Consider the following 57,671-nt stretch of genomic DNA (forward strand, 5'->3'; position numbering starts at 1 on the left):
CTCAAACCCGAAGGTTCAAATCCCTCTCTCCCGATATGCGTGCGTCACTCAGGATCAGCCCCAAGCGCCCGCATACCTCCTCAATTCTTCAATCTGTCAATGAGCGTCCGGCGTGTCCGCCGCTTCGTCCTTGGCCGACTTTCTAGCCCCTCATTTCCATCAGGTCAAGACCTAATTTCAAATTTCAGAGACTGCGAAGCCGTCCGCCGAAGCGTCAGCGCCGTCGGTGAGCGGTTTATAGGCCGGGAAATTGTGGGGGGCAAGAAGTATTTTCAGGAAAACGACGTCTTTTTTTCAAAATCATGAAAAAAGGCGGCCCATTGGGCCGCCTGAAAGGGTGATCTCGTCATAAAATCATCACCTTAGGGCAAAAGCGCGATTTCCACCCGCCGATTGGCCGCTTCGCGCACTTCATCCGCCGTGGCCACCGCCTGCCCCGCCTTGCCCGCCGGAAGCACCTCGAAGACCACGTTCGAACCCAACCGCTTCTCTAAACCGAGTCGCACGGCCTGAGCCCGGCGCATCGCCAGCAGCTGATTATAGCGGATCGAGCCCGCGCTGTCGGTGAAGCCCGCAAGGCTGATTCTCTTCGTCCCTAAACGACGGGCCTCGGCGGCGACGTCGTCGAGGATGTCCTCGGCCTCGGGAGTCAGGTCGTTCGAACCGAACTCGAAGAAGACCGGAAGACCGCGCGGGCGCGCCTGAGCCTCGGCCGCCATGGCCCGGCCCGCATCGGGGCCGCTCGCCTGAGGCGAAACCACCTGAGCTTGAGGCGGCGGCTCCGGCGCGGGGGCCGAAGGCCGCGCAGGCGCGGGGCTCGCGGCGACCGGCTGCGGCGCCCTCTGCCGGGGCGGGGCGGGGAAAGAAGGCCCGGAGGAAGGAGCGGCCAGAGATCCGCCCATCGGCGCGGGGAAGAGAATCGCCAGATCCTCGCCGCGCGGCGCAGGAGCGGGCGCCTCGCCGCGGCCGCCGTCGTGAAGGACGACTCCGACCGGAGCGGGCGGCAAGGCCGCATATTGAACGCTCGGCGGAGCGGCCTGCGCGAAGCCCGCCGCCTGAGCCCCCGCCCAAGACGGAGGCGCCAGCACCGGACCCGGCGTCGGGATGGAGGCGGAGGCCGAGACCCCCCCGGCGCGGGCGGGCGCGGGCAAAGGACCGTTCAAGCCCTGCGCGGGCATGGCCAGAACGCCGACCGGAGGCGGGGCGGCGGTCGGGAGATCCAGATTCACCGCGTAGCTCGCCGCGTCATAGGGGGCCGAAGGCGAGCCGCGCTGCGATTCGACCGGAGCCGTCACCTGATAACGCGCATAAGGAAGCTGGGCCTGAGCCGCAGGCGCATAGCTCGTCGCCATGGCGGAGGGCGCGTAGCCCGCAGGCGCGGAGAGAGGCGCGGAGCCCGGAAGATGGACCTGAGTCCGCACGGTCGCCGTCGGGGCGGGAGCCGTGAAGACGATCTCCTGAGAAACGGCGGGGCCCACGACCTGAGCGGAGCCCATGGGAAAGGCGCCAGCCGGGAAAGACGTCTGGAGCGAGGGGGGGCCGGAGAGAATCTGCGGCGGAAGCTCGCCCGCCAGACGCGGCGCGCCGCGACTCGCGGCCTCAAGACGAGCAAGGGCCGTCAGGGCCGCGCCCTGACAGGTCACGACCTGACCGGGATCCGCGCCCGCGCCGGCCTCGCGCAGCCAGCAATCGAATAAAGCCTGAGCGCGGGCCGCGTCCTCGGCGGCGTGGATCCGCACGCCCTCGTCGAAGACTCCCATCAGGCGGCGACGCGCCAACGTCGCCTCTTCGGCCAAAGGACCGCTCAAACCCGCCTCGCGGGGAGTCAGAAGCTCGGTCGCCTTGCCCTCGATGGCCATGATCGAGCGCAGAGCGTAGAAATCCGCGCCCCGCCGGTCGCCGCGGTCATAGGCCCGGGTCGAAAGCTCAAGATAACGCTGCTGAAGCGCGAAGGTGAAAGCCTGAGCGTCGGCCATGGACACGTAAGTCGGCTCCGCGATCATCGCGTGGCGGGAGCCGCCGCCGCAGCCCGCCAAAGCCGCCGCCGCGACGCTCAGAAGAACCCAGACCCGAAGCGGCCGACGCCCCGTCGCATCCGATTGGTGATGTAAGGACATGATCCTGTCTCCGGCTGACCGCCCGTAGGGAAAACTCCGAGAAACGCCCCAATCTGAGACGAAACCGATGAAGCTGCGGAAAAAGGAGCAAAGGAGGCGCCAAAGAAGCGGTCTGCGCGTTAAGACGGCGGAGTCGGAAATGAGACGGAAGATTCTGAGGAGCTTAGAGGAAGACTCGCGCGGCGAGCCCGGAGCCTCCGGGAAAGGCGGGAGGCCCTCCTCAGAGAGGCGGAGCCCCGTCGAAAGGGCGATCTGATCCGAAATGAAACAGAAGCGCCAAAATCCGGAGATGAAAAAACCCCGCCGCCCGGGGGATGGGGCGACGGGGTTCGAAAATTCAGGCCCTGCGGCCCCGGGATCTCAGACGCAGACCACCTTCAAAGGCGCGAAGCCGTTGAAGCCCACCGCCGAATAGGTCGAGGTGTAGGCGCCCGTCGCGAGGATCCGCACCTTGTCTCCGGACTGAAGGGCCAGAGGAAGCTGGATCGTCGCCTTCTCATACATCACGTCGGCCGAATCGCAGGTCGGGCCGGCGAGGATGCAAGGGCCGGTCTCGCCGCCGTCATGGGGCGTCTCCAGCACATAGCGGATCGCCTCGTCCTGAGTCTCGGGGAGGCCGGTGAACTTGCCCACGTCCAGATAGACCCAGCGGACCGGATCCTCGGGGCGCTTGCGGGAGGTCAGGACCACCTCGGTCTCGATCACGCCCGCCTCGGCCACCAAACCGCGGCCCGGCTCCGCCATCAGCTGAGCGGGAAGCTCGCCGCCGAAGGCCGAACGCGCGAACTCCATCACCCGGCGGGCGTAGACCTCGGCGTTCAGGACGGATTTCTCATAGGTCGCCGGGAAGCCGCCGCCCATGTTCATCAGGGTCGGGTTCAGACCCGCCTCGCGGGACATGGCGAAGGTGCGGGCCGCCTCGTCGAGGGCCCCGCGCCACATCTCGGGCTCGCGGGCCTGGCTGCCGACGTGGAAGGAATAGCCCACCGGCTCAAGGCCGAGATCGCGGGCCATGAGGCTCAGGCGGACGGCCTCCTCGGGAGGGCAGCCGAATTTGCGCGACAAAGGCCAGTCGGCTTCGCTGGTCTCCATGAGCAGGCGGCAGAAGACCCGCGCTCCCGGAGCGGAGCGGGCGAGCTTCGCAAGCTCCTCCTCCGAATCGAAGACGAAAAGATCGAGGCCGAGGCCGCGCGCGTAAGCCACGTCGCGCTCTTTCTTCAGCGTGTTGCCGAAGGAGAGGCGGTCGGGAGTCGCGCCCGCCGCGAGGCACATGTCGATCTCGCCGCGGCTGGCCACGTCGAAGCGCGAGCCCTTGGCCGCCAGCATCGCCAGAACCGGAGCTTCCGGATTGGCCTTCACGGCGTAATAGATCCGCGCCGGATCCACGCCCCGCGCGAGGCGGTCGTATTGCTCGGAGATCCCTTGGACGTCCACGATCAGAGTCGCGGCGTCGTAGCTCGTCCGGGCCAGATGCTCGGCGATGCGGCGCGGCGTCCTCGGACGCGGGGCCTGCACGAGACGAAGCTCGGGGGCGTGGTGGCCCTCTCGGCGATCTTCAGAGATTTGGGAGTCGTCGTGCCGCTCAGGGCGCGCTTGCGCCCCTCCGGCCATGAGAGCTGCGTTCATAGTCCATCCCCCTCGGACGCGAACGGCCTGCGCCGCCCGTCGAGACCAAAGAAGACGCGGACCGTCGCTGCATAGCTTTGGAGGCCAGAGGCGCGTGCGTTTGCGTCGTGAGGCCGGAGATAGGGCCTTTCCATGACAGGCGCAAGACGCTTTGGGGCGCAGGGGGAAAAAATCCTCCGGAGGGGGGCGGACGCGACCTTTCGGACACGCCCGTCAGCACAGGGTTAATCTTGACGAATGAAAGCCTTAGACTAGGCGCGGACCCCCTCGGAAGACCCCAGATTCGGAGACCTCGAATGCGCCCCCTTCTTCTCGCCCTCGCAGCGGCCCTCGGGCTGACGGGCGCCCTCCCCGGCCCCGCCGCGGCTCAGGTCGCCCCGCGCGACCAGACAGGCCCCGCCAAGGCGCTCTTCGGCGGAGTCAGGACGCCCGCCGCCCTGCCGCCCGCCGCCATAGGCTCCTACGCCAAAGGCTGCTTCGCGGGGGGCGTCGAGCTGCCCATCGACGGGCCGCATTGGTCGGTCATGCGGCTCTCGCGCGAACGGAACTGGGGGCATCCGCGGCTCATCGACTTCATCGCCCGGTTCAGCGCCCAAGCTCCGCGATTCGGACTCCCGGGGATTCTCGTCGGCGACATGAACCAGCGGCGCGGAGGGCCCATGCTCACCGGACACGCCTCGCATCAGATCGGGCTGGACGTGGACGTCTGGCTCAGGCCCCTGCTGCCCGTCCGGCCGACGCTGCGCGAGCGCGAAGACGTCTCCAGCTTCGACGTGGTCGAGGGACGTCATAATCTCGACGAAGCGCTCTGGCCGCAGACCTCGCGCGCCATGATCCGGGTCGCCGCCGAAGACCCCGAAGTGGAGCGGATCTTCGTCAATCCCGCCATCAAGCGGAAGCTCTGTCAGGAGACCCATCCGCAGGATCGCGCATGGCTGGCCAAAGTGCGCCCTTGGTGGGCTCATGACGCCCATTTCCACGTCCGACTCGCCTGTCCCGCCGATTCGCCGCTCTGCGTCAGGCAGGCCGCCGTTCCCGCCGGAGACGGATGCGGGGAGGATCTGGATTATTGGTACACCGAAGCGCCTTATAAGCCCGCCGATCCCAAAGCGCCTAAAGCGCCGGATCTGACCATGGAGGATCTGCCTCAGGCTTGCCGCGCCGTGCTGGCCGCGCCCTGAGCCCCGGCCAAAGAAAAACCCCGGCGCTCGGCGCCGGGGTCATATCTTGGTGCGGTCGAGAAGATTCGAACTTCCACGCCTCGCGGCGCTAGCACCTCAAGCTAGTGCGTCTACCATTCCGCCACGACCGCATTGCGCGGCCATATAGCAAAGCCTCCCGCACTTGCGCAAGCCCCGTCATGACGATTAGCCATAGGAAAAGAGCAAGCGCGGCGAAGGAGGCGGACATGGCGGTGGAATGGCGAATCTCGCAGGGCTATACGCCCTATCCCGAGGCTCTGGCCGAAATGGAGGCCCGCGCCGCCGCGATTCGCGACCAAGGGGCCGAAGAGCTCGTCTGGATGCTGGAGCATCCGCCCCTCTACACCGCAGGCACCAGCGCCAAACGCGCCGATCTGCTCGAAGCCGAGCGATTCCCCGTCTATGACGCAGGGCGCGGCGGAGAATTCACCTATCACGGGCCGGGGCAAAGGGTCGTCTATCTCATGCTCGACCTGAAGAAGCGTCGGCCCGACGTGAGGGCCTATGTGCAGGCGCTGGAGGCATGGATCATCCGGGCGCTCTCGGAGTTCAACGTGCAGGGGGAGTTGCGCGAGGGTCGGGTGGGGGTCTGGGTGCGCAGGACCGACAAAGGCGCGCCGGAGCGCGAGGATAAGATCGCGGCCCTCGGGGTGCGGATCCGGCGCTGGACCACGCTTCATGGAATCGCGGTGAACATGGAGCCGGATCTCGGCCATTTCGGCGGAATCGTGCCTTGCGGCATCCGGGGGCATGGAGTCACGAGTCTGGCGGATCTGGGAATCCCCGCCGCCATGACCGATCTCGATTCCGCGCTCATCAAGCATTTCGACCCGATCTTCGGGCGCGGCGGAGTCTTCGGCCCGAAAGAGGGCGGCGGCGATTCGGGAAGCGTCTCGGGGACCGTCCGCGCGGAGTGAGGCGGCGGACGGCCCCAAAAACCGCTTCAGCGCGTCAGGACGATCCCGCTCTGAGGAGCCGGATAAACGATGGAGCCCAGCGGCGGGGCCTGATCCTGAGCCGCGGCGTAGCCGAGAGGCTGAGCCTGAATCGGAGCCGAGGAGACGGGCGCGACGACCGCCGCGAGCGGCGGAGCCGCAGGAGCCTGAATCGCGACAGAGGACGGGAGGGCGGCCGGGACCGCGCCGGGCCGCTCCAGCTTCACCACCAGAGGATTGGGCGTCAGATCGAGCATCGCGCCGGTGCCGACGTCCACGCCCGCGCCGATGAGCCCGCCGAAGACCACGTTGCCCGCCATGCCCAGGCCGCCGCCGCCGGAGACCTTATTCGTCACCTGGCCGGTCCAGGTCTCATAGCCCTCTTTCGTGATGGTCGCCGCGAATTCCGAGCGGCGCGGCATCTTGATCGTGCAGGGCGTCGATTCGCAGGAATGGCCGTTGCTGGTCGAAACCTGAGCCCCCGCAGGATCGGTCTCCACGACGAAGGCGTCCTTCGTGCCGCGCGTGATCGTGGCGCAGCCGGAGACGCCCAAAAGCGCGAGCGCCATGACGCTCGTCCAAATTCTTACGTGCAATCGCTTCTCCTGAATTGAGGATTCTCAAATCCACCCTCACAGGAAGAGGCGTATAGAGATCATGCAATTTAAAGCAACATGTCTAAAGGGCGCCAAGACGCCGCGAAACACCCTGAGCAGCGCGATCCGGACAGGCTCTCCGGATCGGCGCTCTTCGCGAAAGGATTACGGCTTCTCCGTCCCCACCGCCTCGGCGATGGTCTTGAAGCCGTCGCGCTTCATCAGCTCGGGCAGGCCGCGCGCGATCTGCGTCGCGAGGCCGGGGCCTGCGTAGATCATCGCGCTGTAGATCTGAACCAGCGAAGCGCCCGCCCGAATCTTCGCCCAAGCCTGCTCCGGCGTCGAGACGCCGCCCACGCCGATCAAAGGAATCTCGCCCCGGGTCAGGCGGCGGAGATCGCGCAGGATTCGAGTCGAGAGTTCGAAGAGGGGCGCGCCGGAAAGTCCGCCCTTCTCGTCGCGCTGAGAATCCTTCAGCTTGTCGCGCAGGGACAGCGTGGTGTTGGTCGCCACGACGCCGTCGATTCGGCGCGCGAGGCAGATCTCCGCCACGTCGGCCAATTCGGAGGCGCTCAGATCCGGCGCGATCTTCAGCAGAATCGGCGCCGCGCCCTTGCCCTCCGCCTTGAGGGAATCGCGCAGATCGAGGCAGCGGCCGAGGAGAGCGTCCAGAGCCGCCGCGCCCTGAAGGTCGCGCAGGCGTTCGGTGTTGGGCGAGGAGACGTTGATCGTCAGGAAATCGGCCAGAGGCGCGAAGGCCCGGATCCCCGCTTCATAATCGGCGGCGCGGTCCTCGGAGTCCTTATTGGCGCCGAGATTCACCCCCACCGGGCCGGGATGCTCCGGCAAGCCGTCTAATTGCGCCCGCGCGGCCTCAAGCCCCGCATTGTTGAAGCCCATGCGGTTGACGATCGCCCGATCCGGAGTCAGCCGAAACAGCCGCGGCTGAGGATTCCCCGCCTGAGGACGCGGCGTCACGGCGCCGACCTCCACGAAGCTGAAGCCCAGAGCGAAGAGCCCCGGAACCGCCACGGCGTTCTTATCGAAGCCCGCCGCAAGCCCGACGGGATGGGAGAAGCTCCGGCCCCAGAGCGCGACGCCGAGGCTCGGGTCGTCGGGCGGCGCGAAGCGGGGGCCGAAGCCCCGCGCCAAACCCCAAAGCGCGAGGCGATGGGCGGTCTCGGGCGGCAGAAGGCGCAAAGCGGCGTCGAACATCAGATCATCCCCGGCGGAAAGACATGGGCGCCGTCCGGCCCGAGCGGCAAAGGCTCGGACCAAAGCGCCTCCTCAGGATTCAGGGCGCGATGCAGATGCGGAAACAAAGCCCCGCCCCGCGAAGGCTCCCAGCGCAATTCAAGCCCCAAGGCTTCGGCCTCGAAGGCGATCAGCAGAAGCCCCGAACGGCCCGCGAAATGCTTCGCCGCCGTCTCGCGCGCCTGCGCCGCCGTCGAGAAATGGATGAAGCCGTCGCGCAGATCATCCGCCGAGCCGGAGAAGACGCCGAAGGACTCCGCCGCCCGCCAAAAAGATTCGTCGCAGATTTTATAGATTTTCGTCATCAGGCCTCTCCCCAGGATCCGATCCGGATCCGGCCCTCCAAAGGGCTGAAACGGGGTTCGAATGACGCCTCCGCGCGGCTTTGTCCAGCGCAGACCCCGCTGAAACGGCTTTCCCGGCAAGTTTCGCTTAAGCCTTTCGCAGCTTCTCCTTCAGATCCCTCAACGCATCCTTAAGCGCGCTTGCGCTTTGCGCGTCCCAATTCTTCGCGGAGCGGCTTTCCCTCAACGCTCTAGCAAGGGCGCTTCGCCATGCTGCCCTCAAAGATCAGGCCGCCGCCAGAGGAGGCCCGCGTCCGAATCCGTAAGGAGCAGGACGAGACGAGGGATGCGATATGTTCAAAATCCAAAGCTGGATCAAAAGCTTGACGATAGGCCTGGCGTTCGGCGCCTTGGCTTCTCCGGCCCTCGGCGCGGTCCTGCTCACAGGCGTGGTCTATGATTCGCGCACGAGAGAGCCCGTTCAAAACGCGCAGGTCGGGCTTTGGAACGTCGATCTGGGCGAGACGCTGGACTCCTCCTGCTATCTCTACTGGAACGAGGCCCCCGAATATGATCCGGGAACCGGCCAGCCGATCACCAGCATCCTCTCCACGGGCGCGAACGGCGTCTACAGCGTCGTGCTCGAACATGGCCAGCACGCCAGCTGTCCGGATACGGTGGCGCCCGTCCGGATGGAGATGCGCGTCTCCCATCCTGATTACGTCGCCTCCTCGCTGAGCCCCGCCGCCGGCGGCGGAGCGCCCGACTCCTTCGCGGCCTACGGAATCACGGCCCGGGGCGGCGCCTATTTCGTCTCCGACGATCTGGCCGCGCCGGAAGGATGGCCGCCCGCGCCCTATTGGAGCGAATGGCGCGCCACCAAAATCACCACGCCCATCCTCAACCACCATATCCCGCTCGACGCCCGCGCGCCGCGCGCCGCCGAGCTCTTCGGCGTGGTGACGGATTCCGCCACCGGCGCGCCCATCGACGGCGCCCGGGTCGTCGTGATCGGGACGAACGGCCAGCCCCTGCCCGACGCCTGCTTGGCCACGCCGCCCGCGCAAAGGACCGTCGGCGCCGACGGCGCTTATCTCTATCACATTCTCCTCGGTTCGCGCGCGGAATGCCCCATCGGCGGAACTTATTGGGTGGAGGCCCAGCCGCCCGCCGGGAACACGCCCTATAGCGGAAGCGATCGGGACAGCTCCTCGCTCGCGCTGGACGAATCGCAGCGGATCGATCTGGAGCTGGGGCGCCTCGCGCCTGCGGGCTTCGGCGGCGTGGTCACCGATTCCTCCACCGGCTCGCCCATTCCCGGCGCGACGGTGACCATCACCGGGCCTTTGGGACCGCTGGATTCCGCCTGCTTCGCCTCCGGGACCTCGCCTCAGACCACCGGAGCGAACGGCGCCTATAGCGCGGTCATCAGCCTCGGCGCCCACGCCTCTTGTCCGGCGACGGGCGGAAGCTTCACCGNCTCCGTCGCGCCGCCTGCGGGCTATCAAGGCTCCGATTCGGGCTCCGCAACGCTGACCCCCGGCTCCAATGGTCAGGCCGATCTGGAGCTGACCCCCGTTCCCGTCGTCATTCCGCCCGCGGGCTTCGGCGGCGTGGTGACCGATTCCACCACCGGCGCGCCCATCCCGGGCGCCGTGGTGACCATCACCGGGCCTTCGGGGCCGCTGGATTCCTCCTGCTTCGCCTCCGGGACCTCGCCTCAGACCACCGGAGCGAACGGCGCCTATAGCGCGGTCATCAGCCTCGGCGCCCACGCCTCTTGTCCGGCGACGGGCGGAAGCTTCACCGCCTCGGTTACGCCGCCTGCGGGCTATCAAGGCTCCGATTCGGGCTCCGCTGCGCTGACCCCCGGCTCCAATGGTCAGGCCGATCTGGAGCTGACCCCCATCCCCGTCGTCATTCCGCCTGCGGGCTTCGGCGGCGTGGTCACCGATTCCGCCACCGGCGCGCCTATCCCGGGCGCCGTGGTGACCATCACCGGGCCTTCGGGACCGCTGGACTCCTCCTGCTTCGCCTCCGGGACCTCGCCTCAGACCACCGGAGCGGACGGCGCCTATAGCGCGGTCATCAGCCTCGGCGCCCACGCCTCCTGTCCGGCGACGGGCGGAAGCTTCACCGGCTCCGTCGCGCCGCCTGCGGGCTATCAAGGCTCCGATTCGGGCTCCGCTGCGCTGACCCCCGGCTCCAGTGGTCAGGCCGATCTGGAGCTGACCCCCATCCCCGTCGTCATTCCCCCTGCGGGCTTCGGCGGCGTGGTCACCGATTCCGCCACCGGCGCGCCCATCCCGGGCGCCGTGGTGACCATCACCGGGCCTTCGGGGCCGCTGGACTCCTCCTGCTTCGCCTCCGGGACCTCGCCTCAGACCACCGGAGCGAACGGCGCCTATGGCGCGGTCATCAGCCTCGGCGCCCACGCCTCCTGTCCGGCGACGGGCGGAAGCTTCACCGCCTCGGTTACGCCGCCTGCGGGCTATCAGGGCTCCGATTCGGGCTCCGCTGCGCTGACCCCCGGCTCCAATGGTCAGGCCGATCTGGAGTTGACCCCCGTTCCGACCGCCCCCCCGACCATCTGGTTCGGCGGCGTGGTGCGCGACGCCACCACCGGCGAGATCATCCCCGGCGCTCTGGTCAGCCTCACCGGACCGCTCGGCGGCCAGCTGGCGTCCGTCTGCTTCGCGGAAGGCTCGCTGCCTCAGACCACCGGAGCCGACGGCGCTTATGGCGTGCGGCTGCGGCTCGGGGCGGATCCGACCTGCCCCTCGGGCGGGCGCTACACCGCCCATGTCGAGCCGCCCGCCGATTCGGGATATTTCGGCGTCGATCTCTCCACCCGCACCGAAGTCGTCGCGGACGGCGATCTGAGCGACGTCGATCTGGCGCTGGACTTCGCCGTCGTCGATCTGCGCGTCTCGAAGGAGACGCCGGACAAGGCCGCCGCGCCGGGCGAAACCGTGGTCTTCCGCATCTCCGTCAGCAACACCGGATCGGCGAATGAAGTCGTCTATATCGAGGACCGTCCCTCGCCCTGGCTGAACTACGTCGCCGAATCCTTCTCGGTCGAGCAGGCGAACGGCGTTCTTGAGGAGGTCGTCCCCTTCTCGCTGCAAGGCCGCAATCCGATCTTCGGGCCGATCACGCTGCAGCCCGGCGGAAGCCTCAGGGTCGGCTACGCCATGCGGATCTCCCACGCCGCGCCTCCGGGCTACGCCGAGAACCTCGCCGTTCTGCATCGCCGCGACGGATTCGGGCGCTTCCTGCCCATCCAGACCGGCCGCAGCGGAATCATCATCCTCGAAGGCTCGACGGTCTTCGACGACTCCGTCGTCTTCGGCAAGGTCTGGTACGACTGCAACATGAACGGCTGGCAGGATCAGCCCATGGCCTCGCGGATCACGCTTTCGGGCGGCTTCGCCCCCGGCGCGCTCCTGCCCGGCGGTCTGACCGTGGATCGCGGATTCGGCCCCGAGCCCCTCACCGGAGACTTCGCCTCCGGGCTGACGCTCGGCGATCTCGCGCCGCTCCATGTCGGGGCGGGCGGCGAGGCGGGCAAGATCGTCCTCCGCGCCAAGCTGGCCCGGCCTGAGATCCCCGCCCTGCGGCTCGTCACCGCCGAGGGATTCGACGCCGCGCTCGCGCCGGACGGCTCATGGACTCAGGCGCCGCTTCCGGGCGGCTTCGCCGGATGCGGGGATCTGCGCATGATGCGCGCCGTGACCCCCGCGCCGGGCGGCGGACATCTGCTCACCATCGTGATCACGAGCGGATGCCGCGCCGAAAGCGGCGTCGCCGGGGCGCGGCTCGCCACGGTTGAGGGCCTCGTCATCGAGACCGACTCCCATGGCCGCTATCACATCGCGGACGGGCGCTTCACCGATCGTCTGCGCGGCAGCAACATGCTGATCAAGCTGGACGAGGCCTCTCTGCCCATGGGCTCGCGCGTGGTCTCGGTCAATCCGCAGCGCCTGCGCCTGACCGGAGGCCCCATGCAGGCCGCCAATTTCGCCGTCAGCTGCCCCGCCCCGCAAGGCTTCTTCACTGAGCAGGTCGCGGAGATCGGCGCCGTCTGCTTCCTGCCCGGAACCGCCTCCATCGATCCGGCTCAGGCGGGCGCGCTGACCGCCGCGGCCGAGCATCTGCTCACGCAGGGCGGCGGCGAGGTCGTGGTCGAATGCCGCCCCTGCGAAGGGAAGACCGACGCCGCGCTCAACGCGGGGCGGGTGGCCGCCGTGCGTCAGGCCCTCGCCGGGATGCTCCCCGCCGAGATCATGAGCCGCGTCACGGTCCGCTCCGAAACGCAGGGAATGGGCGCCCCCGCCCATGGGACGGGCGGATTCTCGCCGGTCCCGGCGGGCGGCCCGACCCTGCCGCCGCTTCCGCTGCCGCATCCCGCGCCCCAGCCCGAACCTTCGAAGGGTCTCTTTCAGATGATCTTCGGATCGAACGCGACCGGCGCCGGACCCATGCGCGCCTTCGCCCTCGCGGGCGCGCTGCTCGGCGCCCAAGAGGCCAAAGCCGACGCCCCCGGCGCCGGAAAGGCCGTCCAGCTTCCGCTGAGCCGCGGCGTGATCGAAACGCCGAAGCCGCAATTCGCCCCTCCTCCGTTCGTGGGCCCTATGGCGCCCGCGCCCTTCTGCCCGACCCTCGGGCGGGCGCTGAGGCCCGGCGAAGCCTGCCCGACGCCCGCTCCCGCCCCTCAGCCGGTGGTGACGGGACGCTATTGCCTCGACACGGGAATCACCGTGCCGGTCGGGGCCGCCTGCCCCGTCCCGCAGACGACGGTCGTCGCGCCGCCGCCCCCGCCCCCCCCGCCGCCGGTCGCGGCCGAGCCGCCCAAGCCCGCCTTCGCGACCCGTCCGCGCGAGATCTGCCCTGAGGCCAAATGCGCCGACGTCAGCGTCCGCAGCCTCGTCGAGCTGCCCTTCGGCGCCAGCCTGACCGCCGTCGCCGACGCCCAGAGCGCCGATCCCCGGCTTGACGCCGTCGCGCCCAGCGCCGTCCTGCTGGCTGGCGATGGTCTGGCCGGGCCCGCGGTCTTCCACAGCTTTTCGAACTACCCGACCTTCATCGACCGCTGGGAGGTCGTCCTCTTCCGCGAAGCCGACCGCAATCGCGCCCGGCCCCTCGCCACGCTGACCGGCGCCCGGCTCGGGGATCCCGTGGTCTGGGACGGCGCCGTCTCGGACGGACGCCCGCTGAGCCCCGGCGAGAATCTGAAATACGTCGTGCGCGCCTATGATTCCGAAGGCCGCCGCGACGAGACCAAGCCCCGCGATCTGCTGCTCACCGCCGATCCGGAGCATCCCACGCTCAAGCGTCCGGCGCGCTCGGCCTATGGCCGCGATTCGCTGGCCCGCCAGTCCATCCCGATCATGGGCGGACGAGTCGCGGTGCGCGGCGCGGGCGTGCCTCCGGGCTGGCTGGTCGCGGTCTCCGGCGAGGAGATCCCGGTGAACGAGAAGGGCGAATTCGTCTGGGAGAGCCTGCGCCGCCCCGGCGTCTATGAGATCCCCGTCGAGCTGGCCGCCCCCGACGGCGTGGTCTGGAGCCGCATGGTCGCCGCGCAGGTGCCCGAGAACAGCTTCTTCATGGTCGGCCTCGCCGATCTGACCATCGGTCAGGATTTCGTCTCCGATTCGCTGGAGGCCGCCGTGGGGACCGACGGCTTTCAGGAGGACGTCTTCGCCAACGGGCGCCTCGCCTTCTATCTGAAGGGCAAGATTCAGGGCCGCTATCTCATCACGGCTCAGGCCGACACCCACGAGAACGAGATCGAGCATATCTTCGACGATTTCGTCGATTACCGCGATCCCCGGAAGATGTTCCGCCGCCTCGATCCCGACCGCTATTACCCCGTCTACGGCGACGGCTCGGTCGCGCGCTCCGACGTGGACACCCAAGGCAAGTTCTACGTCCGCGTCGAGGACGGCGACTCAAGCCTGATGTGGGGCAACTTCAACACCGGCTTCACCGGAACCGAACTCGCCCGCTATGAGCGCTCGCTCTACGGCGCGCGGGCGGAATACGTCAGCCGCGCCGCCACCAGCTATGGCGAAGCCCGCTTCCAAGCCAAGGGCTTCGCCTCGCAGCCCAACACCGCCGCCGCGCATAATGAATTCATCGGCACCGGCGGCAGCCTCTATTACCTGCGTCAGCGCGACATCGTGACCGGTTCGGAGAAGCTCCGCGTCGAGATCCGCGACCGCGACAGCGGCCGCGTGCTGGAGAGCGTCGCGCTGGTTCCCGGCAAGGATTACGAGATCAACGACATTCAGGGCCGCGTGCTGCTGACCAATCCGCTGCGCAGCTTCGCGGGGCGCTCGGGAACGAATGTGATCTCCACCAGCGCCCTCGGCGACGACATGGTCTTTCTGGTCGCCGATTACGAATATGTCCCCGATTTCGGCGAGGCCGAGGAATGGACCTATGGCGGCCGCGCGCTGGCCTGGCTCGGCGATCATCTGAAGATCGGGGGAACCTATGTCGAGGAGAACGCCGAAAACGCCCGCGCCTATGAGCTGATGGGCGCCGACGTGGCGCTGCGCTGGAGGCCCGGCACCTATATCCGCGGCGAATGGGCCCGCAGCAATTCCTTCGAGCGCGCCGACATCCGCGCCTCGGACGACGGCGGCCTGACCTTCCATGAGCTTTCCGGCTCGCTCGGACGCCCGGTCGAAGGCGACGCCTTCTCAATCGAGGCCCGCGCCGATTTCGCCGAGATCTTCGACGGCTCGCTCGCCGGCGAGGCCGAAGCCTGGTGGCGCGAGCGCGACGAAGGATATTCCAACGTCCAAAGCGCGCTCGACGGCTTCCGCCGCAGCTTCGGCGGCTCGGTGGAGCTGCGCCCGAGCGAGGATCTGCGCCTCGCCCTGCGCGCCCATGAAGGCGAATATCTCGACGGCGACAAGGAGCGGACGGCCGCCGCTCAGATCGACAAGGATTTCGGCCGCTTCGGCCTCTCCTTCGAATCCCGCTATGAGGAGGAGATCGCCCGCGGCGAGCCGGAGATCTCCGCTCTGATCCTCGGCGGGCGTCTGTCCTATGAGGTGATGGACGGCGCCAAGGTCTATGTCCGGGGTCAGACCTCGGTCATGGAGGAAGGCGACTACGTGGACGCCACGGGCGGCGCGGTGGGCTTCTCGGCCCGCCTCTCCGACGCCCTGACCGCCCACGCCGAATACGCCCATTTCAAAGAGCGCGGAAACGGCGCCACCGTGGGCGTGGATTATCAGCGCAGCGCCGATCACGTGGTCTATGGCAGCTACACCCACTCCACCGACCGCGAGGACGAGCGCCGCCACGCCTTCACCCTCGGCCAGCGCGCCAATGTGGCCAACGGCCTCGACGTCTATCAGGAGAACCTCTTCGGCGTCCGGCGCGACGGCGGATTCGAATCCAGCCAGCTTTACGGCGCGGAGATCCGGCCTCTGGACGATCTGAGCCTCGGCCTGAGCTATCAGCGCTCGGATCTGGATCTGGACGGCGGCGACGTCGAGCGGGATGCGGTTTCGGCCTCGGCGCGCTGGAAGACCTCGCGGCTGGAGCTGGCGGGCAAGGCGGAATATCGCCGCGACCGGGGCGAGGGCGAGGATACGGACCAGTGGCTCGCCACGGCCCGCGCCAAATACGAGGCCACGCCCTCCACCACGCTGCTGGCCAAGGCTTCGGTCTCGCACACCGATAATCGCGCGGATTCCGCCCGCGACGCCCGCTTCTGGGAGGCCTCGGTGGGGCTGGCCTATCGCCCGGTCGAGAACGACCGTCTGAACCTGCTGGCCCGCTACAGCTATCTCTACGACCTGCCCGCTCCGGAGCAGGTTTCGGGAGACGTGGATCAGCGCGCCCATCTGGTCTCGGCGGAAGCCTCCTACCGCGTGACGCCGCGCCTGACCTTCGGCGCCAAAGGCGCCTATAAGCACGGCGAGATCCGCGAGGACCGCAACGCCGGAGGCTGGACCGCCACGCGGCTCACCTATGGCGCGGCCCACGCCAAGGTCCGGATCTTCGAGAACTGGGACGCCATGGCCGAATGGCGCGTGCTGCACGACCTCGAAGCCGACATGACCCGTCATGGCGCTCTGGTGGCGGTCTACCGGCGCTTCGGCGATAATTTCGAACTCGGCGCGGGCTATAACTTCGCCGCCTTCGGAGACGATCTTTTCGACCTGAATCAAAACGCCCATGGCTGGTTCATCAACGCGGTGGGCAAGTTCTGACGGCTCGGACAGGCTGAACTTCGGCCGATTGAATTTTGGAGGCGCGGAGGAGACTCCGCGCCTCTTGCTTTTTGGGCGCCTCGCGCCGAGCTTGAGGCCATGGCCGCCTCATCCCTTGAAGCTCTGCTCTCCGAGATCCGCGCCTGCCGGATCTGTCCGGATCTGCCGCTCGGCCCGCGTCCGATCCTTCAGGCGGGCGCCGGAGCGCGGATCCTCATCGTCGGCCATGCGCCCGGCCATATCGCCCATGAGCGCGGAAGGCCCTTCGACGACGCCAGCGGAAGGCGGCTGCGGGCGTGGCTCGGGCTGACGCGCGAGGAGTTTTACGACCCCGGCCTCGTGGCTCTGGCCCCCATGGGCTTTTGCTATCCCGGAGCCGGAAAAGGCGGCGATCTGCCCCCGCGCCCCGTCTGCGCCCCCACATGGCGTCCGAGGCTCATGGCGGCCCTGCCGGAGATCCGGCTGACCCTCGCGTTAGGACTCTTCGCGCAGAAATGGGTCTTGGGCGCGCATTGGCGGGGCGGCGTGGCCGCCAGCGTCGAAGCCTGGCGGGAGGTCTGGCCCGAGATTCTGCCGCTGCCCCATCCCAGCGGACGCAACAACGGATGGCTCGCGCAAAGGCCCTGGGTCGAAGGCGAGATGATCCCCGCCCTTCAAGAGCGGGTGCGGGGCCTGATCCGCATTCAGAAAGGAAGTCCATGAAGATCGAAATCCGCGAAGAGCGCCCCGAAGAGGCGCCCGCCGTTCGGCTGCTGACCGAGGCGGCCTTCAAGCTCAACGCCCATAGCCGGGGGACGGAGGGCGCGGTCGTCGACGCTTTGCGCGCGGCCGGAGCCCTGACGCTCTCCCTTGTGGCGATTCAGGATGGAGAGCTGGTCGGGCATGTCGCCTTTTCGCCGGTGAGGATCGAAGGCGCGGATCCCGGCTGGTTCGGGCTGGGTCCGGTCTCGGCGCGGCCCGATCTGCACGGAAGGGGAATCGGCGGCGCCCTCGTCCGCGAGGGCCTCGCGCGGCTGAAGGCGCAGGGCGCGAAAGGCTGCCTTCTGGTCGGCGATCAGGAATATTACCGCCGCTTCGGCTTCCGCCATGATCCCGCGCTGAAGCTGGAGGGCGTCCCGCCGGAATATCTCCTCGCCCTGACGCTGGAAGGCCCGCGCCCCGCCGGAAACGTGGTGTTTCATGAAGGGTTTTCAGCCTCCTGAAAGCCCCGCCTGAAGCGCTTTTCTTAACCGAACGTCGAAGCTTCGCCCTTAAGCCGGAGACAGGCCAACTCCAGCGGGAGCGATTCGATGTCGGCGATGCTGAAGCTCTTTCTGATCGCTTTGACCTTCTCCGCCGCCGTCCTCGCCAAGAGCTTCAGGGGCGAAAGCGGACGGGACACCCTCTTCTCGACCAAGATCGAAAGGATTTCTCAGGCCGTTCTGGAGGAGCGCCACGCCGCCGCCCTGAGATTCCGCCCCTCGCTCGGACTGAGAGGCGAGGATCTCGGAATCGAGTTCCGCCTCTCGGAGAAGGGCTTCTCCTCGCGCATGGAGGATTTCGGCTTCTCCTGCCTCGGGGCGGGGGCGGGCCGGATCAATTGCCGAAAGACGGTGGAGGACGGCGGCGGCCTGACGCTGAGTCTGACCTTCTCCGGCGGCGAGGCCGTCGTCTTCCGGCATGGGCAGGCGCTCAAGAGATCCTGAGCCGCAGAGGTCATAAGCCCATGGCTTCGGCGATCAGACGCAGGCTCTTCAGCCGAGTCTGGTGGTCGTAGACGTCCGAGACGATGATCAGCTCGTCGGCTTTGGTCTCCTCGACCAGCGCCTCCAGACCCGCCCGCACCGTCTGCGGAGAGCCGTAGACCGAGCGCGCCAGCATCCGCGAGACCTGCGCTTTCTCCTGAGGCGTCCAATAGCTTTCAATGTCGTCGACGGGCGGCTGGCTCAGGCCCCGGGCGCCGCGGAACATGTTCACGAAGGACATTTGCTGAGTCGTCGCGAGGCGGCGGGCTTCGGCGTCGGTTTCGGCGGCGATCACGTTCACGCCCACCATCGCGTAAGGCTTCCGCAATTGCTCCGAGGGCTGGAAGCGCGAACGATACATGTCCAGAGCGGTCAGCAGGACGTCCGGCGCGAAATGCGAGGCGAAGCTGTAGGGCAGGCCCAGCATCGCCGCCAGAGAAGCCCCGAAATGGCTGGAGCCGAGAATCCACAAAGGCACCTCCGTGCCCGCCGCAGGCACCGCCCGGATGCGCTGGCCCTCGCCCGCAGGCGCGAGGAAGGCCTGAAGCTCCAGAACGTCGTCGGGGAAGCGGTCGGCGGATTCGGGCTCGCGGCGGAGCGCCCGCAGAGTCAGCTGATCCGTGCCCGGCGCCCGGCCTAACCCGAGATCCACCCGCCCCGGAAACAGCCGCTCCAGAGTGCCGAACTGCTCGGCGATCACATAGGGCGCGTGATTGGGCAGCATGATCCCGCCCGCGCCGATCCGGATCTTCGTCGTGCCCGCGCCGATATGCCCGAGCACCACCGAAACCGCCGCGCTCGCGATGCCGGACATATTGTGATGCTCGGCCACCCAGATGCGGTTGAAGCCCCAATCCTCGGCGTGGGCCGCCAGATCCCGCGCGTTGAGCAGCGCCTGACGGGCGTCCGTCTCCTCCGTCACGCGGACGAGTTCGAGAATCGACAAGGGAAGGAGGGGAGACGCCATGGGGGGAGGTCCTCGACAGGAATAAGGCCTCTCATATGGGCGCCCCGACGCCGGAGGTTCAAGCGGGAGGTTGGAGGTCGGCGGGAGGTTCCAGCCCTCTCTGCGCTTTCGCGCCCTCGCGCCGCCGCGCGGATTGGACTAGCCTGCGCCGCCGCTCCCGAATTCCGGAGCTTCTCGGCGGAGTCCGCATCCGAAATGTCCCTTCTGCATATCCTCGTGCTGGCGCTGGTTCAGGGCGTCTTCGAGTTCCTGCCCATCAGCTCCTCGGCGCATCTGGTGCTGGTGAGCAAGCTCGGCGGCTTCCCCGATCAGGGGCCCTTGGTGGATCTGGCGCTGCATCTGGCGACGCTCTGCTCGATCTTCGTCTGCCTCTGGCCGGAGGTGCGGCGGGTCTTTCGGGGGCTCTGGCTCGTTCTGCGCGGCCGGTTTCAGGAGCAGGACGCGAAGCTCGCGCTTCTGCTCGTCCTCGCCTCGGTTCCGGGTCTGGCGGCGGGGCTCGGGCTTTACCTCATGGGCGGAGAGGGCGCGCATATGCGCTCGCTCAAGGTCATCGCCGCCGGCATGGCGGTCTTCGCGGTGGCGCTCTACGTGGCGGATAAGTTCTTCCCCGAAAATAAAGAGATCAAGGATCTCGGCTGGGGCGGCGCGCTGATCATCGGGCTTTCGCAGGCCTGCGCCTTCATTCCGGGCGCCAGCCGCTCCGGCGTGACCACCACGGCGGGACGATTCCTCGGGCTGACGCGCACCGAATCCATCCGGTTCTCGCTGCTGCTTTCCGTGCCGCTGATCCTCGCGGCGGGCCTCGCCGGAACCGGAGAGCTGGCCATGGAGGCCGATTCCGCCTTCCTGCGCGACGCGCTGCTCGCCTCTTTTCTGACCTTCCTCGTCGGCTGCGCCACGATCAAGCTGCTGCTGCGCTATCTGCAAAAGGCCGACATGACCGTTTTCGTGATCTATCGCCTTTTGCTGGCGGGGCTGCTCTTCGCCCTCGCCTGAAGCCTGCGAAACCAGAGGCGTAAGGCCCCGCGCGCGGCCCGCCGCGCGCAGGCGCCGAACCGTGAAGACGCGTCCGGGAGGAATCCGCCGCCGCCTTCAGCCCGCGTTCACCAAAATTTAGCCCTCGTCTTTCCATTGTAGGGGCGCGCCCTCAGCAGGCGCTTTCTCAGATGATGGATCAAGCCGGACATGTTGGGGCGACTCTCGCAAACTCTCGCCGTGGCGGCGATCGGCGTCCTGTTCGCCGCGGCGGCGCTGTTGTTCTTGGGTTCGTCCAAGACTCTGGACCGCCATGCGGACACCCCGCGCCAGCTCGCGGAGGCTCAGGCCGCCGCGGCCGACCGGCTGGAGACCATCCGCAGCGCTCTGGAGCGCATGGAGGCCGCTCTGGCCGCCGCGCAGGAGCCGCAGGACTCGCCGGAGTTCGCCCGCATCTTCCGCGAGGCCGCCGCGCAGACCGCTCAGGCCTCGCCCGCGGTGCGCGCCGTCGGCTATTTTCAGGCCGTGGAGGATCAGGCCGCCGCCGAGCTGATGGCCATGCACAACGCCGAAGGCATGACCCGCCTCACGCGCGGCGGCGAAAGCCTGTTCCTGCCTCTGCGCTTCCTCGCCTCCGGCCATAACGCCCAGCGCGGCGCCTTCCCCTTCACCGCAGGCAACCGCCTGCCCGCCGCCTATGTGGCCATGCAGGCCGCTCAGGACGCGCTCCGCCAGTCCATCGGCGAAGAGCGCGCCATGGTCTCGGCGCTGATCGCGCCCAACGGCGACCCCATCCACGCCCTGAATCTGGAGACGGGGCCTCAGGCCGTGGTCTGGATGCTCGATCCTCTGATCGCCGCGCCTGAAGCGCCCGCGCCGGAGATGCGGCTCATCGATCCTGAAAATCCCGAAGCCGGATATGAGGAAGTCCCGGCCCCGCCGCAGAAGCCCAGAGAATTCGGGCGGCTGAAGGGCGTGGTCGGCGCGCTGGTCGACGCCCGCCTGCTCGCCGGGACCGCCAACGCCCGGGTGCTTTATGGTCCGCTGGACGCCGCGGCCGTCAAGCCGAGCTTCGCCCAGCCCAGCGGCATGGCGCTCATGCGCGGCGCCGAATCTCCGTGGAGCCTCTCTTTCGGCTTCAACGCCCAGCGCTTCGATCTGGTCGGCGTCACGCCGGGCGCGCCGGGCGTGGGCGCGGTCGCCTCCATGCTGGTGCTGGCGGTCGGCGGCGGCCTGACGGGCCTCGCCTGGATCCTGCTGCAGGGCGAGCGCTCGCGCGGCGAAATGGCCGCCAAGACGCTCCGCGCCCAAGAAGCGCAATATAAGGAGAACGTCCGCAAGCTTAAGATCAGCGAGCAGCAATTCAAGCGGCTGGCCGAATCGACCGGCGTGATCCCCTGGCAGGCCAACCTCAAGGAGCAGCGCTTCACCTATATCGGCCCGCAGATCGAGACCCTCACCGGGTATCCGCCCGATTCCTGGTACGCGGTCGGATTCTGGGTGGAGCACGTCCATCCCGACGACCGCCAGACCGTCATCTTCGACGGCATGCGCAAGCTGCGCTCCGGCGACTTCACGACTTATGAATATCGCGTGCGCTCCGCCTCGGGGCGGGTGGTCTACATGCGCAACATGATGACCCTCGTCGCCGGACGCGGCAAAGGCGACAAGGGCGAAAAGCCCATGCTCGCCCATGGCTTCATGCTCGACGTGACCGAGATCAAGATGGCCGAGCGCCGCCTGCAGGAGGCCCGCGCCCTCGCCGAGGAATCCAACCGCACCAAATCCGAGTTCCTCGCCAATATGAGCCATGAGCTGCGCACGCCGCTCAACGCGGTGATCGGCTTCTCGGAGGTGATGAAGGACCAGCTCTTCGGCCCCATGGACGCGCGCTATCGCGATTACGCCCAGAACATCCATTCTTCGGGGCGTCATCTGCTCTCGCTGATCAACGACGTGCTCGACCTCGCCAAGATCGAGGCCGGGCGCATCGAGCTGGTCGAGGAGACCGTGGATCTCGCCGCCCTGCTGGCCGGATGCCGCACCCTCATGCACGACCGCGCCGCCAGCGCCGGACTCCATATCCGCATGGAGGTGCCCAAGCCTCTGCCCAGCCTGACCGCAGACGAGCGCCGCATCAAACAGGTGATCCTGAATCTGATGTCCAACGCGCTGAAGTTCACCCCGCCGGGCGGACGCGTCACGCTGCGCGCCGAGGTGCTGGAGCCCAAGGGCCTGCGCATCGCGGTGATCGACACCGGCATCGGCATGACGCCCGAAGAGGTCGAGATCGCCCGCGAGCAGTTCGGACAGCTCGACAGCGAACTCGCCCGCCAGAGCGACGGCACCGGACTCGGCCTGCCCATCGCGGAATCGCTCATCAAGCTGCATGGCGGCGAGCTGGAGATCCAGTCCAAGAAGGGCGTCGGCACGCATATGATCGTCTGGCTGCCCCTGAACCGGCTCGGACGCGCCGCGCGCGACGCCAATAAGGCCGCAGGATGACCGCCCCGCTCGCTCCCGTCCCGCTCGCTCCCGCCTCGGCGCCGGAAGCCGCCGCGCGGCCCCCCTCCGACCGCAGGCCCATGCTGCGGCGAGGGATGTTCCGTCTGGCGGCCGGCCTTGGGCTGGCCGGCTCGACTCTGGCGGCGGGCGCGCCCTGGACCCTCGCGCTCATCGCGCTGGGGCCGGGCCTCGCGGGCCTGACCCTCGGCGCCAAGATCGGCGAGCCGCGCGAAGAGATCTGGAGCTTCGTCGCCGGAGCTCAGGCGCTGGTGGCGGCCTCCCTCGCCGCGCTGTTTCCCGGTCAGGAGGGCGTGTTGCTGGCGCTCTGGGCGCTGGCGCCTCTGCTGGAGCCCGACGCGCCCCGGGCCTCTCCGCCGCTGATGGCGCTCTGCATGTCGCCTCTGGCGGCGGCGCCCGTCGCGGCCGCGGCTTCGGGGGCGGGCGGCGTCGGCCCGGCGCTCGGCGCGGTGGTCTTCGGCGCTCTGGCCTTCCTCGCCCTCGCCTTCGGGCAGGAGCGGACGCGGCGCGCCGAAGCCGGAGAAGCTGAGGTCCGCGCCGCCATGGCGCTCTTCGAGGAGCATGGCGGAGACGCCGTCCTCAAGGTGGATTCCGACGGCCGCGTCCGCGCCGCCCATGGCGCCATGCGCGGAGTCTTCGGCTTCGAGCCCTGCGAGGCTCTGGGGCGGCCTCTGGAGGCCCTGATCGCCGCCGAGGACGCGCCGGAGCTGCGCATGGCGCTCGAAGGGGCGCTTTATGAGGAGACCGGACGCAAGCTGCGTCTGCGCGGCCATGAGACCCGCCGCGAAGAGGCGCCGCTCAATCTTTCCCTCTGGCCTTTAGGGCCGCCGCGTCCGGGCGCGCTCTTCGAATGCCTGCTGCTGGCCCGCGACGCCCGCGAATCCATGGAGCAGGAGCGCCGCCTCACCGAGGCCGTGCAGAAGGCGCAGGCGGCGCAGGCGAGCAAGAGCCGCTTCCTCGCCAATATGAGCCATGAATTCCGCACGCCGCTCAACGCCATCCTCGGATTCGCCGAACTGCTGCGGCATCAGCAGGAATCTCAGGCCGCCCAAAGCGCGGAAGCCTCCAACGGCCAGATCAAAACCCATCTCGACGCCATTCTCGAAGGCGGACGCCAATTGCTGCGGATGGTCGAGGATCTGCTCTCCCTCGCCGAGGAGGAGGGCCCCGGCGTCCCCTCCAAGGAAGAGGCCTCCATCGCCGCCATCTTCGCCGATTGCGCGGCCCTCTCGGAGGGCGCGGCGCAAAAGCGCGGCGTGCGGCTGGAGTTCTCCGGCGCGCCGCTCTTCGCGCTGGCCGATTCGCGGCCCCTGACGCAGACTCTGCGCGGGCTGATCGCCCAAGCCGTGACCTTCACCTCGCCGGGCGGGACGGTGCGCATCTCGGCGGAGAGCGAGGGCGCGGAGGTCAGGATCGTCATCGACGACGAGGGAATCGGCATGTCGGAGGAGATGCTCCGCCGCGTGCGCGAGCCCTTCCTCGCCGAACGCACCGCCTATGTGGACATCGGATTCGGCGCCACCCTGCGCCTCGCCGGAGCGGTGCGGCTGGTCGAGAGCATGGGCGGGACCATGGACATCGATTCGGCGCCCCATCGGGGCACCACCATCACCATCCGTCTGCCGCAGGCCGAAGCCCGCGAGGCGCGTCTGACCGGCTGAGGCTCAGACCGCGCCGTCCAGAGCCTGCGCCTCGGCGAAGGCGGGGCGCCCGCGGCAGGCTTCGAGATAGGCCGTCAGGCGCGGGGTCGCCTCCAGAAGATCCCATTGGCGGAAATAGCCGAAGGCCGCGCCATACAGCGCGTCCAGAGCCGAGAAGCGCGCGCCTAAGAACCAAGGCCCCTCCTCCAGCAGCCCAAGCAGATAGCCCGCGACCGTCTCCGCCGGAGGCCAGCCCGCGGCGCCGTGCGGCGCGCGTCCGGCGGCCTTCTCCACGACGGCGGGCTCCAGAACCGAGCCGTAATGCGCCAGAAGGCTGAGATAGCGCCCGCGCCCCGCCTCGCCCGGCAGAGGGCCGAGCCCGGCCGCGCCGTAAAGATCCGTCAGATAGAGCGCGATGGCGGGCGTCTCGAAGACCGTCTCGCCGCCATGGATCAGCGCCGGAACCTTGCCGTAAGGATGCGGATTGGCGGGATCGCGCGCGCCCTCTCCGCTTTGACGCCGGATGGAGACGGCCTTCAGCTCGAAATCCGCGCTCAGCTCCTTCAGCAGCCAGAGAACCGCGAAGCTGCGCGAGCGGGGCGCATGATAAAACGTCAGGGCGGGCATGGGCTTTCTCTCCCGGAGGTTTCGGCGCCGCAGTCTGCGCCGCCGCCGGAGCTTTGGCGAGTCCCGCCTCCCTGCCTCTTGTCTCGCGCCCGCGGAATCGTCTAGCTCTAGCCTCCGATCACGGAAAAGCGCGAAAACACCCGGAGAGCCGCGATGACCATGGAGAAGCATTATGACCCGGCCGAGGCCGAAAAGCGCGTCGCGGCGCTCTGGGAGCAGGCCGGCTGCTTCCGCGCCGGCGCCGGGGCCGAACCCGGAGCGGAGCCCTTCTGCATCGTGATCCCGCCGCCCAACGTCACGGGCAGCCTGCATATGGGCCATGCGCTCAACAACACGCTTCAGGACATCCTCGTGCGCTGGAAGCGCATGCAGGGCCATGACGTGCTCTGGCAGCCGGGCACCGACCACGCCGGAATCGCGACTCAGATGGTGGTGGAGCGCAAGCTCGCCGCCGAACAGCAGCCCTCGCGCCGGGATCTCGGCCGCGAGGAGTTCCTCCGGCGCGTCTGGGACTGGAAGGCCGAATCGGGCGGGACCATCGTGAATCAGCTCAAGCGCCTCGGCGCGAGCTGCGACTGGACCCGCGAGCGCTTCACCATGGACGAGGGCCTCAGCCGGGCCGTGGCGCGGGTCTTCACGCAGCTCTTCAAGGAAGGGCTGATCACCCGCGCGAAAAGCCTCGTCAACTGGGATCCGCATTTCGAGACCGCCATCTCCGACATCGAAGTCGAGCAGGTGGACGTCAAGGGCAAGCTCTGGCGCTTCCGCTATCCGCTGGCGGACGGAATCTCCTATCGCCACCCCGTCGAATTCGACGAGGAGGGCCGGCCCACGGCTTGGGAGGAGCGGAATTATCTGGTGGTCGCCACCACCCGCCCCGAGACCATGCTCGGCGACATGGCCGTGGCCGTGAATCCCAAAGACGCGCGTTATGCGGATCTGGTCGGAAAATTCGTGGACCTGCCGCTGGTTCTGACGAACCGGCGCATCCCGGTCATCGCCGACGATTACGCCGACCCCGCCACCGGAACCGGCGCGGTCAAGATCACCCCCGCCCATGACTTCAATGATTTCGACGTCTGGAAGCGCTTCGTCGCGACCGATCCGGAAGCCGCCGCCCAGCAGCTCTGGAACATCCTCACGCCCTCGGCCAAGCTGAAGGCCGACGCCAGCTTCGAGGATCAGGCGAAAGACGGCTCCGCGCCTGCGGAGGGCTGGGTTTTCGAACGCATCCCGGAGGAGCTGCGCGGACTCGACCGCGAAGAGGCCCGCAAGCGCGTGGTCCTCTGGTTCGAGGCGCAGGGCCTCCTCGACGGAATCGACGACCATCCCCATAAGGTTCCCCATGGCGACCGCTCGAAGGTGGTCATCGAGCCCTATCTGACGAATCAATGGTTCGTGGACGCCAAGAAGCTCGCCGCCCAGCCGATTCAGGACGTGCAGAACGGCGCGACCAAGTTCTTTCCCGCCAATTGGGACAAGACCTTCTTCCATTGGATGGAGAACATCCAGCCTTGGTGCGTCTCGCGTCAGCTGTGGTGGGGCCATCAGATCCCCGTCTGGACCGACGAGGACGGCGACCTCTATTGCGAAGAGACCGAGACGCAAGCCTATGAGGCCGCCCGCGCCGCCAAAGGCCCCGGCGTGCGCCTGACGCAAGATCCCGACGTGCTCGACACGTGGTTTTCTTCGGCGCTCTGGCCCTTCTCGACGCTCGGCTGGCCGGACCAGACGCCCGAACTGGCGAAATATTACCCCAACAGCGTCCTGATCACCGGCTTCGACATCCTCTTCTTCTGGGTCGCCCGCATGATGATGATGGGAACCCATTTCATGGAGGAGACGCCCTTCCCCGACGTCTATCTGCACGCCCTCGTGCGGGATGAAAAGGGACGGAAGATGTCGAAATCCGTCGGCAACGTGATCGATCCTCTGGTGATGATCGACAAATACGGCGCCGACGCCACCCGCTTCACTCTGGCGAGCATGGCCGCCATGGGCCGCGACATCCGGCTGGCGGAAGGCCGCATCGAGGGCTCGCGGAACTTCGTCACGAAGCTCTGGAACGCCGCGCGCTTCTGCGAGATGAATCAATGCTTCCGCGTGGCGGGCTTCGATCCGAAAAGCGTGAAGCAGGCCTCCAACCGCTGGATCGTCGGCGAGACGGCCCGCGCCCGCGAGGCCCTCGACGCCGCGCTGAGCGCCTATCGCTTCAACGATTACGCCAACACGCTCTACGCCCATATCTGGAACGTCTTCTGCGACTGGCATCTGGAGTTCGCCAAGCCCCTGCTCGCCAGCGAGGACGAAGCCGTTCAGGCCGAGACCCGCGCCGTCACCGCCTGGGCCTTGGCCGAGATCCTCAAGCTGCTGCATCCGGCGGCGCCCTTCGTGACGGAAGAGCTCTGGCGGCTGACCGGCGGCGAGGACGCCCTCGCCCTCACCCGCTGGCCGACCTACGCGGCCGCCGATTTCGCCGAGGCCGGGGCTGACGACGAAATGGGCTGGATCGTCGCCTTCATCGAGGGCGTGCGTTCGGCCCGCAACGAGGTCAACGTGCCGCCCTCGGCGCAGCTGGAGCTTGTCCTCACCGACTTCACCCAAGAAGCCGCCCTGCGGATGCAGCGCAACGGCGCTTTGATTCGGCGTCTGGCGCGGCTGAGCGAATTGGCCGTGGCGAGCAAGCCCCCCGCCGGAGCCTTGGCCGTGACTCTGCGCGACGGCGTGGCGCATCTGCCGGTGGCGGGCGTCATCGACGTCGCCGCCGAGCGCGCGCGTCTCGAAAAGGCCGTCGAGAAGGCCGCTAAAGAGGAATCCGGCCTCGCCGGACGCCTCTCCAACGAGGCCTTCCGCGCCAAGGCCCCCCCCGAGGTCATCGAGGAGCAGGAAGAGCGCCTCGGCCAGCTCCGCGCCGATCTGGAGCGTCTGCGCGGCGCTTTGGGGCGGCTCGCCGGGATGGAGAAGGGTTCGTGAGCCTCGCGGCTTTGCGCGCGGGCGGCAAGCCCGCCCTCGCCAAGGCGCTGACGCTGATCGAGCGGGCGCCGCGCGCGCCCGAAACCCTCGCTTTGCTCGATGAGGCTTGGGCCGATCCGCAAGGCTTCGTCCTCGGGCTGACCGGCCCGCCGGGCGTCGGCAAATCCACCCTCACCGACGCGCTCATCCGCCATTGGCGCGAACAGGGCCTGAGCGTCGGAGTCATCGCGGTGGACCCCAGCTCCATGCAGAGCGGCGGCGCCCTGCTCGGCGACCGCGCCCGACTCAGCGTCTCGCCGGAGGATTCGGGCGTCTTCGTGCGCTCGCTGGCCTCGCGGGGCAGGCTCGGAGGCTTGGCGGCTTTGGCTTGGCCCTCGGCGATCCTCATGCGGGCGGTTCACGACCGCGTGATCCTTGAGACGGTCGGGGTCGGACAATCGGAGATCGACATAGCCGCTCTGGCCGACGTGGTGGCGGTTTGTCTTCAGCCCGCCTCCGGCGACGCTCTGCAATTCATGAAGGCGGGGCTGATGGAGACGCCCGACGTGCTCGCCGTGGCCAAAGCGGATCTCGGCGCCCCCGCGCGACGGGCCGCGGCGGATCTGCGGGCGGCCATGTCTCTGGCGCCGCCGCGCCTCGACGGCTGGAAGGCCCCCACTCTGCTGCTCTCGGCTCAGACCGGCGAGGGCCTCGCGGAATTCGTCGCGCAGGCGGAGGGACGATTCGCTTTTCTGGCGAAATCCGACTCTCTTCAGGAGAAACGCGCCGAACAAGCCGCCTCATGGATGCGCGAGGCCCTGCGGGATTCCTACGGCCGGGCGGGTCTGGAGCTGCTCCGCCGCGCCGCGCCGGAGCGCCTTTGGAGCGCCGGGGATGCGCCTTTCGTCGCAGAGGCCGCCGCGCAGGCCCGTCTGGAGCGGGTTTTCGCCCGCTTGGAGGCTGAATTTCTTAACTCTTTCGCGTGAAAGGGGCGGTCGCGCGCCTCCATCTGGACGATTGTTTTGAATTCAGCTACAGTCCGCGCCGTTCGGTAACTAATTCTGCAACTTTTCAGTAACCCAGTCACGGGAGACTGCGGCGCCCTCGTCCGTGAAGGCGCGTAAAGCTTTCCGTCACCGGATCGCGCTTGAATAGGCGCTCAAGGCCGCGGCTCCGTTTCTTGAGGAGGCCGGCTTCCGCGAAACCGCGGTCAGAGCCTGACAAGCCGACCGAAAACATGCGTAAGGATCCATGGAGACATCGCAGGTCTCTTCGGCGGTTCGACCCAGCGGCTCGCGCAGCTTCGCTCTTCGGTCGGTCGCCCTCGCCGCAGCCTCCCTGTCGCTCTTCGCGAGCGTGGACGCTTCGGCCACTCTGGACAAAATCTCCGAAGCCGAGCCGCCCATGGCTCTGCTTCTGGCTGAAGACGTCATGCGCTTCACCGTCGGCGAGAGCGCGGATTCCGTGCTGACCGCCGTCGGAGTCTCCGCGACGCCCGCCGACGCCCATTCGACCGTCTGGCGTCTGCAGGACGAAGGCTACGCGCTCGGCGTGGTTCAGGGCTTCGGCCTTGGCGGCGCCCTGCCCTCCATCGCCACGCCTGAGGCCGCGCCTGAACTGCGGGTGGCCTCTTTGGCGGATCTCTCGGGATTGACCGCCCTCGACACCGGCGCCCACGCCTTGCTCAAGGAAGGCCGCGACGCGGTCGGCGCGGCGGCCCGTCAGGCGCGCGCCAACGCCAATCCCACCGGCCGCGCCCGCGACCGCACCAAGGACGCCAACGCGGCCGCCGAAGCCAAATGCCTCTCGGACGCGATTTACTTCGAGGCCCGGGGCGAAAGCTACGACGGCCAGATCGCCGTGGCGGAGGTCATCCTCAACCGCGTCGAAGGGGCCGCCTTCCCCAACAGCGTCTGCGAAGTGGTCTATCAGGGCCAGCATCGCATGTTCGCCTGTCAGTTCTCCTTCGTCTGCGACGGCAAGCCCGAGGTCGTCGCCGACCAGCGCGCCTATCGCCGCGCTCAGGAGATCGCCAAGCTGGTGCTCGGCGGCGAGCGGCGCGGAATCAGCGCCGGCGGCGGCAAGGACAAGGCGACGCATTATCATGCGCGCTCCGTCTCGCCGAGCTGGAGCCAGGCCTTCAAACGCACCGCCACCATCGGCGAGCATGTGTTCTACGCCCGGCAGAACCGCCGCTGAGGCCGGACCTCTCCGCCCGCAAAGCAGCCTTGCGCGGGAGGAGGACGACATCCCGTCACGCCGTCCGGAGCCGCCGCTCCGGGCGGCGTCTTCACGCCGGAGAGAGCGCGGCCCGCGATGAGCCCTGAAGCCTTGTTCTGGACCGCCGCCGTCGGCGCGGCGGTGGTCTCCGGCGTGAGCAAGGGCGGATTCGCCCCCGGCGCCGGATTCCTCGCCACGCCCATGCTCGCGCTGACCAGCGAGCCCGCCATAGCCGCCGCCGTGATGCTGCCTTTGCTCTGCCTGATGGATCTTTTCGCGGTGCGCAGCTTCTGGGGGCTCTGGGACGCGCGGCAGGTCAAATCCATGGCGCTGGGCGCCTTGGCGGGGGTGGGCGCGGGCTGGGCCGCCTTCCATCATCTCGACGCCGATTCCCTGCGGCTGATGCTCGGGGCTTTGGCCTTGGGCTTCGTGGTCTGGAATCTGGTCAAGGGGCGGCTCAAGCCGCGCCCCGCCGTGTTTTCGGCGAAGCGCGCGGGATTCTGGGGCGCTTTGGCCGGATTCGCCAGCTTCTCGGCCCATGCGGGCGGCCCGCCCGCCACGATTCATCTGCTCTCGCAGAATCTCGACAAGACGCGGTTTCAATCCACCATGGCGGCTTTCTTCGCCTTCGCGAATCTGATCAAGCTGCCGCCTTACGCCGCGCTTGGACTTTTCCGCGCGGATGTGCTGACCATGGCGCTGGTTCTGGCCCCTCTCGCGCCCTTGAGCGTCTGGGCGGGGGCTTGGGCGCATCGGCGCCTCTCGGATCGCTGGTTTTTCGGCCTGACGCAGATGTGTCTTCTGGGGGCGGGGCTCAAGCTGGTCTGGGACGGCGCGGGCCTCGGAGGATGAGGGGAGAGCCTATGAGACGCATGGCCTTCTTCGGCTACGGCTATAGCGCGGCGGCGCTGAGGCGGCGTCTGGAGCCCGCGGGCTGGCGATTCCTCGCCACGGCCCGCAGCCCCGAGAAACAGGCTCAGGCCGAAGCCGAGGGCGTCGAGGCGCGGCTCTGGGCGGAGGCCGATCTCGACGAGATGCTCGGCGAGCGTTCGGCGGTTCTGGTCTCGGCGGCGCCGGGCGCCGGAGGCGTCGATCCCGTGCTGGCCCGCTGGGGCGAGGCGCTCGGGCGGCGGGCGGAGCGGGTGGGCTGGCTCGGCTATCTCTCGACGACTTCGGTCTATGGCGACTGGGGCGGCCAATGGGTCGACGAGGATTCGGAGCTGCGGGCCGTCTCGGCGCGGGGCCGGGCGCGAATCGCCGCCGAAGAGGCTTGGCTGGAGCTGGGCGCGCGCAGGGGGCTGCCGGTCCATGTCTTCCGGCTTTCGGGCATCTACGGGCCGGGACGCGGGCCTTTCGAAAAGCTGCGTTCGGGGCGGAGCGTCACGGCGGTGAAGCCGGGACAGGTCTTCGGGCGCATCCACGCCGACGACATCGCTCTGGCGCTCTCGGCCTCGCTGCTCAAGCCGAGGCCGGGCCGCGTCTATAACGCGACCGACGACCATCCCTGTCCGCCCGAGGAGGCCATAGCCGCCGCCGCCCGCCTGCTGGGCCGCGCCCCGCCGCCGGAGGTTCCGGTGGAGGAGGCCGGGCTCACCGAGATGGGCCGCGAATTCTACGCCGACAACAAGCGGGTTTCGAACGCGCGGATCAAAAAGGAGCTGGGGATCTGCTGGGCCTATCCGAGCTATCGGGAGGGCTTCGCCGCCATCCTCGCGCAGGAGGCCGCCGATTCCGCCATGGGGCGGCTGCTGTGAAGACGTAAACTCTCCCGAAAGTCCCGCGTCCTATCTTCGAGCCTCCTGAAGCCGGAGGCCGCGCCCCGTGAAGATCCTGCTCGTCTCCTTCCATTTTCCGCCGCACGCGCCTTTAGGCGCGCGGCGCCCGTCGAAGCTGGCGAAGCATCTTCTGGCGGCGGGATGGGATCTGCGGGTGCTCTGCGCGGCGGAGTCTCAGCCTCTGGCCGGGCCGCATGACCTCGAAATCGACCCTTGGCGCGTCTTCCGCACCGATTGGACCGATTGGCGGCTGCTGCCCGATCAGGCTTTGGCGAAGGTCTTCGGCGCGCCCGCGCCCTCCTCCGCCGCCGCCAGCGGCCATGGCGCGCCGCCGCCCGCGCGGCGGAGTCTGCGCAAGCGGGCGCGCTCCTTCGCGCGGCGGAGCTACGAACTCGCCTTTTGCCTGCCCGACGGCAAGCGCGGTTGGCGTCCGGCGGCGCTGAAGGCGGGCGAATCGATCTTCCGCGGCTGGCGTCCGGACGTGATCTACGTGAGCGCGCCGCCGCATTCCTCGATTTCTCTGGCGCGGGATCTGGCGCGTCTGGCCGGAGACGTGCCTTGGGGCCTCGAATTCCGCGACCGCTGGGCGGGGGATTCCTACGCCGACCATCCCGCATGGCGCCGGGCGCTCGACCGCCATATGGAGCGCCGCCTCATGGAGGAGGCTTCGCTGATCGGCGTGGTCTCGCCGCTTTGGGCGGAGGAGCTGGGGCGGCTCTACGACCCCGAGAAGATCGTCCTCTCCATGAACGGCTTCGACCCCGAGGACCAGCCCCTCGACAGCGGCCGGCCCGACCTTCAGCCGAACGGACTTTATCTGCTCTACGCCGGGGCGATCTATCCGGGACGCCGCGACATGGCCCCCGTGCTGGAGGCCCTCGCGCGGCTGACGCCCGAGGAGCAATCCGCGATCCGGCTCGATCTTTACGGCGATCCGCGCTTGCAGGCCGCCGCCGAAGAAGCCGCCGCGCGGGGGCTGAAGATCCGCGTCGAGGCCCATCCCTCCATCTCCCACGCCGAGATCGTGGCGCGGCAATACGCCGCCGACGTGAATCTGCTGCTCGGCTGGAACGACCCCCGCGAGGGCGGCACCATCCCCGGCAAGCTCTTCGAGCTGGCGGCGGCGCGGCGTCCGACCCTCGCCACCGGCTGGTCCGAGGGCGCGGCGGGACGGCTCATGCGCGAAAAGGGCCTCGGGCTGGTCTCGACCGATCCCGAGGAGATCGCCCTTTGGCTGCGCGGGCTGCTGGCCCGCAAACGCTCGGAAGGCGCCTCGCCGATTCTGCCCGCCGCCATCCGCGAGGGCCTGTCCCGCGCCGAGCAATTCGCCCCGCTGGAGGCCCGGCTGCGGCGGCTCGTCGAAGCGCGAAGGCGGGCCGAAACGCCTCAGGCCGCCCCCTCTCTCGGCCTCGCCGCCGAATGACCGCCCCCGCCCTTCCGCCGCCCGCTCTTCACCCGAAGACTCAGGAGGAGGGCGCGAGCGACATCGGACGCCGCGCGGCGGGCGGCGCGCTCTGGACCATCGGCGCGCGGCTGCTGCCGCGTCTGGCGGGCTTGCTGAGTCTGACGCTCATGGCGCGGCTGCTGACTCCCGCCGATTTCGGCGTGGTGACGCTCGCCATGGCTCTGATGCTGGCGCTTCAGGCCTTTTCGGATCTCGGGCTGAACGCCGTGCTGATCCACGACCAAGAGGCCGGGCGCGATCATTACGACACGGTCTGGACTCTGACGCTGCTGCGCGGAATCCTCATCGCTTCGGGGCTTTGGTTCGGGGCGGGCTGGGCGGCGGAGTTCTTCGCGGCGCCCGCTCTGGCGCCCATCGCCAAGGCTCTGGCGCTCGGGGCGCTGATGGAGGGCCTGCGCAGTCCGGCGGCGGTGAATCTGGTCAAAGGGCTCGATTTCCGCCGCGACGCCCTTTATGTGGCGCTCCCGAGGCTGGTTCAGACCTTCTCCTCCATGGGGCTGGCTTTGGCCCTCTGGCCCGATTCCCGCGCTCTGACGGGGGGAATCCTCATCGGCGGCGCTTTGGGGCTGATCCTCTCCTATCGCCTCGCGCCCTGGCGGCCGCGCTTCACCTTCCGGGCTCTGGGCGAGGTGATCGACTACGCGAAATGGATGTTCGCCTTCAACGTCGTGGAGTTCCTGCGCCAGAAATTCGACGCTCTGCTCATCGGGCGGATGCTCGGGCCGGGGGCGGTGAGCCTCTATCTGCTGGCCCATGAGCTGGCCCATCTGGCCGCGACCGAGATCGCGGCTCCGGCGCGGCGGGCGCTGCTGCCCGGCTACGCCAAGCTTCAAAACGACCTTTCCGCCCTGCGCCGCGATTTCGGCGTGACCTTCGCGGCGGTGGCTCTGGCGGCGGCGCCCATGGCGGCGGGAGTCGCTCTGATCGCGGATCCGCTGGTGGCCTTCGCCTTCGGCCCGCAATGGACCGAGGCCGCGCCGGTGCTGCGGATTCTCGCGCTGGCGGGATTCTGCACGGCGGCGGCGGGAAATTGTCAGCCGGTGCTGATGGCGACCGGAGCGCCCAAAGGACTTGCGCCGATCTCGCTGGCCTCTCTGGCGGTGGGCGCGAGCGGCATGGCGCTGGGGCTCAAGCTGAACGGGCTGCAAGGCGGCGCATGGGGCGTGGTCGCCATGAGCGGGGTTTATCTGAGTCTGAATCTGCGGGCGGCGCTGAAGCGGCTGGATCTGCCCTTGCGGGCGGCCCTCGCGCCGGGGCGGCGCATCCCTTGGGCGACGGCGGCCATGGCGCTGGTCGTCTGGACGGGGCTGCGGCTCGCGCCGGAAGGGACGCCGCCCGTCCTGCTCTGCCTCGCGGCGGCGGGACTCGGCGCGGCGGCCTATATGGCGGCGCTCTGGGGGCTCTGGCGGGCGGCGGGGAGGCCCGAAGGCGTGGAATCCCTCGGCTTCGGGCTGGCGGCGCGGCTGCTGCGACGGAAAGCCGCCTGAAATTGCGGGCGCCGGGCCGAGCGCCCATATCCGCAGGACGAGATCAGGAGGCGCTTCATGGCCGAATCCGTCCTTCCGCCGCGGTTCTCGCCGCCGCCCAAGCCGCTGAACGTGGCTCAGGCGCTTTGGCGGATGCTCCGCGGCGCCGACGATATGGAGATGGTCCCGCAAGCCGCCTATGAGGAATTCCTCGTCGAGCAGCCGACGAGCTTCGGGCCGCGGGTCTTTTATCTCACCGGGCCGGAGGAGACGCGCCGTCTGCTCGTCGAGAACGCCGCCAATTATCATAAAAGCCTCCTGACGCGGCGGATCCTCGGGCCGGGGCTGCGCGAGGGGCTCATCCTCGCCGAGGATGAAGTCTGGCGACGCCAAAGGCGGGCCATCGCGCCCTTGTTCCAGCCCCGCGCCTTCGAGGGCTACGCCGCCGCCATGACCCGCGCCGGAATCGAGCTCGCCGAGGCTTGGGCCGAGACGCCCGGCGGAATCGTCCGCGCCTCGGAGGGAACCGCCTACGCCACTTACGACGTCATCATGGCCGTGCTCTTCGGCGGCGACATGGGCTTCGACCGTCAGGAGCTGCGCGAGGCGGTGGACGTCTATCTCGACACGGCGGGGCGGCTCGGGCCGCTGGACCTCGTCAAGACGCCCTCATGGCTGCCGAGGCCCCGCGTCGCGCGCGGCGCCCGGGCGGTGGCGGGCTTGCGCGAGGCCTTCCGCAAGCTGACCCGCGAGCGCCGTGCGCAAGGCGCCTCTTCCGAAACGCCCGATCTGCTGGACCGCCTGATCTCCGCCGCGGATCCCGAGACCGGCGCGCGGCTGGACGACGAGGCCGTCGTCGACAACGTCCTGACCCTGATCGTGGCCGGGCATGAGACCACGGCTCTGGCTTTGGCCTGGAGCCTCCATCTCCTCGCGACCCATCCCGAGGCGCAGGACCGCGCCGCCGCCGAAATCCGCGAGGTTCTGGGCGAATCCCCCGCCCGCGCCGCCGACGTCGCCCGCCTGCCCTATCTCAAGCAGGCGCTGAACGAGGCTCTGCGGCTCTATCCGACCATTCCGGCGGCTCTGCGGACGGCGGTGGGGCCGGATCGCCTCGGGGATCTGGAGATCCGCCCGACCGACGTCTTCATCATCCCGCTTTACACGGTCCATCGTCATCGGCGGCTCTGGGAGAAGCCCGACGCCTTCGACCCCGAGCGCTTTGCGCCGGAGCGCGCCGCCCGGATTCCCAAAGGCGCCTTCATGCCCTTCGGCGCGGGCCCGAGAATCTGCGTCGGGGCGAGCTTCGCCATGACCGAGGCGATTCTGATTCTGGCGGAGATCCTGCGCCGTCTGAGCTTCGCGCCCGTGGAAGGCGCCGAGGTGCGGCCTCTGACCCGCCTGAGCCTCAAGCCGACCGGCGGACCGCCTTTGCGCGTCGCCCCGAGAAGCCTCCGGAGCCGGTGATTTTCGCCTTCCAAGAGGGCGCGGCGTCTTTTTTGCGCCCGCGAAGCGATTTCGGAGCAGGCTTTCCTTTGAACGCGCAAGAAACTGATTTCCGCCCGCTCAGAGGCTTTCAAATCGTTTTGAGAGAGCCTTGCGCCGCCGACAAGGGTGATATGCGCCGGAGCGGGATTGGAGTTTCGGGGGTTTTCGCCTATATTGCATTGCACAAGAGAGCGGCGCGGAACTTCCTCCTCGCATCCGGCGATCGGGAAAATCCGAGAGTAAAAACCACCGCCTCGCAACGGCCTTTTAGAAAGATCGCATCATGTTCAAGAGCATCGTCTCCTACTTCTCCCGTCAGGCTCAGAGCCGCGCCCTCGCCTCCGAACTGGGCTCCATGACCGACCGCCAGCTGGCCGACATCGGCCTGAGCCGCGGCGACATCGACTTCGTCGTGCAGCAGAGCTACGGCGCTCAGCCCGAGCAGCAGGTCGTCGCCGGCGACGTCTACGGCCGCAACCTCGCCCGCGTCTCCAATCTGACGACCATCTACGCCGGAAGCCGCCTCGCGTGAGGCCGCTGCGCGCGGTCCGGCCGAACCGGCCTTCTTCTCAAGATTTCTGATCCGCCTCGGAGGCTTCTCCGGGGCGGATTCGCTTTGCGGCCCCTCCGGAACTCCGCCCGCCTCGGGCTTGAGGCTCCCGGCCCGACGCCTCTCGCGAGAGCGTCTTTCGCGTCAGCCGGACCCGCCCCGCGACGCTCTGAAACGCCGCCGGAGAGCAGGCGGCCGCCTCGTCGGAGCGCCGCGCCAAGTCACGGCGCGCTCCGTTACTTGCAGGCGCCTCGGGTTTCAGCAAGACGAGACCCGGAAAACCAAGACGAAACAGCTTGCGGAAGGGCGGCGCAGGCGGCAGGCCCGCCCTCGGATCCGGCGCGCCCGCAGGAGGAAGGCCGATCCGCGCCTGAGGACCGCCTTAAAACGACGAAAGCGGCCTTCGCAGGCCGCTTTCGCCGTTTTCAAGAGCATGAAGGCGGACGTGCGTTCAGCGCGCCGCCGTAACTCGAAGCTCGCCCGCCGAAGAACGGCCGCGACGGTCCTGAATCAGCTCGAAATTGATCTTCTGCCCCTCGGTGAGGGTGGTGAGGCCAGCGCGCTCGACGGCGGAGATATGGACGAAAACGTCCTGTCCTCCGGTCTCGGGCTGAATGAAACCATATCCCTTTTCGGGATTGAACCACTTGACGGTGCCAGCGGTCATCGCATGCTCCTGAAATTCGGCGTCCAAACGAAAGCTCAGCCGTCCAGCGGCCGTTTTTTCAGCTCGTTTCCGAAGCTCAAGTCATCCGCAAGTCGGTAGCGGGCCGATCTATACCATGGTTGGGGGACGCCGCGAAAGTGAAAACTCGCGCTCCAGAGGAGCCGGGCTTTTTCTCATACAGGCGAAAAACTAGAATATTTCAAGAACAATCAGGGCGAAAAAAGAGCGGGCCTAAGCCCGCTCAAAAGTCGAATACTGGCGCGCGCAGGCGATCCTTAGAAGGAGAGCTGCGTCACGAGGCCCGCACCGAAGCGGTCCGAAGCGTTCGGCGGATCGACCCACTCGACGCCGGCCGAGATCACGACGCCCTGGCCGAGCTCGTAGTCGACGCCCAGCGAGGCGCCCTGAGCGACGTCGCCCTTGCTGCGGGTGATGGAGTCGCCGCGGCCATAGGCGGCGCCGAAGGTCCAGGGGCCGGTGTTGTAAGCGCCGCCGACGCCGAAGCCGTCCCAGCCGTTGCCGTCGTCCTCATAGGCCGCGCCCACGGTGAACTGGCCGAAGCCGACGTTGCCGCCGACAGCCCAAGAATCGTCGCTGTTGCGGCCGGCGGGGTCGATGGTGTAGCCGCCGCCGACGTCGACGGTGACGTCGTTGAAGTTGCCGGTGTAGCGGACGCCGAACTCCCAAGCGTCGTCGCTGGTGGTCAGGGCGGTGTTGGTGTGACGGGTCGGACGGGTCGCGTCAGGCACGTAGGAGACGCCAGCCTTCAAACCGGAGAAGGAGGGGGTCCAGTAGGTGACCTTCAGGCGATCGTTGGTCTCGCGACCGTCGAAGCTCCAGCCGCCGTCGGTGGTGTCGAAATAATCGAAGAGGAAGCCGCCGCCGTTGGCCGCGTTGAACCAGGTGCCGGACACGCCGGGGGTGCTGCGGTCGTGCGCGCCGTCCTCATGGCCGACTTCAAGACGACCGAAGCCGCCTTCGACCCAACCCACCGACTCGGTGTAGTGGTCGCCGTGGCCGCCGATGGTCCAGTTGTTCTGGTTGATGCTCGGCGAGGAAGCGGTCTCGATCGGGAAGACCAGACGGGCGCCGAAGGTCAGGCCGTTGTCCAGCGTGCCGCGCGCGGTGGCGATCAGCTCGCCGTCGGCGATGAAGGCGCCGCGGGAGGTGCGGTCGGTGAAGGCCTTGGAATGCAGATAGCCGGCGCCGAAGGTGTAGCTGCCGGAAAAGCCGAGCTCAAGGCCGGCCGCCGAGGCGCCGCCGACAGACGCGAAGGTCGTCGCGATCAAGGCGGAAGTGCCGAAAAGAATCTTCTTCATTTGGTCCCTCGCACTGTAGTGTGAGTTCGTTTGCATGCGCGGCGAAAGCCGATTAACGCTCTTCCACCTCGCGCTTTGTAGCCTGATCGGGGCCTCTTTGGTCAAGTCGGAATAGGACCACCCCTGACGACGGGGTCGCGTTGTTACAAGCCGGACACAGTTTTTACTTCGAACGCCTCGGATTTTACCCCTCCGGAGGCGGTTTGCGGCGCTTGGCATCCGGAGCGCCCTTGTTTAGATTCTTTTCAGGAATTCCGCTCTTGCGCCTCGGCGCCCGAGGCGGCGCCCGAAGACGACGGCTCCGGCGGCTCGGTCCGACGGAAGACCCTTGAAGGGGATATCCCAATGACGAAACGCGCGCGCGCGACCGCGACGGCGGCTCTTACGGCCTTGGTTCTGAGCGGATGCTCGACCCCCAAAGGCGTCGAGGTCGGGCCGCCCGATCCGATCGAAACCTCCAAGCCCGGCCTCTTCGGCCCCGGCGGGCTGAAGCTCTTCGGCGCGGCCTCGAACCGGCGCGGCGCCGTCGAGACGCTCGGGGTCAACGCCTATCTCTGGCGGGCCTCGCTCGACACTTTGTCGGTTCTGCCTTTGGCCTCGGCCGATCCGCTCGGCGGGGCGATCACCACCGATTGGGGACGAATCGGGACCAATCCCAACGAGCGCGTCAAGGCCACGGCCTATGTGCGCGGCGCCGACCTCAACGCCGCCGGGCTCGAGGTGGTGGTCAACCGGCAGGTGAGCGACGGACTCGGCGGATGGCGCGACGCTCCGGTCGCCGCCGACACCGCCCGCAGGCTGGAGGACGCCATTCTGCTGCGCGCCCGCCAGATCCGCATTCAGGAGACGGGACGCTGAGGCTCTGACGCCCCCCGGCGCAAATCCTCAAGAGCCCCGTCCGAACGGACCCCGGCGCGGCGCCGCAGAACGCGCCCGCCGCCCCGATCCCCCTTTCCATCGCCGCGCGGTCGGGGATAGTAAGGCGCGCCTCCGCAAGGCGGCGGCGCCGATCGAACATGGAGACTTCACGAATGCGATACGTCAGCACGCGGGGCGCCGCTCCGGTCCTCCCCTTCGAAGAGGCCATGCTGACGGGGCTGGCGCGCGACGGAGGGCTTTACGTCCCTGAGAGCTGGCCGGGCTTCTCGCAGGCCGATCTCGAAGCCTTCGCGAGCCTGAGCTACGTCGAGACGGCGGCGCGGGTCCTGCGGCCCTTCATGGACGAGGCCTTCCCGGACTCCGAGCTGATCCCCTTGCTGGAAGCCGCCTATGGCCGCTTCGACTCGAAGCTGGTGGCGCCTCTGGTCCAGATCGGCCCGAACGACTGGCTGATGGAGCTCTTCCGCGGCCCGACCCTCGCCTTCAAAGACGTGGCGATGCAGCTCATCGGCCAGCTTTTCGACGCGGCTCTGGCGCGGCGCAACGCCCGCATGGCCATCGTCGGGGCGACCTCGGGCGACACCGGCGCCGCCGCCATCGAGGCCTTCAGAGGCCGCGAGAACGTCGACGTCTTCATCCTCTATCCGCATGGGCGGGTCTCGGAGTTCCAGCGGCGGCAGATGACCACGCCCGTCGAGGCCAACGTCCACGCCCTCGCCGTCGAGGGCGATTTCGACGATTGCCAAGCCTTGCTCAAGGCCATGTTCAACGATTTCGAGTTCCGGGACGGGCTGAATCTCGGGGCGGTGAACTCCATCAACTGGATGCGGGTTCTGGCCCAGAGCGTTTATTACGTCCGGGCTCTGGCGGCGCTCGGGGCGCGGCCGGGGCGCGAGGTCTTCTTCAGCGTGCCCACCGGGAATTTCGGCGACATCTTCGCCGGATGGGCGATCAAGCGCATGGGCCTGCCCGTCGGGCGGCTGGTCGTCGCCGCCAACGCCAACGACATTCTCGACCGCACGTTGAAAACCGGAATCTACCGCCGCGCCGCCGCGACGCTCCCCACCAGCAGCCCGAGCATGGATATTCAGATCTCCTCGAATTTCGAGCGTCTGGTCTTCGAATTGCTCGACCGCGACGGCGCCGCGACCGCCCGGCTGATGCGGGATCTGTCCGAAAAGGGAGAATTCGCCCTGCCGCCCAAGGCTCTGGAGCGGCTGCGGGCCGAATTCGACTCCGCCTCCGCCGACGAAGCCGAGACTCAGGCCGTCATCGCGCGAATCCGCAAGGAGGCGGGCTTCCTCGTCGATCCGCATAGCGCGGTCGGGATCTCCGCCGCGACTCGCGCGAGAGGCGATTCGCGCCTGCCCATGGTCGCCCTCGCCACGGCCCATCCGGCGAAGTTCCCCGAGGCCGTCGAGGCCGCCACGGGCGAGCGTCCCGCGCCGCCGCCGCATCTGGCCGACCTCCATGCGCGCCCCGAGCGCGTGACGCGCCTGCCTAATGATCTGGCCGCCGTTCAGGCCCATATCCGCGGAAAGGCGCGCGCATGATCCGCGTCGACCGCCTGCCCAACGGATTGCGCGTCGCCACCGAGCGCATGGCCCATCTCGAAAGCGCCGCCCTCGGCGTCTTCGTGGACGTGGGCGCGCGCTCGGAGGCCCCCGCCGAGAACGGCGCCGCCCATTTCCTCGAACATATGGCCTTCAAAGGCACCCGACGCCGCAGCGCCCGGCGCATCGCCGAGGAGATCGAGAACGTCGGCGGCTGGATCAACGCCTACACCGCCCGCGAATCCACCGCCTATGTGGTGCGCGTGCTCGCCGGAGACGTTCCGCTCGGGCTGGACATCCTCGCCGACATCCTCCGCGACTCGGTCTTCGATCCGCAGGAGCTGGAGCGCGAGCGCGAAGTGATTCTCCAAGAAATCGGCGAATGCTTCGACACCCCGGACGACGTGCTCTTCGAATGGCTTCAGGAAGTCAGCTATGAGGGCCAGCCCCTCGGGCGCTCGATCCTCGGCACGCGCAAGACGGTCAAGGCTCTGAAGCGCGAGCAGATTCAGGGCTATATGGGCAAGCATTACAAGCCCGGCTCCATGGTGGTGGCCGCGGCGGGCGCCGTGGACCATGACCAGATCCTCAAGCTCGTCGAAGGGCTCTTCGGCGACATGGCCCCCGAGGCCCGCGCCGAATTCGCCCCCGCCCGCTTCACCGGCGGCGTCAAGCGCAAGAAGAAATCTCTGGAGCAGGCGCATGTCGCCTTCTCTCTGCCCGCCCCCGGCGCGCTGGAGGCCGAGAAGCTCGGGCTGGCGCAGGTCTACGCCACCGCCATGGGCGGCGGCATGTCCTCGCGGCTGTTTCAGGAGATCCGCGAAAAGCGCGGGCTCTGCTACACCGTCTCGGCCTTCGCCCAGAGCCAGAGCGACAGCGGCGAATTCACCGTCTACGCCGGAGTCGGCGAAGCCCGCATCGGCGAGGCCATGGGCGCGCTCGTCGACGAATTGCAGGAAGGCGCCTCCGCCCTCTCCGAGGAGGAGGCCGCCCGCGCCCGGGCTCAAATCCGCGCCTCCATCCTCATGAGCCGCGAATCGCCCATGAGCCGCGCCGAGAGGCTCGCGCGGCAATTGCTGACCTACGGCCGCGTCGTCCCCACGGAGGAGACCCTCGACCGCGTTGATTCCGCGAACGCCGCGAAGCTCCGCGATTTCGGCGCCGATCTTCTGAAGCGCGCCCCGGCCCTCGCGCTCTACGGCCCCATCGACAAGGCTCTGGAGACCGAAGCCTTCGTCGAAAGGCTGGCGGGCTGAGATGCGGACGCCCCTCGATCTTCTCCGGAGGATCCGGGAGGCGGTGGAGCCGCCCGAGCCTCCCGCGCGCGACGGCGAACGGCTCGAATCGGCGCGGCTGATCCTGCGGACGCCGCGCGCCGCCGACGGCGAATCCTGGATCGCCGTGCGGCGGGCCAGCGCCGACTTCCTCCAGCCCTGGGAGCCGCTTTGGCCGAGCGACCATCTCAGCCGCGCCTCCTGGCGGCGGCGGCTGGCCTGGATGCGCGCCGAGACCGAAGCCGACCGCGCGCGCTTCTGGCTGCTCTTCCTGCGCGAGCGCCGGGAGGAGGTGGTGGGGGGGCTCTCCATGACCCAGATCCGGCGCGGCGCCTCCTCTTCGGCGCAGATCGGCTATTGGATGGGCCGATCCTACGCCGGACGCGGCCTGATGACCGAAGCCGTCGACGCCGCCCGCGGCCACGCCTTCCGGAAGCTCGGTCTGCGGCGGCTGGAGGCGGCTTGCCTGCCCGCCAACCTCCCCTCGCAGCGGCTTTTGCGGCGTCTGGGCTTTCAGCAAGAAGGCTTGGCGCGCGGCTATCTGGAGGTCAACGGCCGTCCGGAGGACCATCTCCTCTTTTCCCTGCTTGCGGAGGACGCTCCGGATACGCGATGATGCGCGGACGTTTTACGTGATTTGAATGCTCCGGGCGCGACGGGACGCGGGCGAAGCGACGCGGGTGAAGCCGGGTGAATCTCTGTGGGATCTGATGGACGAGGGAGCCTGCGGCGAGGACGCGGCGGCGGAGCGGTTTGCGCGCTGATCCGGCTTTCGGCGCGCTTTCAGAACGAAGAGGCCGAAAGTCTGCGGGATCCGGCGCTCCGGCGGGCGGCGGGGGCGGCGCTCGGGGCGCGGCTGCGCAACGGCCTGAGGCCGGAGGACCGCTTGCGGATCCGCCTCGGCGAAAGCTTCGAGTTCCTCGTGGCGGCGACCGCCGATTCTCAGGGCGCGCGGGCGCTCGGCGAGCGGATGCGGGCGCGGATTTCGACCGCTCTGGCGGTGGGCGGCCTGCGGCTGGCGCCGGAGGCGGCCATGGGCTGGGCCTCTGTCGAAAAAGGCCCCGACATGGCGGGCGCCGGAAGGCGCGACCTCCGGATCTGGCGGGCGGCGGCGGCTCAGGCCCGCCAGAGGCTGCGCCGGGAGCTGACGCGCGCCGATTCCGCCTTAGAGGCCCTCCTGCGCGCCGCGCTGAAGACGGATGGGCTGAAGCTGCTCCATCAGCCGCTGCTCGATCTGCGGAGGCGGCGGATCTCCGGCGCCGAGGCCCTTTTGCGGCTGACCGCTCCCGCCGCGCCCGGCCCGGCGAGCTTCATTCCCGTAGCCGAGCGGCGCGGCCTGATTCTGCCGCTCGGCGAGGCGGCTCTGCGCATGGCCGCCGAAGCCGCCGCCCGCTGGAGCCGCGCGACGGACCGGAGCTTCCGGCTCGGGGTGAACGTCGCGCCGCAGCAGCTGGAGGCGGAGGATTTCCCCGACATGGCTCTGCGGCTTTGCGCTCAGGCGCGCTGCGCGCCGGGTCTGCTGGTTCTGGAGATCACCGAATCCGCCGCGCTGAGCGACCACGCCGCGGCGGCGCGGCGGCTGGAGCGGGTGCGGGCCGCCGGATTCCGCGTGGCGCTGGACGATTTCGGCGCCGCCCACAGCGATCTCGAAAGGCTCTCCGCCCTGCCCGCCGATCTGCTCAAGATCGACGCCGCGCTGGTCGAGCGGGCGACGGACTCCGCGCAGGGCGCGCGGCTGCTGGAGAGCCTCGGGGCTCTGGCGCGGACGCTCGGCATGGAGAGCGTCGGCGAGGGGGCGCGCTCGGCCCGGCATCTGGAGCTTCTGCGCCGGACGGGGCTCGATTACGCGCAGGGCCATGAGATCGGCCCGCCGCTGGAGGAGGCCGAATGGCTCGCCCGCATGGGCGAGCCTTGGGGAGGTTAGGGCGGCGTCAGGCGCATCACGCCCACGGCGCCCGCCTCGGCGTCTTCGCGCAGCATGGAGAGCGTCGCGTAGTCTCCCGCCCGCCAGAGCAAGGAGAAATCCGCGTAGAAGCGCGAGAGGAAATGACCGCTCTGCCCCGTGCTCAGCGCATAGACCGAGCGGTCGAGGTCGGCGAAGTCGTAGATGGCCCGATAGCCGCCCGAATGGCGGTTGGCGTAAGGCTGCGGCCCGGTCCAGCGCATCAGGCCGCGATTGATCGTATAATCGTCGCCGCCCGATTCATGCACGATGTCGAAGATCCAGCCGAGATCCAGACCTAAAAGCCGCCGCTCGCCGAGGGGGTCGTGCTGATGGATCGCCGGATGGGCCCGCCCCCAGCGCCAGGCGGAGATGTCCGGCCCCCAAGTCTCGGACAATCGGTCCAGCGCCTCGTCGAGGGCCTCGCCCGCCAGATCCTGACAGCCGCGCGCCGAAGAAGACCCCGCCGCCGCGCACCAGGCTTCGCCGACCGGACCCGCCTCGAAGACCCGCAGCAGAAACTCAGGCCGCGCGCCCGGCAGACGCGCCGCCGCGTCGCCTAAGCCCTGTTTAAGCAGACGGCTGGTCAGAACGTCGAGCCAAGCGGTGAAGATCAGAGGCTCGGCGGCCTCGGCGCGCATTTCGCCGTTCCAGTCGAGCATCAGCCGCTTGAGCGCCTCCAGACGGCGCCGACGACGCGGATCGGTCGGGGGAGCTCCTTCGGATTCCGCCTTCCAGAGCGGCCCCGGAATCACCGGCGAGACCGCGATGGCCATATCCGAACCCACGTCGTTTTGAATCTGGCGAAAGCCCGCCGCCGTCTGCGGATCGCGCTCCAGCAGACGCTCGATGCGCGCCAGACGCCAAGGCGCGTCCCAATCGAAGGAGATATGGCGCGGATAGGCCTCCGAGCCGATCTTGGCGTTGGCCGCCGCCACCCGCCCCTCCGGCGGACGCACCACGCGCGGCAGATCCTCCGGCTCCATCCAGCCGAGCCAATCCCCTTCCTCGGTCCAGCCCATGGCGGGCAGATAGCCCCGCGTGCGGCTGGCCTCGGGGCGCAGAGGCGCCCGGCCCGCCGCCGTCATGGCCACGCCGCCCTCGTCGGCGACCGCCAGAGCCAAAGCCGGCGCCACGATCTTCTCGGAGGCCCGCAGCGCGTCCTCCAGAGTCTGGGCGCGGTTCAGCCCGAGGAAGGCGTCGAGGGTCGTGTCGTCCTCGGCGAGCCCCGTCCAGGCCAGAGCCGGGACATGGCCCTCGGGCGTGATCGCCGCGAGGTCGAAGAGCTCCAGAGGCAGGACCGGGCCGTGGCGCGTCTCGCGGATCGTCGCCTCGCGCGAAGGCGCTCCCCGCGCCTTCAGGATCTCGCGGCGCTCCAGAAAGGCCTGAGCGCCCTCCGGGGTCAGATAGGCCGAGCCGTCGCCCGGCGCGATGCGTTCGATGAAGAGATCCTGATCATCCGCCCCGAGCGCCGCTCCGCCCCAAGCCACGCGGGCCGTGCGGCCGAAGATCACCGCCGGGATTCCCGGCAGAGTCGCGCCCATCACCCGCAAGCCCGGCGCCTGAAGCCGCGCCATATGCCATTGCGTCGGCGCGGTCAGGGGCAGATGCGGATCATTGGCCAGAATCGGGGTGCGGGCCGCCGTGCGCGCGCCGCTCACCGCCCAGACGTTGGAGGCGCCCGCCGCGCCCGGGCTGGCCAAAGCCGCCAGCCCCACATGAGGCGCCAGACGCTCGGCGTCGCGATCCGGGATCGGCGACGGAGAGCGGCGCGCGGGAGGGCCGGGCGGCGGCGGCGGCGGCCCCATCTCGGGGGGCGGCGGCGAGAGATCCGCCGCGCCCTCGGCCTCGAAGACCAGCAGCGCCCGCTCCGGCGGCAGACGATTCAGCAAAAGCGCCCGCCGCAGCTCCTCGGCTTGGGCGCCGCTCGCGCCGAGCGCGAAGAGCTTCAGCAGCGCGACGGAATCGGCGGGCCGCCAATCCTCCAGCGGATCGGAATAAACCCAAAACTCCGGCGCCCCGCGCCCGAGGCCCGTCCGCGCCTCGGCGAGGCGCAGATTCACCCCCGCCGCGTAAGAATCCAGAATCCGCCGCGTCGCGGGATTCAGCGCGCTGAGGCTGGCCTCGGCGCGGCCCGTGAGATTCAGCGCCCGCAGATATTCGTCCAGCCGAAAGGCCGAGGGCCCGAAGATCTCCGCCAGACGCCCCTGCGCGGTCTTGCGCGCGAGAATCATCCGCCAGAGCCGATCCTGCGCATGGGCGTAGCCGAGGGCGTAAAAGGCGTCATGTTCGGAGGCGGCGAAGATATGCGGCATGGCCCGCGAATCGCGCAGGATCTCGACCTCGGCGGAAAGCTCCGGCGCGATCCGGCGGCCTCCGTAATCGGGCAGAGAACGCGAAGCCAGAAACCAGGCCAGCGCGAGTCCGCCCGCGCCCGCCAAAAGCAGCGCCGTCGTCAGCCGCCGAACCGCCCGCAGAAATCCTCCCATCGCCGCTCCCGCCGCCATGTCCGCCGCCTTGCTCTCACGCCCGGCGGACTTGACCCGAGGGCCGCGTCCCGCCACCTTGGGGGCGTATCCGTCCTGCGCGGAGCGGTCAACGCTCCATGCGGGGCTCGAAGCGACGCAAAACGATAGGAGGCGCAAGGCGCTTTCCGAGGTTCGGGGCGCGCTTCCATCAACAGGAGAGCGCGGATCATGGCGCGGACGGCCTTCGTCGGTTTGGGAGTCATGGGCTTTCCCATGGCCGGACATCTGAAGCGGGCGGGCCATGAGGTCGCCGTCTTTAACCGCAGCCCGGCGAAGGCTCAGGCTTGGGTCGCCAAGCACGGCGGCCGCGCCGCTCCGACCCCCGCCCAAGCCGCCGAAGGGGCCGAGTTCGTCATGATCTGCGTCGGGAACGACGCCGATCTGCGCGCCGTGACCCTCGGGCCGGAGGGAGTCTTCGCGGCCATGGCGCCGGGCGCGGTCTGCGTGGACCACACCACCGCCTCGGCGGCGGTCGCGCGGGAATTGGCGGCGGAGGCGGCCCGGCGCGGATTCTTCTTCATCGACGCGCCGGTCTCGGGCGGGCAGGCGGGCGCCGAGAACGGGGCTCTGGCGATCATGTGCGGCGGAGACCCCGCCGCCTACGACCGCGCCGAGCCGGTCATGGCCGCCTACGCCAAGCTTTGCCGGCGCTTGGGCGATTCGGGCGCGGGGCAGCTCTGCAAGATGGTCAATCAGATCTGCATCGCCGGAGTCGTGCAGGGGCTCTCCGAGGCTCTGGCCTTCGCGGATAAGGCGGGGCTCGACGCTCAGGCCGTGATCGACGTGGTGTCCAAAGGCGCGGCGCAAAGCTGGCAGATGGAGAATCGCCATGGCTGGATGGCCGAAGGGCTGGCCTCGGGCGCCTTCCAGCCGGATCGCGGCTTCGCCGTGGACTGGATGCGCAAGGATCTCGGAATCGTTCTGGACGAATCCCGCCGCAACGGCGCTAAACTGCCCCTGACCGCGCTGGTGGATCAATTCTACGCCGACGTGCAAAGCATGGGCGGCGGCAGATGGGACACCTCCAGCCTGATCATGCGTCTGAAGGACTGACGCCCCCTCTTACGCCGGACCCCCCGGCCGGAGATTCCGGATGAGCGGCTCGCCTAATCCTCCCGTGATCGTGATCCGCCGCCGCGCGCCTTCGCGCAACGTGCTCGGGGGGCCGTTGGAATCCTGCTCGCGCGAGCCGCTCACGGGATTTTACCGCAACGGCTGTTGCGACACGGGCGTCGAGGATTTAGGCTCGCACACCGTCTGCGTCGTGCTGACGGCGGAGTTTCTCGCCTTCTCCAAGACTCGCGGCAATGATTTGTCAACTCCGCGGCCTGAATTTCGGTTCGCGGGACTGAAGCCCGGAGACAGGTGGTGCCTCTGCGCCTCGCGCTGGCGCGAGGCCTATGAAGCGGGCGCCGCGCCGAAGGTCGTGCTGGCCGCGACCCATCGGGAGGCGCTGCTCCAGGCGCCCCTCGAGGCCCTGCTCTCCATGGCCGCGGACCCGCCGGAGGAGACCGACGAAGACGAAGCGCGCTGAGAAGGCCCAAAGACGTTCGGTTCAGGGCGTTCGGGGACGCGCCGCGCGCAAAAGCGGGATGTGAGGCGATGAGGCGGATCGGCGTTCTGGCGGGTTTTCTGGCGAGCTTCTGCGCGGCGGCGCAGGCTCCGGCCCATCCTTTGAGCGAATTCTCCGACGCGGCCGCGCGCGAATTGCGCGCCGCCCGCGCCGCCGCCGAAAAAGGCGACTGGGGCGCGGCCGCCACGGCCTCCCATCGCTCGGGCGACCCCGCCGGACCGCAGATGATCCGCTGGCTGCGCCTGCAGGACGAGCGCGCCGCCGATTTCGACTCCGCCGCCGAATGGCTCGCCGAGCATCGCGGCTGGCCCGCCGAGACCACGATCCGCCGCATCGCCGAACGCAAGACGCCCGCCGACACGCCTCCGGCGCGGGTGGTCGCCTTCTTCGGCGCGGAGGCCCCTTTGACGGCCCGCGGCGCTCTGCGTCTGGCCGACGCGCTCAAGGCTCAGGGCCGCGAGGCCGACGCCGCGGCGGTCGCCGCGCGGGCTTGGGCGGGGCTGGTCTTCGACGCGGGCGAGGAGCGCGAATTGATCGCCCGCCATGGGGCCTCCCTGCCCCGCGGCGCCCATGAGGCCCGCTTGGAGCGGCTGCTCTGGGAGGGCAGGCTCGCCGAGGCTCAGCGCCTGCTCCCGCTGGCCGCTCCGGAGGCTCGGCGGCTCGCCGAAACGCGGCTGGCGCTGCTGCGCGGCCAGGATCAGGCCAATGGGCTGCTCGCGGCCCTGCCCGCCGCCCTGAGGGCGCATCCGGGCGTGGCGCATGGGCGGATGATCTGGCGCAACGGACGCGGTCTGATCGCCGAAGCGCAAGCCATGCTGCTCGAAGCCACCCGCGAGGGCAAGCTCGGCGCGCCGGAGCGTTGGGCGGAGCGGCGGCGGCTTTGGTCGCGCCAAGCCTTCGAGGCGAAGCAATATCGCCGCGCCTTCGATCTGGCGGCGCCTCATGGAATCGCGCCGGGCGGCGATCAGGCGGAGCTCGACTGGTTCGCCGGATGGATGGCCCTGCGCCATACCGGCGAGCTCGGCGCGGCGCGGAATCTCTTCGGCGGAATCTACGAGACCGCCCGCATGCCCATCAGCCGCGCGCGCGGCGCCTATTGGGCGGGGGAGGCGGCGGCCCGCGCGGGCGACGCTCCGGCCGCCCGGACCTGGCGTCAGCGGGCGGCGGCCTTCTCCACCACCTTCTACGGCCAATTGGCGGCCACCAAGCTCGGCGGGCCGCCGGTGGACGGGCTGCGCGCTCCGGCCGCCGCCGAAGCCTCTCCGCCGCCGCCCGCCGATTGGCGCGACGCGGCGCGCATGGGCTTCGCCGTCGCGGCCTCCGGCGACGCCCGCCGGACTCAGGAGTATTTCGGGGCTCTGGCGCGCAACCTCGACGAGCCGGGGCTGCGCAGCGTCGGACAAGCCGCCCTCGACGCCGAGCTTTGGGGCGCGGGCGTGGCGGTCGGCAAACAGGCGCTGGTCAAGGGCGTGCTGCTGCCCAACGCCTCCTATCCTCTGGCGCCTCTGCCCGCGCGTTCGGGCTGCGGATCCCAAGTGGAGCCCGCCTTCATCTACGCCATCATCCGTCAGGAAAGCGAATTCAACGCTCAGGCCGTCAGCCGCGCGGGGGCGCGCGGGCTGATGCAGCTCATGCCCGCCACCGCCCGCGAAGTCGGACGCAGCGTCGCCGCGCCCTCGGACTCCGCCTCGCTCACCGCGAACGCCGAAGCGAACATCCGGCTCGGCGCCTGCTATCTGGAGCGGGTGCTCGATCAATTCGAGGGCTCCGTGGTTCTGGCCGCCGCCGCCTATAACGCCGGACCAAGCCGCGCGCGCCAATGGATCGGCGCTTTGGGCGATCCGCGCGCGCCGGGCGTGGACGCCGTGGATTGGATCGAATCGATCCCTTTCTCCGAAACGCGCAATTACGTTCAGCGCGTGGTGGAGGGTTATTACGTTTACCGCTTCCGTTTGGGCGAGCCCGCTCCTGATCATCGGCTGGCTCAACGGTAAACGTGTTTTTCATCCTTGAAAGGCGCCGGCGCAACTCCGGCGCCTGAGGAATTCCTGATGTTCGTCATAAAATTCAAAGCCTTGATTTGAGTTTTTCAACGCAGGGCTTTATCGAAAAATCGAGAATACGCGCGAGAAGCGAGTTCCTTTTCCCTTGCCTTGCGCGCCGATTGCGTTACTCTCCGTCCCGGAATGGGGCGTTCCGGGGCCTTCGGACGATCAGAGGCCCATAGATCGGCCTTCGGACGATCAGAGGCCCGCGGAGCGCTTCGCCGCAGCAAGCCGCGCAAGATGGGGTGGGGGCTATGGAATCGGCGCAAGAAGGCCATCGGGCGCGGAGCTTCCGCGCGGCCGACGGCTTGACCCTCGCCTTTCGCGATTACGGATCGCCCTTTTCTCAGCGCACCCCTGTGATCTGCCTTGCGGGCCTGACTCGCAACAGCAAGGACTTCGATCCGCTCGCCCGCCGTCTGGCCTCCAACCGCCGCGTGCTGACCCTCGACGCCCGCGGGCGCGGCGCTTCGAGCTATGATCCGAAATTCGAGAATTACAATCTCATCGTCGAAGTCGGCGACGCGCTGCAGCTCGTCTCCAGCGAATTGCGCCGCCCCTGCGCCATCGTCGGCACCTCGCGGGGGGGGCTTCAGGCGCTGATCCTCAACGGGGTCCGCCCGGATCTCGTGCGGGGCGTGGCGCTGAACGACGTCGGGCCGGAGCTCGCGCCGCAAGGGCTGGCGCGGATCTTCGGCTATCTCGGAATCCGCCCCGAGCCTCTGGAGAGCTGGGCCGACGCCGTCGCCGCTCTGAAGGCCAATAACGCCGCGGATTTCCAGCTCAGCGAAGCGCAATGGCTCGACTGGGCCAAACGCAGCTTCCGCGAGACCCCCGAAGGCCGCCTTGAGCTCGATTACGACCCCAAAATGCGCGACGCCGCCCTCGCCGCCGCGAAAAACGCGCCGGGCGGCGATTTCTGGCCGCAGTTCCGCGCGCTCGCCGATAAGGAGACCCTGCTCATCCGGGGCGAGAACTCCGATCTGCTGACTCTGGAGACCGTCGCCAAGATGCGCCGCGTCAAACCCGATCTCGTGACCGCCACCGTGCGCGGCCGGGGACATGCGCCCTTCCTCGACGAGCCGGAGGCTCTGAACGCTCTGGACGCCTTCCTCGCCCGCCTCGATTCCCGCGAGCGCGCCCTGTGAGCCCCGCCTCCAAAGCCGCGGCGGGCGAAGCCGCGCCGCCGAATTTCGGGGATCTGCTGGCCGCCGCCGGAAGACTGACGGGAGTCGCCCGGCGCACGCCGCTGCTCGAAGACCCCTTCCTCAACGAACAGGCCGGGCGGCGGGTTCTGGTCAAGGCGGAATGCCTCCAGAAGACCGGCAGCTTCAAATTCCGGGGCGCATGGAATCGGCTTTCGGCCTTGCAGGGCGAGGCCCGCATCAGGGGCGTGGTCGCCTTTTCTTCGGGGAATCACGCGCAGGGCGTGGCCTATGCGGCCCATCTGCAAGAAATGCCCGCCGTGATCGTCATGCCCAAGGACGCCCCCGCCGCCAAGATCGGGGCCACCCGCCGCTACGGCGCCGAGGTGGTCCTTTACGACCGCCTGACCGAAGACCGCGCCGCCATCGCGCGCCGTTTCGCCGAAGAGCGCGGCATGACCTTGGTTCCGCCCTTCGAAGATCCCTTCATCATCGCCGGACAAGGCACGGTCGGGCTGGAGATCGCCGAGCAGGCCCATGAGGCGGGCGCGACGCAGGCCGAGGTTCTGGTCAACGCCTCGGGCGGCGGATTGGCCTCCGGAATCGCTCTGGCGCTCGCCGAGCGCGCGCCGGGCCTGACCGTCCGCACCGTGGAGCCCGCAGGCTTCGACGATTGGGCGCGCTCTTTGGAGGCGGGCGCCATCCGGACCAATCACGCCGTGGGCGGCTCCATTCAGGACGCGCTCATGTCGCCGAGCCCCGGCCTCCTGCCTTTCGCCATCGGCCGCCGCGCCTTCGGCCCGGGCCTCGCCGTCGGCGACGAAGAGGCTCTGCGCGCCATGGCCGTCGCCTTCGCAAGGCTGAAGATCGTGCTGGAGCCGGGCGGGGCGGCCTCTCTGGCGGCGGCGCTCTTCCGGCGCGAGGCGCTTCAGGGCGAGGCCGTCGTGGTGGTCGCCTCGGGCGGCAATGTGGATCCGGCGCTCTTCGCGCGGGCTCTCGCGTCAGGCGCCTGAGGCGCGGATCGACGTCGGCGCAGAACGCGCAAGATTCTGGCCTTTTGCGAATCGGGCGGCTAATCTGCCGCCCCAAAAACCCGGATTCCCCAAAAACCCGGATTCATCGTCGGATCAGCGCGAAGGACGGCTCCATGAAGGCGATTCTCGAACGCGGCGCCTTGTTGAAGGCTTTGAGCCATGTGCAAAGCGTCGTCGAGCGGCGGCAGACCATGCCGATTCTCGCCCATGTGCTGCTCCGCGCCGAAGACGGACGCCTGACCCTCGCCGCCACGGATCTCGGCATCGAGGCCGTCGAGAGCGCCGCCGCTCAGGTCGAGACGCCGGGCGGCGCCACGGCCCCCGCTCAGACGCTCCATGAGATCATCCGCAAGCTGCCCGACGGCGCGCAGATCTCGCTGAGCCACGATCCCGCCGCCGCGCGTCTGGAGATCGTGGCCGGGCGCTCGCGCTTCGAGCTGGCCACCCTGCCCGACGCCGATTTTCCCCGCATGGCCGCCGCCGAATACGCCGCGCGCTTCGTCATGAAGGCGGGGGCGCTCAAGCGCATGCTGGATAAGGCGAAATTCGCCATGTCCTCCGACGAATCGCGTTATTACCTCAACGGCGTCTATCTGCATCTGGCGCAGACCGAGGGCGGCGTCCGGCGTCTGCGGGCCGTGGCCACCGACGGCCATCGCCTCGCGCGCATCGAGGCCGATCCGCCCGAGGGCGCCGAGGCCATGCCCGCCAAGGGCGTGATTCTGCCCCGCAAGACCGTCACCGAGCTGGGCAAGCTGCTGGAGGACGCCGAGGCCGAGGTCGAGGTCTCGGTCTCCGAGGATAAGGTGCGCTTCGCCTGCGGGCCGGTGGTGCTCACCTCTCTGGTGGTGGAGGGCGACTTCCCGGATTATTCGCGCGTCATTCCCCGCCATAACGACAAGCGCCTGCACGCCGATCCGAAGCTGCTCGCCGCCGCCGTGGACCGCGTGGCCACCGTCGCCACCGACAAGACCAACGCCGTCAAGCTGACGCTGGAGGAGGATAAGCTCACCCTCTCGGTGATCAGCCCCGACAACGGCAGCGCCGCCGAGGAATTGCTCGTCGGCTATGGCGCGGCGCCTCTGGAGATCGGCTTCAACGCCCGCTATCTGCTCGACATCCTCGGGCAGATCGAGAAGGGCGACGCGGCCTTTTTCCTCGCCGATCCCAACGCCCCCATGCTCGCCCGCGACGGCGAGGACGAAAGCGCGCTCTACGTCGTCATGCCGATGCGCGTGTGATGGCGGGCGGGGCTCCGGCGCGGGCGGCTCTGAGGCTGCGTCTGGCGCGGTTCCGCTCCTGGAGCGCCCTTCAGCTTGAGATTCCCGCCGGGGCTTCGGTCGCGCTGACCGGCCCCAACGGCGCGGGCAAGACCAATCTTCTCGAAGCCCTTTCGCTTTTAGCCCCGGGACGCGGCCTGCGCGGCGCCTCGCCGGAGGAGTTCGCCCGCCGTCCCGAGCGCGCGGGCTGGGCCGTCGAAGTCCTCTGGCGCGCGCCGGAGATCGAAGCCGATTCGGCGGAATTGCGCGTCGGCGCGGATTCCGAAGGCCGCCGCGTCGCGCGGCTCGACGGCCGCGAGGTGGGGCGTTCGGCTTTAGGGGCTCCGGCGCGGCTGGTCTGGCTGACTCCGGCGCTGGATCGTTTGTTTCTCGAATCCCCCGGCGACCGCCGCCGCTTCTGGGACCGCCTGACCCTCGCCTTCGTCCCGGAGCATGGCGAGCGCGCCCTCGCCTATGAGCGGGCCATGCGCGAGCGCAATCGGCTTCTGGAGGAGGCGTCTCCCGATTCCCGCTGGCTCGGCGCCTTAGAGGAGGAGATGGCCCGCGCCGGAACCGCCCTCTCCCTCGCCCGCGTGGAGACGCTGCGCCGTTTGTCGGCGGCGGCCGAAGAGGCCTCCGAGGATTTCCCCGCCGCCCGCCTGAGTCTGACCGGCCTGCCGGAGGAGGCTCTCGCCGAGGGCTTCGCGCCCGAAGAAGCCGAAGCCGCCTTCCGCCGCCGCCTCGCCGAGGGCCGCCCCCGCGACGCCGCCGCCCGCCGCGCGCTGATCGGACCGCATCGCATGGATCTGGAAGCCGTCTACGCCGCCAAGGAGACGCCCGCCGCGCTCTGCTCCACCGGCGAGCAAAAGGCTCTGCTGGTCGGGATGATCCTCGCCCACGCCCGCGCCTTGGCGGAGTTCGACGACGCGCCGCCGGTGCTGCTGCTGGATGAAATCTCCGCCCATTTCGACGCCGGACGCCGCGCGGCGCTGTTTCAGGCTCTGGCGGATCTGGGCGCGCAGGTCTGGATGACCGGCGCCGAAGCGCGGCTCTTCGAAAGCGCCCCGCCTGAGACTCTGCGTCTGACCGTGCGCGAGACTCTGGAAGGCTCGGTGCTGGAGGGTGCATGAAAAAGGCGCCGGGGGATGACCCCGGCGCCGCCGTTTTCACTTTAAGATCGAAAGCCGCTCAGGGCTGAGTCGGCGCAGGCGCGGCCGGAGCCGTCGGCGCAAGCTCCTGACGCAGGCGCTCGGCTTCGTCGCCGAGATTCCGCAAGCCGCCCTCGACGCCCTCGCGCAGATGCTGAGCGCCCTCCTCGGCGCCGCGCTGGATCTCTTCGAGGCTCGGAGCCTGCTCCTGAAGCTGCTGAACGCCCTCTTCGACGCCCTCGCGCAGATGCTGGACGCCTTCCTCGGCGTCCTGCCGGAGCTGATCGACGCTCGGCAGGCCCTCGCGCATCTCCTCGACGCCCTGCTGCAGCTGCTGAAGGCCGCCTTCGGCGTCCTGAAGGATGCGCTCGCCGCTGGGCAGGCTCTCCTGAATTCCCTCGACGCCCTCGCGGACGCCCTCCTCAAGTCGCTGGATCCCCTGCTCCGCCTCCTGATGGAGCTGGTGGGCCCCCTCTTCGAGGTTTTGCTGAAGCCGCTCAAGGCTTCCCTCGGTCTCGCCTTCGGGCGCGGCCGGGGCGGGAAGGGCGGGAGCGGCCTCCAGAGGCGCCGGAGCGGGCGGAGCGACCGCAGGCGTCTGAGCCTCCGGCGCGTCGAGCGGCGCAAGCTCCTGCTCCTCGACTCCGTTCAGCTCCTCGTCCAGCGGAAGATCCTCCTCGAAGGGCCATTCCTCCTCCGCGGAGGGCGCGGCGCCGACGAGGCCCGGCAGCTCCGCCATGGGATTGTCGTTGACGGTCAGCACGCCGTCCTCGCCCGCCGCGATGCGGAAGACGGTCTCGCCCGCCTCGTTCTCCTCGCCGAGCATGCCGATCATGCCCTCGGCCATGGCCGAGGCGTCCGGCGGCGCGAAGCCCGCGTTCACCAGCGACGTGAGGAAGGGGCTCCAGTTCTTGAGGCTGACCAAGCCTTCGCCTCGCGGCGGAGCCGAGGGATTCGCAGGATCGAGGGAGGCTTCGCCGCTCGCCTTGGCCACGAGGCCCAGCGCGTCGACGGTCACGTCCTCGATCTTGACGCGGCTCGGGAAGAAAGGCGCCTTCCCGGCCGCCATGGCCGCCTCAAGAGCCTCCTGATCGCCGAGGCTCGCGTTCACGACGACGTCGCCGGAGAAGGCGATCCGCAGGCGGTTGACCTGACGGTCCAGCGCCCCGGTGGGATCGATCAGATCCCAAGCGCCTTCGTTCAGGTTCACCTTGTCGAAGTCGTATTCGAAGACGAAGGGCTGCGGCGCCTCGGCGGCGAGCAGCGGGCCCTTGAGATTCACGACGAGGTCGCCGACGTCGCCCGAAACCTCGGCGGGGCCGGAGAAGGCGAAGACGTTCGCCGCCGAAGAGGCGGAAATGTCGAAGACGCCCTTCTGCAGCCCGACCACGCCCGAGTTCGCGCCGCTTTTCACGTCCAGATTGAAAGCCGGAACCGGCGGCATGGAGTTGAAGGGATCGGCTTCGGCGGCCTCGTTCGGCGTGGACTTCATGGCCACGTAGGAATCGGCGGCCTTATATTCGAAGCGGGCGTCGACCTTGGAGAAATCGGGCAAGACGCCCGCCTCCAGCTTGGCGGCGTCGAATTGGGCGAAGGTCGCCTTATCGGCGGAGCCTTTGAATTCGAATTTCCCGTAACCGGCGTCGCTGGAGACCGTGATGGGGCCTTCGGTCTGAGTCATCGTGTAGCTCAGAGCGTCGCCGACCAGAGTGAAGTCGATCTTCTCCGGCCCGTCGACGAAGCTCAGGCGGGCGTTCGTGGACTTCACCGGCAGCGCGATTTCAGGGCGGTCGCCGGTTTTGATCTTCAGATCCGTCAAGGCGGGCAGCAGAATCTCGCCGCGCTGGGTTCCGCCCTGACGCGAGGTTTTGGAGGTCAGGCTGGAGAACCCGATGGTCGCCACGCTGTCGACCAGCCCCTCTTCGCCGAAGGCGGGGTTGGGCATGGCGCTGCGCGTCGTCGCCGAGAAATTCGAGAGGACGCTCTCCAGATCCATCGCGGCGCCGGTGGTCCCCTTCAGCGTGAGGGGGCCCGCGGCGACGGAGAAGTCTTTCGGGCCGGGGACCAGCTTCTGGGCGTCGGTCAGCGCGCCGGTCAGCGTCGCCCCGAGGGAGTCGGCGGCCAGATCATAGGCCGCGGCCGCGGAGTCGGAGCCGTCCGCCGAGCCGCGCAGATTGACGATCTTCAGATCGCCGGAGAAGCGGCGGTCGTCCAAGGTCAGATCGATCTTGGAGGTCTCGGCCATGCCGGTGATCTGGCCCTTGCTCGGCGAGAACATCGCCCAAGAGCCTTCGATCCACGGAATGGTCGTGGTCGCCGCGACCTTCCGGCCGAATTGCTCCTGCGTCGAGGAGACCACCAGATTCTCGATGCGGGCGTTATGCTTGAAGGGAAAGCCGGTGACGGTCACGGGACCATGCGTCACGTCCAGCCCATGGGCCTTCAGCGCCGCGGTCTGCTGCGCGACGGCCTGCGGAATCTTGCCTTTGACGAAAAACCAGCCGCCAACCCAGGCGGCGGCGGCTAAAGCGACCACCGCGACGAGGCCCTTGCCCATCTTACCCATATGCACGCTCCTTCGGCGAAGTTTCGCCCTCCTCACACTCGGGCCCTATATAGAGCTTCCCCATGCGCATGAGAAGGCGAGGAGCGAGGAAATATGGCGCCGCAAAAGGATCTCTGGGTCTT

The 57,671-nt window shown here is 68.8% G+C and carries 41 protein-coding genes and 1 tRNA gene (1 of these 42 running past the window's edge); 30 read left to right on the top strand and 12 right to left on the bottom strand.

What is annotated here, in order from left to right; translation table 11 throughout:
* Window positions 1-362: 362 nt before the first annotated feature.
* Together B161_RS18370 and B161_RS0100010 are read right to left on the bottom strand one after the other, a co-directional pair.
* Complete coding sequence (locus B161_RS18370) at window positions 363-2,117, bottom strand: OmpA family protein (protein ID WP_018631288.1); 1,755 nt, start codon at window positions 2,115-2,117, stop codon at window positions 363-365.
* 360 nt (window positions 2,118-2,477) lie between these two features.
* Window positions 2,478-3,743: a type III PLP-dependent enzyme gene (locus tag B161_RS0100010; protein WP_018631290.1), complete on the bottom strand. Its 1,266-nt coding sequence runs from the start codon at window positions 3,741-3,743 to the stop codon at window positions 2,478-2,480.
* Window positions 3,744-4,039: 296 nt separating this feature from the next.
* Here B161_RS0100010 and mepA point away from each other — a divergent pair, with 296 nt between their 5' ends.
* The gene (gene mepA / locus B161_RS0100015) at window positions 4,040-4,924 is read left to right on the top strand and encodes a penicillin-insensitive murein endopeptidase (protein WP_018631291.1); all 885 of its coding nucleotides are present in this window, start codon (window positions 4,040-4,042) and stop codon (window positions 4,922-4,924) included.
* A 47-nt stretch (window positions 4,925-4,971) separates the two neighbouring features.
* Here the strand turns inward: mepA and B161_RS0100020 are convergent.
* A tRNA-Leu gene (locus tag B161_RS0100020) sits at window positions 4,972-5,055 on the bottom strand.
* A 48-nt stretch (window positions 5,056-5,103) separates the two neighbouring features.
* Between B161_RS0100020 and lipB the strand changes: the two genes are divergently transcribed.
* Window positions 5,104-5,862 carry a lipoyl(octanoyl) transferase LipB gene (lipB, locus tag B161_RS15975; RefSeq protein WP_083922773.1) on the top strand — a complete coding sequence of 253 codons (759 nt, stop codon included), beginning with the start codon at window positions 5,104-5,106 and terminating at the stop codon, window positions 5,860-5,862.
* Between the two features lie 26 nt (window positions 5,863-5,888).
* On the opposite strand, the gene B161_RS19060 is transcribed toward lipB, so the two are convergent.
* The 3 genes from B161_RS19060 to B161_RS0100040 all read right to left on the bottom strand — a co-directional run bounded on the left by B161_RS19060 (window position 5,889) and on the right by B161_RS0100040 (window position 8,035).
* A complete protein-coding gene (locus B161_RS19060) occupies window positions 5,889-6,476 on the bottom strand; it encodes a PEGA domain-containing protein (protein ID WP_240471571.1) in 588 nt (195 codons plus the stop codon).
* Between the two features lie 165 nt (window positions 6,477-6,641).
* Entirely contained in the window at window positions 6,642-7,691 is a 1,050-nt protein-coding gene (locus tag B161_RS0100035) for a quinone-dependent dihydroorotate dehydrogenase (protein WP_018631294.1), read from the bottom strand.
* A complete protein-coding gene (locus B161_RS0100040) occupies window positions 7,691-8,035 on the bottom strand; it encodes a DUF952 domain-containing protein (protein ID WP_018631295.1) in 345 nt (114 codons plus the stop codon). Before B161_RS0100040 ends, B161_RS0100035 begins: the two co-directional genes overlap by 1 nt.
* A gap of 8,312 nt (window positions 8,036-16,347) precedes the next feature.
* Between B161_RS0100040 and B161_RS0100050 the strand changes: the two genes are divergently transcribed.
* From B161_RS0100050 to B161_RS0100060, 3 genes are all read left to right on the top strand, one after another.
* The gene (locus tag B161_RS0100050) at window positions 16,348-16,950 is read left to right on the top strand and encodes a uracil-DNA glycosylase family protein (protein ID WP_018631297.1); all 603 of its coding nucleotides are present in this window, start codon (window positions 16,348-16,350) and stop codon (window positions 16,948-16,950) included.
* The gene (locus B161_RS0100055; protein ID WP_018631298.1) at window positions 16,947-17,450 is read left to right on the top strand and encodes a GNAT family N-acetyltransferase; all 504 of its coding nucleotides are present in this window, start codon (window positions 16,947-16,949) and stop codon (window positions 17,448-17,450) included. Before B161_RS0100050 ends, B161_RS0100055 begins: the two co-directional genes overlap by 4 nt.
* An 87-nt stretch (window positions 17,451-17,537) precedes the next feature.
* On the top strand, window positions 17,538-17,933 hold the full coding sequence (locus tag B161_RS0100060; protein WP_018631299.1) for a hypothetical protein: 396 nt from the start codon (window positions 17,538-17,540) through the stop codon (window positions 17,931-17,933).
* Between the two features lie 10 nt (window positions 17,934-17,943).
* Here B161_RS0100060 and B161_RS0100065 read toward each other — a convergent pair whose 3' ends face one another.
* The gene (locus B161_RS0100065; protein WP_018631300.1) at window positions 17,944-18,939 is read right to left on the bottom strand and encodes an LLM class flavin-dependent oxidoreductase; all 996 of its coding nucleotides are present in this window, start codon (window positions 18,937-18,939) and stop codon (window positions 17,944-17,946) included.
* 195 nt (window positions 18,940-19,134) lie between these two features.
* Here B161_RS0100065 and B161_RS0100070 point away from each other — a divergent pair, with 195 nt between their 5' ends.
* The 3 genes from B161_RS0100070 to B161_RS0100080 all read left to right on the top strand — a co-directional run bounded on the left by B161_RS0100070 (window position 19,135) and on the right by B161_RS0100080 (window position 24,098).
* Window positions 19,135-19,935 carry an undecaprenyl-diphosphate phosphatase gene (locus B161_RS0100070; RefSeq protein WP_018631301.1) on the top strand — a complete coding sequence of 267 codons (801 nt, stop codon included), beginning with the start codon at window positions 19,135-19,137 and terminating at the stop codon, window positions 19,933-19,935.
* 189 nt (window positions 19,936-20,124) lie between these two features.
* Window positions 20,125-22,419 carry a sensor histidine kinase gene (locus tag B161_RS18375; RefSeq protein ID WP_051085710.1) on the top strand — a complete coding sequence of 765 codons (2,295 nt, stop codon included), beginning with the start codon at window positions 20,125-20,127 and terminating at the stop codon, window positions 22,417-22,419.
* Complete coding sequence (locus tag B161_RS0100080; protein ID WP_018631302.1) at window positions 22,416-24,098, top strand: sensor histidine kinase; 1,683 nt, start codon at window positions 22,416-22,418, stop codon at window positions 24,096-24,098. Before B161_RS18375 ends, B161_RS0100080 begins: the two co-directional genes overlap by 4 nt.
* Window positions 24,099-24,101: 3 nt before the next feature.
* On the opposite strand, the gene B161_RS0100085 is transcribed toward B161_RS0100080, so the two are convergent.
* Window positions 24,102-24,704, bottom strand: a complete 603-nt coding sequence (locus B161_RS0100085) for a glutathione S-transferase family protein (RefSeq protein WP_018631303.1) — start codon at window positions 24,702-24,704, stop codon at window positions 24,102-24,104.
* A gap of 153 nt (window positions 24,705-24,857) precedes the next feature.
* Between B161_RS0100085 and B161_RS0100090 the strand changes: the two genes are divergently transcribed.
* The 9 genes from B161_RS0100090 to B161_RS16005 all read left to right on the top strand — a co-directional run bounded on the left by B161_RS0100090 (window position 24,858) and on the right by B161_RS16005 (window position 36,602).
* Window positions 24,858-27,677 (top strand): valine--tRNA ligase, encoded by a 2,820-nt coding sequence (locus tag B161_RS0100090; protein WP_018631304.1) that lies wholly within the window; start codon window positions 24,858-24,860, stop codon window positions 27,675-27,677.
* Window positions 27,674-28,642: an ArgK/MeaB family GTPase gene (locus B161_RS0100095; RefSeq protein WP_018631305.1), complete on the top strand. Its 969-nt coding sequence runs from the start codon at window positions 27,674-27,676 to the stop codon at window positions 28,640-28,642. Before B161_RS0100090 ends, B161_RS0100095 begins: the two co-directional genes overlap by 4 nt.
* A gap of 265 nt (window positions 28,643-28,907) precedes the next feature.
* Window positions 28,908-29,855, top strand: a complete 948-nt coding sequence (locus tag B161_RS18380; protein WP_018631306.1) for a cell wall hydrolase — start codon at window positions 28,908-28,910, stop codon at window positions 29,853-29,855.
* A 117-nt stretch (window positions 29,856-29,972) separates the two neighbouring features.
* Window positions 29,973-30,728, top strand: coding sequence for a sulfite exporter TauE/SafE family protein (locus B161_RS0100105; protein ID WP_018631307.1), 756 nt, complete (start codon window positions 29,973-29,975; stop codon window positions 30,726-30,728).
* 11 nt (window positions 30,729-30,739) lie between these two features.
* On the top strand, window positions 30,740-31,630 hold the full coding sequence (locus B161_RS0100110) for an SDR family oxidoreductase (RefSeq protein WP_040788844.1): 891 nt from the start codon (window positions 30,740-30,742) through the stop codon (window positions 31,628-31,630).
* Between the two features lie 67 nt (window positions 31,631-31,697).
* Entirely contained in the window at window positions 31,698-33,074 is a 1,377-nt protein-coding gene (locus B161_RS18385; RefSeq protein ID WP_018631309.1) for a glycosyltransferase, read from the top strand.
* Window positions 33,071-34,603: an oligosaccharide flippase family protein gene (locus tag B161_RS0100120; protein ID WP_018631310.1), complete on the top strand. Its 1,533-nt coding sequence runs from the start codon at window positions 33,071-33,073 to the stop codon at window positions 34,601-34,603. The genes B161_RS18385 and B161_RS0100120 overlap by 4 nt, the downstream gene beginning before the upstream one ends.
* Before the next feature lie 57 nt (window positions 34,604-34,660).
* Window positions 34,661-36,049: a cytochrome P450 gene (locus B161_RS0100125; RefSeq protein ID WP_018631311.1), complete on the top strand. Its 1,389-nt coding sequence runs from the start codon at window positions 34,661-34,663 to the stop codon at window positions 36,047-36,049.
* A 304-nt stretch (window positions 36,050-36,353) separates the two neighbouring features.
* Window positions 36,354-36,602 (top strand): DUF1127 domain-containing protein, encoded by a 249-nt coding sequence (locus B161_RS16005; RefSeq protein WP_018631312.1) that lies wholly within the window; start codon window positions 36,354-36,356, stop codon window positions 36,600-36,602.
* 469 nt (window positions 36,603-37,071) lie between these two features.
* On the opposite strand, the gene B161_RS0100135 is transcribed toward B161_RS16005, so the two are convergent.
* Together B161_RS0100135 and B161_RS0100140 are read right to left on the bottom strand one after the other, a co-directional pair.
* Window positions 37,072-37,287, bottom strand: a complete 216-nt coding sequence (locus B161_RS0100135; protein WP_018631313.1) for a cold-shock protein — start codon at window positions 37,285-37,287, stop codon at window positions 37,072-37,074.
* Window positions 37,288-37,562: 275 nt separating this feature from the next.
* Window positions 37,563-38,606 (bottom strand): porin, encoded by a 1,044-nt coding sequence (locus tag B161_RS0100140; RefSeq protein ID WP_018631314.1) that lies wholly within the window; start codon window positions 38,604-38,606, stop codon window positions 37,563-37,565.
* A gap of 345 nt (window positions 38,607-38,951) precedes the next feature.
* On the opposite strand from B161_RS0100140, the gene B161_RS16010 reads away from it, so the two are divergent.
* From B161_RS16010 to B161_RS18390, 5 genes are all read left to right on the top strand, one after another.
* On the top strand, window positions 38,952-39,464 hold the full coding sequence (locus tag B161_RS16010) for a DUF3576 domain-containing protein (RefSeq protein ID WP_018631315.1): 513 nt from the start codon (window positions 38,952-38,954) through the stop codon (window positions 39,462-39,464).
* 173 nt (window positions 39,465-39,637) lie between these two features.
* Window positions 39,638-41,038 carry a threonine synthase gene (gene thrC / locus B161_RS0100150; RefSeq protein ID WP_018631316.1) on the top strand — a complete coding sequence of 467 codons (1,401 nt, stop codon included), beginning with the start codon at window positions 39,638-39,640 and terminating at the stop codon, window positions 41,036-41,038.
* Complete coding sequence (locus B161_RS0100155; RefSeq protein WP_018631317.1) at window positions 41,035-42,294, top strand: M16 family metallopeptidase; 1,260 nt, start codon at window positions 41,035-41,037, stop codon at window positions 42,292-42,294. The genes thrC and B161_RS0100155 overlap by 4 nt, the downstream gene beginning before the upstream one ends.
* A gap of 1 nt (window position 42,295) precedes the next feature.
* Complete coding sequence (locus tag B161_RS0100160) at window positions 42,296-42,928, top strand: GNAT family N-acetyltransferase (RefSeq protein WP_018631318.1); 633 nt, start codon at window positions 42,296-42,298, stop codon at window positions 42,926-42,928.
* Between the two features lie 84 nt (window positions 42,929-43,012).
* Window positions 43,013-44,236, top strand: a complete 1,224-nt coding sequence (locus B161_RS18390) for an EAL domain-containing protein (RefSeq protein ID WP_018631319.1) — start codon at window positions 43,013-43,015, stop codon at window positions 44,234-44,236.
* On the opposite strand, the gene B161_RS0100170 is transcribed toward B161_RS18390, so the two are convergent.
* Window positions 44,233-46,743 carry a penicillin acylase family protein gene (locus B161_RS0100170; RefSeq protein WP_026310082.1) on the bottom strand — a complete coding sequence of 837 codons (2,511 nt, stop codon included), beginning with the start codon at window positions 46,741-46,743 and terminating at the stop codon, window positions 44,233-44,235. The two genes, B161_RS18390 and B161_RS0100170, sit on opposite strands and share 4 nt — an antisense overlap.
* 207 nt (window positions 46,744-46,950) lie before the next feature.
* Here B161_RS0100170 and B161_RS0100175 point away from each other — a divergent pair, with 207 nt between their 5' ends.
* The 7 genes from B161_RS0100175 to recF all read left to right on the top strand — a co-directional run bounded on the left by B161_RS0100175 (window position 46,951) and on the right by recF (window position 54,968).
* Window positions 46,951-47,835: an NAD(P)-dependent oxidoreductase gene (locus B161_RS0100175; protein WP_018631321.1), complete on the top strand. Its 885-nt coding sequence runs from the start codon at window positions 46,951-46,953 to the stop codon at window positions 47,833-47,835.
* Between the two features lie 40 nt (window positions 47,836-47,875).
* Window positions 47,876-48,316: a DUF2237 family protein gene (locus B161_RS0100180; RefSeq protein ID WP_018631322.1), complete on the top strand. Its 441-nt coding sequence runs from the start codon at window positions 47,876-47,878 to the stop codon at window positions 48,314-48,316.
* A gap of 68 nt (window positions 48,317-48,384) precedes the next feature.
* The gene (locus B161_RS16020; protein ID WP_018631323.1) at window positions 48,385-50,349 is read left to right on the top strand and encodes a lytic transglycosylase domain-containing protein; all 1,965 of its coding nucleotides are present in this window, start codon (window positions 48,385-48,387) and stop codon (window positions 50,347-50,349) included.
* Window positions 50,350-50,654: 305 nt separating this feature from the next.
* Window positions 50,655-51,548 (top strand): alpha/beta fold hydrolase, encoded by an 894-nt coding sequence (locus tag B161_RS0100190; protein WP_018631324.1) that lies wholly within the window; start codon window positions 50,655-50,657, stop codon window positions 51,546-51,548.
* A 53-nt stretch (window positions 51,549-51,601) separates the two neighbouring features.
* The gene (locus B161_RS0100195; protein ID WP_026310084.1) at window positions 51,602-52,558 is read left to right on the top strand and encodes a threonine ammonia-lyase; all 957 of its coding nucleotides are present in this window, start codon (window positions 51,602-51,604) and stop codon (window positions 52,556-52,558) included.
* 134 nt (window positions 52,559-52,692) lie between these two features.
* A complete protein-coding gene (dnaN, locus tag B161_RS0100200; protein ID WP_018631326.1) occupies window positions 52,693-53,820 on the top strand; it encodes a DNA polymerase III subunit beta in 1,128 nt (375 codons plus the stop codon).
* A complete protein-coding gene (gene recF / locus B161_RS16025) occupies window positions 53,820-54,968 on the top strand; it encodes a DNA replication/repair protein RecF (RefSeq protein WP_018631327.1) in 1,149 nt (382 codons plus the stop codon). The genes dnaN and recF overlap by 1 nt, the downstream gene beginning before the upstream one ends.
* Window positions 54,969-55,026: 58 nt before the next feature.
* Here the strand turns inward: recF and B161_RS0100210 are convergent, their stop codons facing one another.
* Complete coding sequence (locus B161_RS0100210) at window positions 55,027-57,549, bottom strand: DUF2125 domain-containing protein (protein WP_018631328.1); 2,523 nt, start codon at window positions 57,547-57,549, stop codon at window positions 55,027-55,029.
* A gap of 93 nt (window positions 57,550-57,642) precedes the next feature.
* Between B161_RS0100210 and B161_RS0100215 the strand changes: the two genes are divergently transcribed.
* On the top strand, window positions 57,643-57,671 hold the beginning of the coding sequence (locus tag B161_RS0100215) for a gamma-glutamylcyclotransferase (RefSeq protein WP_018631329.1). It continues 532 nt past the right edge of the window; the window shows 29 of its 561 coding nt (coding positions 1-29); the start codon lies at window positions 57,643-57,645; its stop codon lies beyond the right edge, outside the window.

Origin of the sequence: Neomegalonema perideroedes DSM 15528, from assembly GCF_000374145.1 — a bacterium.
GTDB lineage: Bacteria > Pseudomonadota > Alphaproteobacteria > Rhodobacterales > Rhodobacteraceae > Neomegalonema > Neomegalonema perideroedes.

Coding starts and splice junctions, on each gene's coding strand:
- B161_RS18370 (WP_018631288.1), bottom strand. CDS start 2,117: ATGTCCTTACATCACCAATCGGATGCGACGGGGCGTCGGCCGCTTCGG.
- B161_RS0100010 (WP_018631290.1), bottom strand. CDS start 3,743: ATGAACGCAGCTCTCATGGCCGGAGGGGCGCAAGCGCGCCCTGAGCGG.
- mepA (WP_018631291.1), top strand. CDS start 4,040: ATGCGCCCCCTTCTTCTCGCCCTCGCAGCGGCCCTCGGGCTGACGGGC.
- lipB (WP_083922773.1), top strand. CDS start 5,104: ATGACGATTAGCCATAGGAAAAGAGCAAGCGCGGCGAAGGAGGCGGAC.
- B161_RS0100035 (WP_018631294.1), bottom strand. CDS start 7,691: ATGTTCGACGCCGCTTTGCGCCTTCTGCCGCCCGAGACCGCCCATCGC.
- B161_RS0100040 (WP_018631295.1), bottom strand. CDS start 8,035: ATGACGAAAATCTATAAAATCTGCGACGAATCTTTTTGGCGGGCGGCG.
- B161_RS0100050 (WP_018631297.1), top strand. CDS start 16,348: ATGGCCGCCTCATCCCTTGAAGCTCTGCTCTCCGAGATCCGCGCCTGC.
- B161_RS0100055 (WP_018631298.1), top strand. CDS start 16,947: ATGAAGATCGAAATCCGCGAAGAGCGCCCCGAAGAGGCGCCCGCCGTT.
- B161_RS0100060 (WP_018631299.1), top strand. CDS start 17,538: ATGTCGGCGATGCTGAAGCTCTTTCTGATCGCTTTGACCTTCTCCGCC.
- B161_RS0100065 (WP_018631300.1), bottom strand. CDS start 18,939: ATGGCGTCTCCCCTCCTTCCCTTGTCGATTCTCGAACTCGTCCGCGTG.
- B161_RS0100070 (WP_018631301.1), top strand. CDS start 19,135: ATGTCCCTTCTGCATATCCTCGTGCTGGCGCTGGTTCAGGGCGTCTTC.
- B161_RS18375 (WP_051085710.1), top strand. CDS start 20,125: ATGTTGGGGCGACTCTCGCAAACTCTCGCCGTGGCGGCGATCGGCGTC.
- B161_RS0100080 (WP_018631302.1), top strand. CDS start 22,416: ATGACCGCCCCGCTCGCTCCCGTCCCGCTCGCTCCCGCCTCGGCGCCG.
- B161_RS0100085 (WP_018631303.1), bottom strand. CDS start 24,704: ATGCCCGCCCTGACGTTTTATCATGCGCCCCGCTCGCGCAGCTTCGCG.
- B161_RS0100090 (WP_018631304.1), top strand. CDS start 24,858: ATGACCATGGAGAAGCATTATGACCCGGCCGAGGCCGAAAAGCGCGTC.
- B161_RS18380 (WP_018631306.1), top strand. CDS start 28,908: ATGGAGACATCGCAGGTCTCTTCGGCGGTTCGACCCAGCGGCTCGCGC.
- B161_RS0100105 (WP_018631307.1), top strand. CDS start 29,973: ATGAGCCCTGAAGCCTTGTTCTGGACCGCCGCCGTCGGCGCGGCGGTG.
- B161_RS0100110 (WP_040788844.1), top strand. CDS start 30,740: ATGAGACGCATGGCCTTCTTCGGCTACGGCTATAGCGCGGCGGCGCTG.
- B161_RS0100120 (WP_018631310.1), top strand. CDS start 33,071: ATGACCGCCCCCGCCCTTCCGCCGCCCGCTCTTCACCCGAAGACTCAG.
- B161_RS0100125 (WP_018631311.1), top strand. CDS start 34,661: ATGGCCGAATCCGTCCTTCCGCCGCGGTTCTCGCCGCCGCCCAAGCCG.
- B161_RS16005 (WP_018631312.1), top strand. CDS start 36,354: ATGTTCAAGAGCATCGTCTCCTACTTCTCCCGTCAGGCTCAGAGCCGC.
- B161_RS0100135 (WP_018631313.1), bottom strand. CDS start 37,287: ATGACCGCTGGCACCGTCAAGTGGTTCAATCCCGAAAAGGGATATGGT.
- B161_RS0100140 (WP_018631314.1), bottom strand. CDS start 38,606: ATGAAGAAGATTCTTTTCGGCACTTCCGCCTTGATCGCGACGACCTTC.
- B161_RS16010 (WP_018631315.1), top strand. CDS start 38,952: ATGACGAAACGCGCGCGCGCGACCGCGACGGCGGCTCTTACGGCCTTG.
- thrC (WP_018631316.1), top strand. CDS start 39,638: ATGCGATACGTCAGCACGCGGGGCGCCGCTCCGGTCCTCCCCTTCGAA.
- B161_RS0100155 (WP_018631317.1), top strand. CDS start 41,035: ATGATCCGCGTCGACCGCCTGCCCAACGGATTGCGCGTCGCCACCGAG.
- B161_RS0100160 (WP_018631318.1), top strand. CDS start 42,296: ATGCGGACGCCCCTCGATCTTCTCCGGAGGATCCGGGAGGCGGTGGAG.
- B161_RS0100170 (WP_026310082.1), bottom strand. CDS start 46,743: ATGGGAGGATTTCTGCGGGCGGTTCGGCGGCTGACGACGGCGCTGCTT.
- B161_RS0100175 (WP_018631321.1), top strand. CDS start 46,951: ATGGCGCGGACGGCCTTCGTCGGTTTGGGAGTCATGGGCTTTCCCATG.
- B161_RS0100180 (WP_018631322.1), top strand. CDS start 47,876: ATGAGCGGCTCGCCTAATCCTCCCGTGATCGTGATCCGCCGCCGCGCG.
- B161_RS16020 (WP_018631323.1), top strand. CDS start 48,385: ATGAGGCGGATCGGCGTTCTGGCGGGTTTTCTGGCGAGCTTCTGCGCG.
- B161_RS0100190 (WP_018631324.1), top strand. CDS start 50,655: ATGGAATCGGCGCAAGAAGGCCATCGGGCGCGGAGCTTCCGCGCGGCC.
- dnaN (WP_018631326.1), top strand. CDS start 52,693: ATGAAGGCGATTCTCGAACGCGGCGCCTTGTTGAAGGCTTTGAGCCAT.
- recF (WP_018631327.1), top strand. CDS start 53,820: ATGGCGGGCGGGGCTCCGGCGCGGGCGGCTCTGAGGCTGCGTCTGGCG.
- B161_RS0100210 (WP_018631328.1), bottom strand. CDS start 57,549: ATGGGTAAGATGGGCAAGGGCCTCGTCGCGGTGGTCGCTTTAGCCGCC.